The 57,671-nt window shown below is 44.7% G+C and carries 54 protein-coding genes (2 of these 54 only partly in view); 37 read left to right on the plus strand and 17 right to left on the minus strand.

The features are described 5' to 3' along the window. The 3 genes from AOU00_RS24100 to AOU00_RS24110 form a co-directional block, all read left to right on the plus strand. Window positions 1-3,673, plus strand: partial view of a non-ribosomal peptide synthetase gene (locus AOU00_RS24100; protein WP_069291849.1) — the 3' end only. Its footprint begins 7,541 nt before the window's first position; only the last 3,673 of its 11,214 coding nucleotides appear in the window; the start codon falls outside the window, past its left edge; it ends in the stop codon at window positions 3,671-3,673. A gap of 265 nt (window positions 3,674-3,938) precedes the next feature. Next, window positions 3,939-5,840, plus strand: coding sequence for a serine hydrolase domain-containing protein (locus AOU00_RS24105; protein WP_069291850.1), 1,902 nt, complete (start codon window positions 3,939-3,941; stop codon window positions 5,838-5,840). Window positions 5,841-5,940: 100 nt separating this feature from the next. Next, window positions 5,941-8,976, plus strand: a complete 3,036-nt coding sequence (locus tag AOU00_RS24110; protein WP_069291851.1) for an endonuclease — start codon at window positions 5,941-5,943, stop codon at window positions 8,974-8,976. Between the two features lie 242 nt (window positions 8,977-9,218). Here the strand turns inward: AOU00_RS24110 and AOU00_RS24115 are convergent, their stop codons facing one another. Next, complete coding sequence (locus tag AOU00_RS24115; protein ID WP_025721144.1) at window positions 9,219-9,566, minus strand: hypothetical protein; 348 nt, start codon at window positions 9,564-9,566, stop codon at window positions 9,219-9,221. Between the two features lie 366 nt (window positions 9,567-9,932). On the opposite strand from AOU00_RS24115, the gene greA reads away from it, so the two are divergent. After that, window positions 9,933-10,412 (plus strand): transcription elongation factor GreA, encoded by a 480-nt coding sequence (gene greA, locus AOU00_RS24120; protein ID WP_013310174.1) that lies wholly within the window; start codon window positions 9,933-9,935, stop codon window positions 10,410-10,412. A 132-nt stretch (window positions 10,413-10,544) separates the two neighbouring features. On the opposite strand, the gene AOU00_RS24125 is transcribed toward greA, so the two are convergent. Next, the gene (locus AOU00_RS24125; protein ID WP_039274627.1) at window positions 10,545-11,084 is read right to left on the minus strand and encodes a transcription repressor NadR; all 540 of its coding nucleotides are present in this window, start codon (window positions 11,082-11,084) and stop codon (window positions 10,545-10,547) included. After that, window positions 11,081-12,235, minus strand: a complete 1,155-nt coding sequence (locus AOU00_RS24130) for an IscS subfamily cysteine desulfurase (RefSeq protein ID WP_069291852.1) — start codon at window positions 12,233-12,235, stop codon at window positions 11,081-11,083. Before AOU00_RS24130 ends, AOU00_RS24125 begins: the two co-directional genes overlap by 4 nt. A 166-nt stretch (window positions 12,236-12,401) precedes the next feature. Here AOU00_RS24130 and nadA point away from each other — a divergent pair, with 166 nt between their 5' ends. Next, window positions 12,402-13,508, plus strand: coding sequence for a quinolinate synthase NadA (gene nadA / locus AOU00_RS24135; protein ID WP_069291853.1), 1,107 nt, complete (start codon window positions 12,402-12,404; stop codon window positions 13,506-13,508). A 43-nt stretch (window positions 13,509-13,551) separates the two neighbouring features. Here the strand turns inward: nadA and AOU00_RS24140 are convergent, their stop codons facing one another. Then, window positions 13,552-14,907, minus strand: a complete 1,356-nt coding sequence (locus AOU00_RS24140; protein WP_069291854.1) for an outer membrane protein assembly factor BamB family protein — start codon at window positions 14,905-14,907, stop codon at window positions 13,552-13,554. A gap of 222 nt (window positions 14,908-15,129) precedes the next feature. Here AOU00_RS24140 and AOU00_RS24145 point away from each other — a divergent pair, with 222 nt between their 5' ends. From AOU00_RS24145 to AOU00_RS24155, 3 genes are all read left to right on the plus strand, one after another. Continuing rightward, window positions 15,130-15,459: a hypothetical protein gene (locus AOU00_RS24145; RefSeq protein ID WP_223830783.1), complete on the plus strand. Its 330-nt coding sequence runs from the start codon at window positions 15,130-15,132 to the stop codon at window positions 15,457-15,459. Next, a complete protein-coding gene (gene yidC, locus AOU00_RS24150) occupies window positions 15,425-16,258 on the plus strand; it encodes a membrane protein insertase YidC (RefSeq protein ID WP_069291855.1) in 834 nt (277 codons plus the stop codon). The genes AOU00_RS24145 and yidC overlap by 35 nt, the downstream gene beginning before the upstream one ends. A 295-nt stretch (window positions 16,259-16,553) precedes the next feature. Continuing rightward, window positions 16,554-17,228 (plus strand): phosphatase PAP2 family protein, encoded by a 675-nt coding sequence (locus AOU00_RS24155; protein WP_069291856.1) that lies wholly within the window; start codon window positions 16,554-16,556, stop codon window positions 17,226-17,228. Between the two features lie 41 nt (window positions 17,229-17,269). Here AOU00_RS24155 and AOU00_RS24160 read toward each other — a convergent pair whose 3' ends face one another. Continuing rightward, window positions 17,270-17,920: an undecaprenyl-diphosphatase gene (locus AOU00_RS24160; protein WP_069291857.1), complete on the minus strand. Its 651-nt coding sequence runs from the start codon at window positions 17,918-17,920 to the stop codon at window positions 17,270-17,272. A 147-nt stretch (window positions 17,921-18,067) separates the two neighbouring features. On the opposite strand from AOU00_RS24160, the gene AOU00_RS24165 reads away from it, so the two are divergent. Together AOU00_RS24165 and AOU00_RS24170 are read left to right on the plus strand one after the other, a co-directional pair. Continuing rightward, on the plus strand, window positions 18,068-18,778 hold the full coding sequence (locus AOU00_RS24165; RefSeq protein ID WP_069291858.1) for a response regulator transcription factor: 711 nt from the start codon (window positions 18,068-18,070) through the stop codon (window positions 18,776-18,778). Next, window positions 18,778-20,154 (plus strand): sensor histidine kinase, encoded by a 1,377-nt coding sequence (locus tag AOU00_RS24170; RefSeq protein ID WP_069291859.1) that lies wholly within the window; start codon window positions 18,778-18,780, stop codon window positions 20,152-20,154. Before AOU00_RS24165 ends, AOU00_RS24170 begins: the two co-directional genes overlap by 1 nt. A 79-nt stretch (window positions 20,155-20,233) precedes the next feature. Here AOU00_RS24170 and AOU00_RS24175 read toward each other — a convergent pair whose 3' ends face one another. Continuing rightward, window positions 20,234-20,707, minus strand: a complete 474-nt coding sequence (locus AOU00_RS24175) for a C40 family peptidase (protein WP_069291860.1) — start codon at window positions 20,705-20,707, stop codon at window positions 20,234-20,236. Between the two features lie 352 nt (window positions 20,708-21,059). On the opposite strand from AOU00_RS24175, the gene AOU00_RS24180 reads away from it, so the two are divergent. Both AOU00_RS24180 and AOU00_RS24185 read left to right on the plus strand, forming a co-directional pair. After that, complete coding sequence (locus tag AOU00_RS24180; RefSeq protein WP_069291861.1) at window positions 21,060-22,094, plus strand: glycosyltransferase family 4 protein; 1,035 nt, start codon at window positions 21,060-21,062, stop codon at window positions 22,092-22,094. Between the two features lie 5 nt (window positions 22,095-22,099). Next, entirely contained in the window at window positions 22,100-22,843 is a 744-nt protein-coding gene (locus AOU00_RS24185) for a succinylglutamate desuccinylase/aspartoacylase family protein (RefSeq protein WP_061830142.1), read from the plus strand. 104 nt (window positions 22,844-22,947) lie between these two features. On the opposite strand, the gene AOU00_RS24190 is transcribed toward AOU00_RS24185, so the two are convergent. Both AOU00_RS24190 and AOU00_RS24195 read right to left on the minus strand, forming a co-directional pair. After that, window positions 22,948-24,291, minus strand: a complete 1,344-nt coding sequence (locus AOU00_RS24190) for a sugar phosphate nucleotidyltransferase (RefSeq protein WP_061830143.1) — start codon at window positions 24,289-24,291, stop codon at window positions 22,948-22,950. 61 nt (window positions 24,292-24,352) lie between these two features. Then, complete coding sequence (locus tag AOU00_RS24195; protein ID WP_061830144.1) at window positions 24,353-25,189, minus strand: DUF6492 family protein; 837 nt, start codon at window positions 25,187-25,189, stop codon at window positions 24,353-24,355. Between the two features lie 208 nt (window positions 25,190-25,397). On the opposite strand from AOU00_RS24195, the gene AOU00_RS24200 reads away from it, so the two are divergent. Beyond that, on the plus strand, window positions 25,398-26,267 hold the full coding sequence (locus AOU00_RS24200) for a YheC/YheD family protein (protein ID WP_061830145.1): 870 nt from the start codon (window positions 25,398-25,400) through the stop codon (window positions 26,265-26,267). An 85-nt stretch (window positions 26,268-26,352) separates the two neighbouring features. Here AOU00_RS24200 and AOU00_RS24205 read toward each other — a convergent pair whose 3' ends face one another. Then, window positions 26,353-26,835 carry a DinB family protein gene (locus AOU00_RS24205; protein ID WP_061830146.1) on the minus strand — a complete coding sequence of 161 codons (483 nt, stop codon included), beginning with the start codon at window positions 26,833-26,835 and terminating at the stop codon, window positions 26,353-26,355. A gap of 137 nt (window positions 26,836-26,972) precedes the next feature. Here AOU00_RS24205 and AOU00_RS24210 point away from each other — a divergent pair, with 137 nt between their 5' ends. Continuing rightward, entirely contained in the window at window positions 26,973-27,521 is a 549-nt protein-coding gene (locus tag AOU00_RS24210) for a CGNR zinc finger domain-containing protein (protein WP_081112455.1), read from the plus strand. Window positions 27,522-27,716: 195 nt separating this feature from the next. Further along, complete coding sequence (locus AOU00_RS24215) at window positions 27,717-28,496, plus strand: ABC transporter ATP-binding protein (RefSeq protein WP_061830148.1); 780 nt, start codon at window positions 27,717-27,719, stop codon at window positions 28,494-28,496. Window positions 28,497-28,513: 17 nt separating this feature from the next. Here AOU00_RS24215 and AOU00_RS24220 read toward each other — a convergent pair whose 3' ends face one another. Both AOU00_RS24220 and AOU00_RS24225 read right to left on the minus strand, forming a co-directional pair. After that, window positions 28,514-29,440, minus strand: coding sequence for an AEC family transporter (locus AOU00_RS24220; protein WP_053325370.1), 927 nt, complete (start codon window positions 29,438-29,440; stop codon window positions 28,514-28,516). A 209-nt stretch (window positions 29,441-29,649) separates the two neighbouring features. Next, on the minus strand, window positions 29,650-30,543 hold the full coding sequence (locus tag AOU00_RS24225) for an oxygen-dependent tRNA uridine(34) hydroxylase TrhO (RefSeq protein ID WP_061830149.1): 894 nt from the start codon (window positions 30,541-30,543) through the stop codon (window positions 29,650-29,652). A 210-nt stretch (window positions 30,544-30,753) separates the two neighbouring features. Between AOU00_RS24225 and AOU00_RS24230 the strand changes: the two genes are divergently transcribed. The 3 genes from AOU00_RS24230 to AOU00_RS24240 all read left to right on the plus strand — a co-directional run bounded on the left by AOU00_RS24230 (window position 30,754) and on the right by AOU00_RS24240 (window position 35,666). Continuing rightward, on the plus strand, window positions 30,754-32,043 hold the full coding sequence (locus AOU00_RS24230) for a glycoside hydrolase family 27 protein (RefSeq protein WP_069291862.1): 1,290 nt from the start codon (window positions 30,754-30,756) through the stop codon (window positions 32,041-32,043). Between the two features lie 257 nt (window positions 32,044-32,300). After that, window positions 32,301-33,344 (plus strand): carbohydrate kinase family protein, encoded by a 1,044-nt coding sequence (locus AOU00_RS24235; protein ID WP_061830151.1) that lies wholly within the window; start codon window positions 32,301-32,303, stop codon window positions 33,342-33,344. 582 nt (window positions 33,345-33,926) lie between these two features. After that, window positions 33,927-35,666: a proline--tRNA ligase gene (locus AOU00_RS24240; protein ID WP_061830152.1), complete on the plus strand. Its 1,740-nt coding sequence runs from the start codon at window positions 33,927-33,929 to the stop codon at window positions 35,664-35,666. Here AOU00_RS24240 and AOU00_RS24245 read toward each other — a convergent pair. Continuing rightward, the gene (locus AOU00_RS24245; protein WP_061830153.1) at window positions 35,663-36,409 is read right to left on the minus strand and encodes a spermidine synthase; all 747 of its coding nucleotides are present in this window, start codon (window positions 36,407-36,409) and stop codon (window positions 35,663-35,665) included. The genes AOU00_RS24240 and AOU00_RS24245 overlap by 4 nt on opposite strands. A gap of 236 nt (window positions 36,410-36,645) precedes the next feature. Between AOU00_RS24245 and AOU00_RS24250 the strand changes: the two genes are divergently transcribed. From AOU00_RS24250 to AOU00_RS24265, 4 genes are all read left to right on the plus strand, one after another. Beyond that, a complete protein-coding gene (locus tag AOU00_RS24250; RefSeq protein WP_013310214.1) occupies window positions 36,646-37,365 on the plus strand; it encodes a YebC/PmpR family DNA-binding transcriptional regulator in 720 nt (239 codons plus the stop codon). Window positions 37,366-37,535: 170 nt separating this feature from the next. After that, complete coding sequence (locus AOU00_RS24255; protein WP_061830154.1) at window positions 37,536-38,120, plus strand: TetR/AcrR family transcriptional regulator; 585 nt, start codon at window positions 37,536-37,538, stop codon at window positions 38,118-38,120. A 147-nt stretch (window positions 38,121-38,267) separates the two neighbouring features. After that, window positions 38,268-38,696 carry a nuclear transport factor 2 family protein gene (locus AOU00_RS24260; protein ID WP_061830155.1) on the plus strand — a complete coding sequence of 143 codons (429 nt, stop codon included), beginning with the start codon at window positions 38,268-38,270 and terminating at the stop codon, window positions 38,694-38,696. A 74-nt stretch (window positions 38,697-38,770) separates the two neighbouring features. After that, window positions 38,771-39,625 (plus strand): NmrA family NAD(P)-binding protein, encoded by an 855-nt coding sequence (locus AOU00_RS24265; RefSeq protein ID WP_061830156.1) that lies wholly within the window; start codon window positions 38,771-38,773, stop codon window positions 39,623-39,625. A gap of 20 nt (window positions 39,626-39,645) precedes the next feature. On the opposite strand, the gene AOU00_RS24270 is transcribed toward AOU00_RS24265, so the two are convergent. The 3 genes from AOU00_RS24270 to AOU00_RS24280 all read right to left on the minus strand — a co-directional run bounded on the left by AOU00_RS24270 (window position 39,646) and on the right by AOU00_RS24280 (window position 41,756). Next, window positions 39,646-40,836: an oxalate decarboxylase family bicupin gene (locus tag AOU00_RS24270; RefSeq protein ID WP_061830157.1), complete on the minus strand. Its 1,191-nt coding sequence runs from the start codon at window positions 40,834-40,836 to the stop codon at window positions 39,646-39,648. Between the two features lie 88 nt (window positions 40,837-40,924). Further along, entirely contained in the window at window positions 40,925-41,404 is a 480-nt protein-coding gene (ybaK, locus tag AOU00_RS24275) for a Cys-tRNA(Pro) deacylase (protein WP_069291863.1), read from the minus strand. Between the two features lie 16 nt (window positions 41,405-41,420). After that, window positions 41,421-41,756: a ribosomal protein L7/L12 gene (locus AOU00_RS24280; RefSeq protein WP_069291864.1), complete on the minus strand. Its 336-nt coding sequence runs from the start codon at window positions 41,754-41,756 to the stop codon at window positions 41,421-41,423. 313 nt (window positions 41,757-42,069) lie between these two features. Between AOU00_RS24280 and AOU00_RS24285 the strand changes: the two genes are divergently transcribed. The 10 genes from AOU00_RS24285 to AOU00_RS24325 all read left to right on the plus strand — a co-directional run bounded on the left by AOU00_RS24285 (window position 42,070) and on the right by AOU00_RS24325 (window position 52,406). After that, complete coding sequence (locus AOU00_RS24285; protein WP_081330751.1) at window positions 42,070-42,978, plus strand: ROK family protein; 909 nt, start codon at window positions 42,070-42,072, stop codon at window positions 42,976-42,978. A 35-nt stretch (window positions 42,979-43,013) separates the two neighbouring features. Next, window positions 43,014-43,622, plus strand: a complete 609-nt coding sequence (locus AOU00_RS24290; RefSeq protein ID WP_069291866.1) for a DUF1349 domain-containing protein — start codon at window positions 43,014-43,016, stop codon at window positions 43,620-43,622. Between the two features lie 202 nt (window positions 43,623-43,824). Beyond that, on the plus strand, window positions 43,825-45,240 hold the full coding sequence (locus AOU00_RS24295) for a glycoside hydrolase family 1 protein (RefSeq protein ID WP_025721091.1): 1,416 nt from the start codon (window positions 43,825-43,827) through the stop codon (window positions 45,238-45,240). 316 nt (window positions 45,241-45,556) lie between these two features. After that, a complete protein-coding gene (locus AOU00_RS24300) occupies window positions 45,557-45,937 on the plus strand; it encodes a VOC family protein (RefSeq protein WP_023988486.1) in 381 nt (126 codons plus the stop codon). Window positions 45,938-45,959: 22 nt separating this feature from the next. After that, the gene (locus tag AOU00_RS26025) at window positions 45,960-46,136 is read left to right on the plus strand and encodes a maltose acetyltransferase domain-containing protein (protein ID WP_237166229.1); all 177 of its coding nucleotides are present in this window, start codon (window positions 45,960-45,962) and stop codon (window positions 46,134-46,136) included. Between the two features lie 49 nt (window positions 46,137-46,185). Further along, complete coding sequence (gene yfcE / locus AOU00_RS24305; protein ID WP_069291867.1) at window positions 46,186-46,737, plus strand: phosphodiesterase; 552 nt, start codon at window positions 46,186-46,188, stop codon at window positions 46,735-46,737. A 118-nt stretch (window positions 46,738-46,855) separates the two neighbouring features. Next, complete coding sequence (locus tag AOU00_RS24310) at window positions 46,856-47,887, plus strand: agmatine deiminase family protein (protein WP_069291868.1); 1,032 nt, start codon at window positions 46,856-46,858, stop codon at window positions 47,885-47,887. 29 nt (window positions 47,888-47,916) lie between these two features. Continuing rightward, entirely contained in the window at window positions 47,917-48,792 is an 876-nt protein-coding gene (aguB, locus tag AOU00_RS24315; protein ID WP_025721082.1) for an N-carbamoylputrescine amidase, read from the plus strand. Between the two features lie 480 nt (window positions 48,793-49,272). Further along, window positions 49,273-51,294 (plus strand): NAD(P)/FAD-dependent oxidoreductase, encoded by a 2,022-nt coding sequence (locus AOU00_RS24320; protein WP_069291869.1) that lies wholly within the window; start codon window positions 49,273-49,275, stop codon window positions 51,292-51,294. A 191-nt stretch (window positions 51,295-51,485) separates the two neighbouring features. Then, the gene (locus AOU00_RS24325; RefSeq protein WP_069291870.1) at window positions 51,486-52,406 is read left to right on the plus strand and encodes an aminoglycoside phosphotransferase family protein; all 921 of its coding nucleotides are present in this window, start codon (window positions 51,486-51,488) and stop codon (window positions 52,404-52,406) included. A 44-nt stretch (window positions 52,407-52,450) separates the two neighbouring features. Here the strand turns inward: AOU00_RS24325 and AOU00_RS24330 are convergent, their stop codons facing one another. Then, window positions 52,451-52,648: a hypothetical protein gene (locus AOU00_RS24330; RefSeq protein ID WP_061830166.1), complete on the minus strand. Its 198-nt coding sequence runs from the start codon at window positions 52,646-52,648 to the stop codon at window positions 52,451-52,453. 190 nt (window positions 52,649-52,838) lie between these two features. Here AOU00_RS24330 and AOU00_RS24335 point away from each other — a divergent pair, with 190 nt between their 5' ends. The 4 genes from AOU00_RS24335 (at window position 52,839) to AOU00_RS24350 (ending at window position 56,468) form a co-directional block, all read left to right on the plus strand. Then, complete coding sequence (locus tag AOU00_RS24335) at window positions 52,839-53,288, plus strand: Imm63 family immunity protein (RefSeq protein WP_061830167.1); 450 nt, start codon at window positions 52,839-52,841, stop codon at window positions 53,286-53,288. A 133-nt stretch (window positions 53,289-53,421) separates the two neighbouring features. Continuing rightward, window positions 53,422-54,405: an ABC transporter substrate-binding protein gene (locus AOU00_RS24340; RefSeq protein ID WP_069291871.1), complete on the plus strand. Its 984-nt coding sequence runs from the start codon at window positions 53,422-53,424 to the stop codon at window positions 54,403-54,405. Between the two features lie 33 nt (window positions 54,406-54,438). Further along, entirely contained in the window at window positions 54,439-55,464 is a 1,026-nt protein-coding gene (locus tag AOU00_RS24345) for a FecCD family ABC transporter permease (protein ID WP_069291872.1), read from the plus strand. Continuing rightward, window positions 55,461-56,468, plus strand: coding sequence for a FecCD family ABC transporter permease (locus tag AOU00_RS24350; protein ID WP_061830170.1), 1,008 nt, complete (start codon window positions 55,461-55,463; stop codon window positions 56,466-56,468). The genes AOU00_RS24345 and AOU00_RS24350 overlap by 4 nt, the downstream gene beginning before the upstream one ends. A 164-nt stretch (window positions 56,469-56,632) precedes the next feature. On the opposite strand, the gene AOU00_RS24355 is transcribed toward AOU00_RS24350, so the two are convergent. Further along, window positions 56,633-57,208 (minus strand): NAD(P)H oxidoreductase, encoded by a 576-nt coding sequence (locus AOU00_RS24355; RefSeq protein WP_061830171.1) that lies wholly within the window; start codon window positions 57,206-57,208, stop codon window positions 56,633-56,635. 233 nt (window positions 57,209-57,441) lie between these two features. Between AOU00_RS24355 and AOU00_RS24360 the strand changes: the two genes are divergently transcribed. Next, window positions 57,442-57,671 carry the 5' portion of a winged helix-turn-helix transcriptional regulator gene (locus AOU00_RS24360; protein ID WP_061830172.1) on the plus strand. Its footprint extends 142 nt past the window's final position, so the window shows 230 of its 372 coding nt (coding positions 1-230); it begins with the start codon at window positions 57,442-57,444; the stop codon falls past the right edge of the window.

Genomic DNA, 57,671 nt, shown 5'->3' on the forward strand with positions numbered 1-57,671 from the left:
TGGCAGAGATACGGAACCGTTGCAGGTGGTGTATCGAAATCGGGATTGCGGCTTTCAATATGAAGATTTACACCATCTGGATGAGGATGAAATAGATACCAGGGTGAAAAATTTCAAGCTACAAGATAAAGCACGGGGCTTTGATCTGCGTCGGGATGTCCTGCTGCGTGTAGCGATTTTACGTACCGGAGAAGACAGCTATCATTTTGTATGGAGCTTCCATCATATCGTCATGGACGGCTGGTGCCTGTCCCTTATAAATAAAGAAGTGTTTGAAAGCTATGCAGCACTTCAGGAGGGCAGAGTACCAGAGCTGGCACCGGCAGTGCCGTACAGCCGCTTTATTGAATGGCTGGAAGCACAGGATGCCAAGGCGGCAACCGACTACTGGAGCAGCTATTTATCTGGATATGAGCAGCAAACAGCATTACCAGCTGTAAAATCCGGTCGCAAGAGTGGAGGCAACACGGCTAGTGATTGGGTGACGGTTTTGGAACGTGAGTTGACCCTCCGGGTGGAGGAGACGGCTAAGCGATATCAGGTGACCATGAATACGTTATTACAAACCGTCTGGGGGATTGTGCTGCAAAAATATAACAACCACAGTGATGTCGTATTTGGTAGTGTCGTCTCAGGCCGTCCATCGGATATTATCGGGGTAGAGGATATTATCGGCTTGTTCATTAATACCATTCCAGTTCGCATTCTTAGTGAGGCAGGGGAATCCTTTGCAGAAGTTATGAAGAAAACACAGGAGCAGGCGCTGGCTTCTCATGCGTATGATACGTATCCACTGTTTGAGATTCAGGCATTGACCGACCAGAAACAGGATTTAATTAACCATATTATGGTGTTTGAAAATTATCCGGTAGATGAGCAGGTCGAAGAACTGGGAAGTGACGGGCAGGATACATTCCCAATTTCCAACGTGGTGGCTGCAGAGCAGACTAACTATGATCTGAGCTTAGTCGTTATGCCGGGAGAATGCATCAAGATTCGTTTTATGTATAATGCGTTAAGTTATGATCAAACAGGCATTAAGCGTCTGCATGGGCATTTTGTGAATCTGTTGGAGCAAGTTTTGCTTAACCCGAATGTTTGCGTAGAAGAGCTGGAACTGGTTACAGCGGCGGAAAAACAACAAATTACAGGAGAGTTTAATGACACTGCCTCTGCATATCCAAGCAATCACACGATCCAAAAACTGTTTGAGGAGCAGGCAGAGCGCACGCCGGATCATATTGCTGTAGCTTTGGGTCATCAATCATTGACCTATCGGGAACTCAATGAGACAGCCAACCGTTTAGCGCATACGCTGCGTGATGCAGGGGTGAAATCCGATGAACCTGTTGGCATTTTGACGGAGCGCTCACTGGATATGATTACGGGAACACTCGCTATTTTGAAGGCTGGAGGCGCGTATGTGCCGGTAGACCCTCAATATCCGGAGGACCGTATCCGTTATATGCTGGAGGACTCGGGAGCTAAGCTGCTGCTGGCTCAGCAGGATTTACTGGATCGTTGCTATTTCGACGGACAGATTGTGAATCTGAATGAGGATACGTCCTACAGTGCAGATGCTTCCAATCTGGGTATAGATGGAGCGGGTAATCATGCTGCTTATGTCATTTATACCTCAGGTTCAACAGGTAAACCTAAGGGTGTCGTAGTTGAGCATCAAAGTGTCGTGCGCCTTGTCCGCAATACGGATTATGTGCCATTTGATGAATCGACTCGAATGCTGCAGACTTGCGCGTTTGTATTTGATGTATCTACGTTTGAAATTTGGGGTGCGCTACTGAATGGTGGTCAGCTTGTTCTTGTGCATAAGGATGATCTATTGGACGCGGCCAAGCTTAAAGAGACGATACGGGATCATCACGTCACCATGATGTGGCTGACCACACCGTTATTTAATCAGCTTTCACAGCAGGATAGTAAACTTTTCGGCGATGTGAAGTATTTGCTGGTTGGTGGTGATGTTTTGTCTGCACCCCATATTAACCGGGTCCTGCGCGATAATCCAGACATGAACATCATTAACGGCTATGGGCCAACGGAAAACACAACCTTTTCGACGACGTATCACATTACGGAAGAACAGCTGGATTCTGTGCCGATCGGACGGCCCATCTGCAATTCGACGGCGTATGTTGTAGATTCGTCATTTAACCTGCAACCGGTCGGAGCTTGGGGTGAGCTGGTCGTCGGCGGAGACGGAGTTGCACGTGGTTATCTAAATCGTCCTGAGCTGACGGCTGAGAGATTTCTTGCTAACCCGTGGAGGGACGGAGATCGCCTGTACTGTACGGGAGACCTTGTTCGCTGGCGTGAAGACGGCATACTGGAATACGCTGGACGGATTGATCAACAGGTTAAAATTCGCGGTTACCGGATTGAGCTGGGTGAGGTGGAGGCGCGGCTGGCAAGTGTACCGTCCGTGCGGGATAGCGTGGTTATTGCTTTGCGGGATGGAGCAGGTCAGCAGCAATTATGTGCTTACTTTACTGCTGATGAACAGCTGACCATCCGTGAGATTCGAGCTGCGATGTCGGCCAGTCTGCCGAGCTATATGATTCCATCCGCATTTGTACAGCTGGATCGGTTTCCGCTGACGACAAACGGCAAAATCGACCGCAAAGCTTTACCTGTGCCGGACAAAGGGCTGCACACGGGTATAGAATATGTCGCACCGCGAACCGATGTGGAGCAGTTGCTGGCATCCATTTGGCAGGAAGTGCTTGAAATTCCACAAGTGGGTATCCATGATGACTTTTTCACGTTGGGTGGACATTCCTTGAAAGTACTAGAGCTTATACGCAAAGTTCACCTTGCCACAGACATTGAGCTTCCCATCCGTAGTGTAATGGACTTCCCGACTATAGAAGAGCAGGCGCTCACATTATTGAAAGCCGATCTGGAATACAAGGCCGATAGTCCAATCATTCGGTTGAATGAACACGGTCCGATCTCCATCTTCTGCTTTCCTCCTATGCTTGGATACGGGCTGTCGTTCGCGGAGCTGGCGAAACAACTGGATCAGGACGCAGTCGTGTATGGATTGGAGTTCGTGGATGATGCTGCGGATGAGCAGGCCATGCTGGCACGTTACGTTGATTTGATCGTCAGCACGCAAGCGCAAGGTCCGTATGTGCTGCTTGGTTATTCCATAGGTGGTAATCTGGCGCATAAGGTTGCTGACACACTGGAACGTCAAGGCCATGCTGTATCCGATATTTTTATGCTCGATTCGGTCAAAAGGGCGGAAGCCCTGCCCTTCACAGCTGAAGAAACAGAGCATGAAATTCATGACATGCTGGAACAGGTTCCCGAATCCTACCGTGAGCTGTTGAATGAAACGTACCAACGTAAAATGATCGCTTACGCGGTGTATGGCAACCAGCTTGTGAATACAGAGAGCGTTCAGGCGAATATTCACGGCTTTGTCGCCGTTGGATCGGAAACGGTGAGGGGTACAGGAGATAATCGACTTTTATGGAAAGATGCTACACAAGGTAGCTATGAAGAGCATAGCTTGATTGGTAATCATTATGAACTACTGGAACCCGGATTTATCGAGGAAAATGTAAAAAGTATCCGTGCCACAATACAAAAGATAACTCGGAACACGGACAAAGACATGACACAAGATTTGGCACAACATAAATCTTGAAAATCTATGGTCGGTGATGTAACGAACTGAATCACTAATTTTTAATCTGTAATACATGAATCCTGATCGACAGGTAAGAAGCCTTCTGCTTACACGATTCGATCAGGATTCGCTTTATCATGTGCACTCCCGCGATGGGAAGTGCGATGATTCCATAGCGCCATGCTGATGGCTTCCAAACGGAGTATAAATATCTGCTCGCTATGCAATCACCGCACGGTTCAAATCATTAACTCAACTTCATACGTAAGGATGGTACTTCAATATGAAGAATAAAGGCATTTGCTACCTATCCGCATTTTTAGCAGCGTTGTTTCTCTGGAACCTGCTCATTGCTTCGGCATGGGCAACAGACAGCATAACACCTGATTCATTGGAAAAAACAGTGGACGATATCATGAATACAGAATTGGAAAAATTGCATATTCCGGGGGCTGCGGTCGTCGTGACCCAAGAAAACCAAATCCTTTTTAGTAAAGGCTATGGATATGCAGATCTGGAGCGGAAAGTGGCATTCGATCCAGCGAAGACCATTGTTCGTGTCGGCTCTCTAACCAAATCATTTAGTGCAAGCGCCACGATGCAGCTGGTTGAGCAAAACAAGCTTGATTTGAATGAAGACGTGAACAGCTATCTCCACAGCTATAAAACTACGCAATACCAAAATCAGCCTTTCAATTTGCATCAGCTTTTGACACATACCTCAGGATTGGATGAAGCGCTGTACGACATTAACAGCTCGACTCGGGCAGGCGTTTTGCCCACAGAGCAGTATCTCAGCACGTATTTTCAAAATCAGCCTCCCATCCGCAAACCTGGAATTCAGTATGATTACAGCAATGTCGCCTACGGTCTGATCGGTAATATCGTGGAGCAAGTAAGCGGTCAGGGACTGAACGATTACCTCCGTACACATCTGTTCCAGCCGATGAATATGCCCAGCGCGACGCTGGAATTGCCGTTAAATCATCCGGCACTGGCTCAATCGTATCAGTGGAAGGATGGAGGGTATTTGAAACAGCCTTTGTCATATATCAATCTGCCGGGAGCAGGAGCGTTGAACGTCACACCCAACGAGTTTTCCCATTACCTGATCACTCATTTAAACCAGGGCAAGTATGAGGGCAAAGTGGTGCTCCAGCCACATACAGTAAAAGTGATGCATGCGCAGCAATTTGCAGTCGATGCACGACTGGATGGCGTAGGCTACGGATTTTTCCGTGGTCATTTGGAGACGGGAGTACCTATGCTGTGGGCTACCGGGGAAATTGATGATTTTATTTCCGAAATGGTACTGATTCCGTCGCAAAAGATCGGTATTTTTGTGATCATTAATTCAGCTGACACGGACACCCTGCTTCATGGAAAAGTCATCCATGCGATAGCCCAAATGCTGCCCTCAGAGCCGCAGGCCGTTTCGCAGTCACTAACTCGTTCTTCCACCCAAGTGAAGCTTTCGCCAGAGATTGAGGGCGTATATCAGGTGGATTCTAATCCTGTTCATGGGTGGGGAAAATGGATTCGGATACTGGGAAACATTACATACACCGTGCGAATTCAAGATGATCATAAGTTAATTGTTAAAGGAAAATACCCAAATGAGAATGAAGCAACAGACAAAGTTTTTCAAGCAGCAGGCGATGGATTGTTTGTGGAAAAGGGGGGCCAACTTAAAATTTTGCTGTATCAGGAAAACGGTACGTGGATGATGGTTGCCCCGGATAGTAAGACCATGAAGCAGACGACACTTTGGCACTGTACCTGGACTCTGCTTGTCAGCTACGCTGCCGCCTCCTTATTTTTCATCACGACCTTGCTGATTTGGATCGTAAGATATGTGATCAGAGATATCCGTAAAACGAATAATCACATTTCGTCCAACCTTGCATTCATTGCGTCACTAAATACGATTTTTCTCGGGGTGCAGGTCATCTATGGTAACAATCAGATCGTGTATGGCTATTCCGCGTGGTATATCTGGGGAATTTGCACGCTGCCACTCATTTCAGCACTCATTGCCGTGTGGGTATTAATCGTGAATGGCGCAAAGCTGATTACAGGGGAAAGAAGAACCCGGGCTGCCGGGAAAATCCTATTTGCCGTACTCACATTGCTGCATACGGTGTATCTTTTTTATTGGAATTTCCTTCCTATTCATTATTCCTAAAGATTTACAAAACAATGCATATTCGAACATAAATGAATGCTAAAATTTGTATCTGATGCCCCCCCAGAGGGGCTTTAAACCAACAAACAGGAGGAAAAGAATGGGAATCTTTCGTCGTTTTACATCCCGTAGCTTCAAATACGCAACTGCTATGGTTTTCACTTTATCGTTGTACGCTGGTGTTGCGGGCAGCATGCAACCGGCACGGGCAGAAGGTCCGGCGGACCCAGCCCCCTTCATTGCAGCGAAAGTGGTCAATGAGAACGCTGGTAAAAAAGTGCTGTTTGATAATACACATGGACAGACAGCTGGCGCAGCAGATTGGGTGATTGATGGTGGATTTTCAGACTTCGGCCAAGCCCTCGCGAGTAATGGCTATGATGTACACGAGCTTCGCCAATCTACGCCTATTACTTACAATGATCTAAAGAATTATGATGTATTTGTTACGGCAGAGCCGAATATTCCTTTTAAACAGAGCGAACAGGCTGCAATGGAGCAGTATGTAAAAGCAGGCAATAGTATTTTTTTCATTGGAGATCATTATAACGCGGACCGCAACAAGAATCGCTGGGACGGATCGGAGAGCATTAATGGCTATCGTCGTGGTGCATGGGAAGACCCTGCGAAGGGAATGAGTGCGGAAGAAAAAAGCTCGGCAGCAATGCAGGGCGTAGTCAGCTCAGATTGGCTGGGCAGCCAGTTTGGTGTGCGCTTTCGCTACAATGCATTAGGCGATATCACGGCCAATCAGATTGTTGAGCCAGCGCAGGCGTTCAACATTACAGCTGGAGTGAGCAATGTCGCAATGCATGCAGGATCAACACTCGCAATTATCGACCCAGCGAAAGCCAAGGGAATCGTATATCTTCCTAAAACCAATCAGGCTTGGGGCAACGCGGTAGATCAGGGCGTTTATAACGGAGGCGGCATTCCGGAAGGACCTTATGCAGCTGTATCGAAATTAGGGCAAGGCAAAGCTGCTTTCATTGGGGACTCGTCTCCTGTCGAAGATGCAACGCCAAAATATTTGCGCGAAGAGACAGGAACCAAGAAGACAACGTATGACGGCTTTAAGGAGCAGGATGACGCTGTGTTACTGGTTAATATCGTAGACTGGTTGTCCAAGAAGGAGGAGTATACCAGCCTGACGGAAGTGAAAAGCTTACAGCTGGACCAGCCGACGGCATTACTGCCTTTTGAAGAGCCGCAGACTTCCACGGAACCACAAGCCGAGCCTTGGTCCGCTCCCGCAGCCGGCTACAAATGGTGGGATCAGCGAACATTCAAAGCAGGGTCCTATGACGGATCTACAGCCAGTGCGCAACCAGTGTACAGCATCGTTCGTCAAGAGCAGCTGCCCAATGCACAGCCTTTTCAAATTCGGGTTACTGCCGACCAACTGGCTCCTAACAGCACGATTAGCGGATTCAGCACAGGTATTTATGTTGCAGGCGGCAATCAAGTAGCCCAAATTCAAAATCCGGATGGAAGCTGGCCAACCTCTTACGGCTATAGCGGAACATTTAGCCTGGAGTCCAACGGCAAAGGTCATGCCTATAAGGACTTGACGGTGCGGATCAAGCCGGGAACCAGTGGTTCAGCTAATCTTAGACTGAGGCAAAACGGCAGCAATCTGCTGACCCAATCCGTCATGCTGGCTGATGTCCCGGCCCAGCCGTTGCCTGAGGAAGGCAATACGGTTCCAACTCGTATCAGTGTCGCAGAAGCACGGAGTCTCCCGGCTGGCAAAGTCGTGACCTTAGAGGGTGTTGTGACGACAGAACCAGGTGCATTCGGTGGTCAAGCCTTTTACATGCAGGATGAAAGTGGCGGTATTTATGTATATCAGAACCAAAGCGGCTTTCACCAAGGGGATCGAGTAAAGCTTACAGCAAGCTTGGCACTGTATAATAGTGAGCTAGAGTTAACCGATCCAGTGGCAATTGAAAAAACGGGAGAAGGACAACTTCCGGAAGCTGTACAAGTCACCGAACTCAGTGATGCGAACCAAGGACAGTTGGTCGAGCTTCCTACGGCAATGATTCGTAATGTGATAGACGCCACTCCCGTAGGTTCGTTTGAATTTGATGCAGTATCTGGTGAAGTAAGTCACCATGTGCGCGTCGATGCACGTACAGGCTTAACTCGGACATCTTTTCCATATCAAGAAGGACAGCAAGTGAAGCTGAAGGGAATTTCGGCGATTTTCAAAGGGAATTATCAGTTAAAACCGCGTGGACTGGATGATTTTTCATCTCAGACAGGCGCAGCTTTGCAGGAAGTAGAGCTTTCAATGGATCAAACGACCCTCAACATTGGGGACACGGCAGCGACACATCTCAAGGGTACGCTGACAGATGGCAGCGAAGCTGATTTAAGCCGCGCTTCTGTTCAGTATATCAGCAGTCATGAATCCGTTTCGCTGGATACGTATGGAGAACTTAAGGCCCTAAAAGAGGGGAGCGCGGAGATTACAGCCAGCGTCACCTTGGACGGTAAAACGGTCGTATCCAATCCTGTAACCGTTAGAGTCGAAAAGACTGCTGTAGGTGAAGTGCCGGGTAAACCTGTGCTGTCGCATGATAACGGGCAGGACACCGGGCTGAAGGATGGCAACTACAACATCACCATGAATCTGTGGTGGGGTACGAATGGTGATGAACTCAAGTTGTACGAAAACGACAAGCTGATTGGCACCCAATCGTTGCAAGCCGCTTCCCCTGGAGCACAGCATGCAGTCATTCCTGTTACAGGCAAGACCAATGGTATCTACACGTATACTGCAGAACTGATCAACGCTTCTGGTAAAACGACCAGCGATCCGTTAACTGTCGAAGTGACCGATGCTTCCCCTAGCATTCCAGTGCTGTCTCATGACAATTGGGACGGTGACGGCACCTACACCCTTACAATGAACATGTGGTGGGGCACGAATGCGACAAAATACAACTTATATGAAAATGGAAAACTGATCGATGCCCAGGATTTTCTAAGCCAAAGCCCGCAGGCTCAAAGTGCAGTCACCAACATCCAAAATCAAAAGCCGGGTACATATGAGTATCGGGCCGAGTTAGTCAATGCTTCAGGAGAAGTTTCTAGTCAAACGATAAGTGTAGAAGTAAAGGGCCATTAAGTAGAAATGATGGGCCGTTAAAAAGTAAGAGCATCTATTGACCTCGTGAGAGTCTATAGATGCTTTTTTATTTTTTTTCGAAGCGGGAATTATCATTTTAGGATTGGGTTGGCGAAGCGGAAAGTCCCTCTATATCTGAGGAGCCATAGAAGAACATGGCAACTAGAATCACAATAATGACAACCTCTGCAAAATATTCTCCATCAAACTCACTCACCGCATAAGTCTCCTTTCGCCACTTGTTAATTATTTATTTTCTGTGAAAAGGCTTGTATCACCTGGTCCAGTGTCATATTCCCGTTATCATTTAAAAATTTCACCATATTATCGACATTGGATGGAGTGGATGCTAGTGTTTTGTATTTTCCTGTGAGTCCTAAAAACAATGTTGCTTGTCTGTATAAAGTCACGGAATCGACGTTTAGTTTTCCTGTTAGTAGGAGGGCTGCCACGAGGACCTCCACATTTTTTCCTTGAAGCGCAGAAAAGATAGCCGAATTACTGTTTAATCCATTTTTCTTTTGACCGTTGAGGGGGGATTTGGATTTACGATTCCCGTTCCCATTACCATTCTTTCCTAAGGAAGCCATTGAATCTTCCTCCCGCCATATACTGCTCCTGCCTGGTTTTCACAAAATTAGAGACAAGGACAGCGGCACTCCATGTGCTCATCAATATACGTTATGATCATACGATATGCGAATAAGAGAGCATTGGTTACTATAAGAATCATCCTGGCTGAAGGCAGTTGGCTACTGTTATCCAGTAATTTATTTCGCATGTTGGTCCGATTTAGAGTAAACTACAATAAAGCAAGCCAAATGAGCATTTGCATAAATCCCAGGAGCGTTTTCAATCAGCAATGTTTAGACTGAAACGGTTTAGTTCGTTTATTGTATTTTTGAGCGTTGAATTGGAATTAAGCAAAATGCTGAAATAGGAGTTGTAGATAAAATATGTCGAATGAAGAAGTATTGTTAACTAAAGAGGGATTGGCCAAGCTGGAGGATGAGCTTAAGGAACTGAAGACCGTAAAACGCAAGGAGCTAGCCGAACGCCTTAAGTTGGCTATCAGCTACGGCGATTTGAAAGAAAATAGTGAGTATCACTCAGCCAAGGACGACCAAGCGTTTATGGAAACCCGCATTCTCATATTGGAGAAGATGCTGACCAAAGCCCGGGTCGTGGATGAGAGTAATTTAGACCTTAGAACCGTTAGTATCGGATCGACTGTCATTCTGAATGACATCGAATTTTCAGAGAAGATGGAATACAAAATTGTAAGTCCTGCTGAGGCGGATGTTCTTGATAACAAAATTTCCTATGAAAGTCCTTTAGGCAAGGCACTTTTGGGAAAAGAAGTGGGCAGTATCATTCATGTGGATGCACCCATGGCTGTAATTAAATATGAGCTGCTTGAAATTAAGCTCACATAGTTCATTCCCGATTCCCTTATATGAGGGGGCCGGGATTTTTTATTTCTCGCTGCCTACAATACCGTCCATGTGGAGCACAGTTGCACTCCACATACTGGACAGGATTTTCTTTGCTCCGCTAAGCGCACTAAGTTAGTCCGTCATTAGGAAGCCCGCTTGCTCCAATGCAGCGCAGGCATCATTAATTTTATCTTCGTCCGAGGCATTCAAGGTATGCAGGTGGATGCCTCCCGTCAGCTGGGACAAATAAGTGGCCTGGGTGGAGCTGATTTTACGGATAAAATCGTCCACTTCCTTGCGAGTTCCAACCCGTATCGGAGCAGTCAGATCCCCGTATACTGGATGCTCAACAATAACATCCTGCACACTTACACCGTAGTCCACAATCAGCTTTAGTTCCTCTTCTGTCTGTTCAGGTCGATGTTTACACACAATAATACGTGAGGCTAAGGGAGTTGCCTGACTCGCAGGCTCCATATAAATGTATCCTTGACTTGTTGCAAGGATAGGCTCTTGGCTTGCTTTTAACAGGGAAATATCCTGGACAATTACTTGTCGGGAGACGGAGGATCTGCGTGCCAGTTCGCTCCCGGTCAGTGGTGATTCGCTCTTGAGCCACAATAGTAGCTGTTCGCGGCGATCCGTACCTGACCGTTTTAAAGATTCAGTCAACGGGATAAGCTCCTTTCTTTTCGATGCGTCAGGTCTGTCAAAATATCTACCAATACATTCAATTCCTCGATGGTGGTCGTTCTTCCGAAAGAAACACGGATAAATTGTAACGCTTCACGGCCGGATGCTCCAAGCGCCTGTAAGGCAGGCGAAGGATCGTGGTGTCCGGCAGCACATGCGCTTCCAGTTGATATACAGACACCTCTGCGATTACATTCCAGCATAACATATTGTCCCTCGTAACCGTGAAAAAAACATCCTACGATATGATGAAGCACTGCTTTATTCTCGCTTTCCTGTACGGCCCAACGTAACGGAATGGATCTTTCCTGAATTTTCGTAATAAAGTGTCTTCTCAGGGTAGTATATCGCTCCTGATGCGACTCCATCTGTTCGGTCATCATTTCTGCCGCCACGACAAAGGCTGCAATCCCGGGAACATTAACCGTTCCAGGACGAAATCCGTTTTCATGTAGTGTATCAGGGTACACGGGACGCCATGGGGTTCCGGGTTTGAGATATGCAGCACCGACACCTTTGGGGCCATACACTTTATGGCTTGATACAGAGAGTGCATCTACTCCCATGGATTCTACATCTACGCGAATATTCCCAAATGTCTGTACCGCATCACTGTGCAGCAAAATACCCCATTCGCGTAGCAGGGGAGATAAGGCAGCAAGGTCCTGAACCAGTCCCGTTTCCGAATTAGCGTGTTGTACGGAGACAAGTCCGGTGTCTTCTCTCAGGTGAGGTAAAAGAGTTTCGCGAGTCATTCGTCCTTCCCGATCCGGTTGCACAATGGTCAGTTCATAGCCCTGACGTTCCAGCAAAGTAGCAAGGTTGTACATCGAGTGGTGTTCCAAAGCGCTCATGATCCAATGCTTTTTATGCTGCGGCAACCCGTTCAGGATCGATTGCACAACCAACATATTGGATTCTGTTCCCCCTGTTGTAAAATAGATGCCTTCCTTTTGCCCGCCAATCATATTTGCTATTCGTTGCCTGCTGTAATCTAGCGTATAGGCTGCTTGACCGCCCGCATCATGGAGACTGCTGGCATTTCCGAACATTTCCTTATTTAATACGTTATACATATTTAAAGCTTCGCCACACATAGGTGTGGAAGCGGCATAGTCCAGATAAATCACACCAAATCCTCCCTGCTTAAAAATAATTCCATTCAAAAACTCTTGAGATTATTGTAAGCATGTGTAAATATAAGTGTCAAGACACTTGTAAACATGTATGTACACAAAGCGGTTATCTGTTCGTGAGAGCGGGAACGATCAGCCGCATCGATATGGAGGGATTCTAATGTCTATGCTTGACGTTTTACAAGGAAATCGAGGGCTTATGCCAGAGCATTATAAGACACTGACGGTTGCTGACATGGAGCAGCGAGTGGCCGAGCTGAAACAAAAATGGGGACCCAAGCTGCTCATACCGGGCCATCACTATCAAAAGGACGAGGTTATTCAATTTGCTGATATAACAGGAGACTCTCTACAGCTTGCTCAATTGGCTGCACAAAATCAGGAAGCGGAGTTTATTGTATTTTGTGGGGTACATTTTATGGCGGAGACAGCGGATATGCTGACTACTGATCGACAGACTGTTGTCCTGCCGGATATGCGTGCAGGCTGCTCGATGGCAGATATGGCGAATGTGGAGCAGACAGAACGAGCATGGAAGCATTTACAGGAGTTGGTAGGAGATACGATCATTCCGTTAACGTATGTAAATTCCACAGCAGAGATCAAAGCCTTTGTAGGACGGCATGGCGGGGCTACCGTGACTTCTTCGAATGCTAAGCAAGTGCTGGAGTGGGCGCTGAAGCAAAAGGAACGTATTTTGTTTCTGCCGGATCAGCATTTAGGTCGCAATACAGCTTACGATCTTGGAATTCCGCTAAATGAAATGGCCGTGTGGAATCCAATGACCGATCAGCTTGAGACTGAACAGGACCCGGCAACTGTAAAAATTATTTTATGGAAAGGACATTGCTCTGTTCATGAAAAGTTTACAGTAGATCACATTCGCAATGTCCGCGAGCGTGATAAGAACATCCGGGTCATCGTTCACCCCGAATGCTCTTATGAGGTCGTACAGCTCGCAGATTGCGCGGGCTCCACAAAATTCATCATCGATACCATTCGCGCGGCAGAGCCGGGAACCCAATGGGCTGTTGGCACAGAAATGAATCTCGTGCAACGAATCAAGCAGCAGTACCCTGAACAGCAGATTGAATCGCTCAATCCCGATATGTGTCCCTGTCTGACCATGAACCGGATCGATCTTCCCCATTTGCTGTGGGCAATGGAGCAGTTTGATCGGGGTGAGCCTGTGGGTGTGATTCGTGTGGATGCTCAGATCAGACAGGATGCTGTACTAGCATTGAATCGTATGCTTGCTATCCGTTAACCTTTTGCTGTTCCAGCGAGAATGCTGCTTGAAATCTTTGGCCTTATTTTAAAGAAGCAGGGAGCTTGACGCCAAGCAGACGGTTTCCGCTTTGAATAAATATCATTCCACCGGATTTGAGCGTTGGACCGAAGGAGCGTGAGCCTGTGTTGACAGCAAACACGGGCTTTAAGCTCATCAAATCATAGCCATGAAATACGCCATCTGATTGCCCGACGTAGACTCCTTTACCGAATACGTCAGCTTGAACGGTCGGATTATCGCCGTCGTAATGAATGAATTGACCTGAGGACAGCTTCATAGCAGTCAGTCTGGATGTACTAAAATCTTGGTAGAACATGCGACCTTCATGAATAGACAATAAAGGAACAAGTTGATCATAGCCATTTTGCGCCCACTTGCGAGCAGGTTTGCTGTCTGGCTTGTAGTTCCAAAAATCATAGGAAGCTAGTGTCTCTCCCTGAAAGACATAAAGATCTTTGCCGTACAAAAAAGCAGAACCATATACACCTCCAGATCGGTAGACACCGTCTTTATTTTCAGGCTCGGTCCAGCGGTACTGACGATCTCCTTTGGATTTACCTGTCTTGAGGTCGTACTGTGCGATCGTAACTTTATGGTTTACCGGGTCATCATCAATCATAAACGTGTTGGCTACAGAGTATACGATTCCGTCTTTAACCGCCAGTGGAAAGGAAGTTCTAAAGCTGTCCCAAAGCTTTTTGCCGGTTTTAGCGTCATAGGCATTAATCTGTTCAAAGGTCAGGCTGCCTTGTACATTATAGTTGCGGATAAGCACACCGTCAGTTTCCATTATTTCGCCCAAACCACTGTATGAGTTCTTATCCTCACTGATTTTCCACTTCACCTTGCCACTGACAGCATCAATGGCAGCCGTTTGCACCGATTGCATAATATATATAGTCGGACCAATGCGCTGAATACGATATGCTTCAGTAAATCCCAGCGGAGTGGACCACACTTTCTTGCCAGCTTCTGTAACGGCATAGATAGAACCGCTTCGTGTCATTCCGTAGATGATACCTTTGTTGTACGTTAAAACAGGGGTAAGCTGATCACCATATTGCCACAATTTCCGACCCGAACTGGCCTCAAGGGCAACCAGTCTATGGTTCGAGTCAACCGCGAATACCTTACCGTTTTCCGCTATTGTTACCGCCTGATCTGGATATCGGTTTCTATCGATTGGGATAACGGGAAAAGACCAGGAAGGTTTGATCACAGGTGCTTGGATTGAGGTGCTATAAGCGCCGTTACTCATAGAGACCGCAGACGGCTCTGCACTTGCCTTTTCAGCGAATCCACCGCTGATCAAGGGCAACCCAATGCTGGCTACCGCCAATCCTGTAAACAATGTGCTATGTATCGTTTTTCTCATACGCGCTGGCTCCTTTAATGGTTAATAGGGGAGTAAGGATTTCAGAAAGTCACCTTTGATTAGACTGTAAAAAAAACCAAAAGTTTCATGTTGTATTTGCATTTTGGTTGTTTTGAGCATAAATATTTAAATTCAGTTGCTTGTGTCGAACCTGTATCTCTAATTAAAGATTAGTCGCTTGTCCGGTTTTCGTGCTATAATTGTGGCAACAAACCGAAGGAGGTGAATCCCTTGTTTGAGCTTCAGGACCTACTCCCTTATTTATTTACAATCGGCTTACTGTGCACAGTGACTTATACGTATCTCGCTCATTTGCATGGCAATGTACCCGAATGCTGGGTCGAAGGCGGGCCCGTAAGGTCTCATGCTTCTCCACAGATGCCGATGTCTGCCCGTGGACAGGACATGCCTGTCCGGCTGGCCCGACATATCCGGCGTAAGGAAGCGCCGGATGAAGATGCATCCGATTGTTCTCCCTCGTTGAACGATGGCACAGCCAATCAACGAGGAGGAACATATGAAACGATTCAAGGGATTCACCTTTTGGGGTAAAAAAGAACGGATATTTGGATTAATGGTAGTGTTGGCGGTGGTCATGCTGCTGTCTGGTTGTGGTGCGAATGCTGCGGAGATAAATGCACAGACACCGGGATTTTTTAATCATTACGTGGTGTTCCCGCTTTCTTGGCTTATTCAGCAATTGGCGCAATGGTTTGGTGGAAGCTTTGGGCTGGCGATTATGACTTTGACATTTATTGTCCGGCTGGCCTTACTTCCTCTTATGATGCGTCAAACGCGTGCCCAGCAGGGGATGAAGCGCAAGATGAGCGCCATGCAGCCCGATTTGGACCGAATTAAGAAGAAGTATGAAAACAAAAAAGATGCCGCCAGCCAGCAGAGTATGCAGCAGGAAATGATGTCGCTTTACAAAGAGCATCAATTCAATCCGCTTAATATCGGTTGTCTGCCTATTCTCATTCAGCTCCCGATCTTGAGCGGTATGTACACTGCAATCCGCTTAACCCCGGAGCTGGCGTCTCACTCCTTCCTATGGTTCCGGCTCGGACAGCCGGACTGGATTTTGGCAATCGTCGTCGCAGTTGTATACTTGGCACAGGCCAAGCTTTCTCAGCTTCAGATGACGCCTGACCAGCGCAAGCAATTTGCGATCATGGGCTATCTTTCACCGATTATGATGGCGATCTTTTCCTTTAATGCCCCTTCTGCCATGCCATTATATTGGACAGTAAGCGGCACCTTTTTGCTGCTTCAGTCGCTGTGGTTCCGCAGACGCTATCCAATAGAGGAAGCAGAGAGTAAGGTTAAAATTGGAGAAGTCACACCAACCTAATTAGAAGATCATGTTTGTTTAACTTGGGAATTGCGCTTGTAGTTGTCACGTGTAATCTTAGGATGTCATTCGAGCCGTTTATGAGGCTTGAATGGCGTCCTTTTTTGCTGCTGCTTTTTTCGCTACATTCCGCTTGCGATTTTGTAGTCAATATGAAATCCTTATATTATAAAGTGACGCACCTAATTCTTTTAATGAAATGATAAGAGAAAAGTGGGCAAAGTAAGACCTATATGTAAGCTAATGCTGAACTTTGTTTTATCACGCAATGAATATTATGGAGGAACTATAGAAAATGAAGCAAACATCAACAAAGCTGCCCATTTCCTTGGCTCTGCTCACATGTATAGTATGTGCATTCGGTTTTGGCTTGGTCGCATTATGGGTGAGTGACCATCAAGTTCGGCATTTTGACCAGGAAATTATTTCGGCTATTGGACAACTAGAGTCGCCCGCCATGACCCATCTAATGAAATTTTTTACCATGCTCGGCAGTGGGATTCCAGTTGCGATCATCATTTTAATTGCCATGTTCGTGCTCTATAGAGTATTGGGACATCGCAGAGAACTGCTTTTTTTGGCGGCTGGTGTATTGGGATCGGTAATGCTGAATACGATACTAAAATTGCTTTTTCAGCGTGCGAGACCGGAGATTAACCGTATTATTGAAGAGAATGGATACAGCTTTCCAAGCGGACATTCCATGACAGCTTTCAGCATGTATGCGGCGCTGACATTTTTAGTGTGGAAGCATGTTCCTTCTAGGCTGGGGCGTATCCTTCTTATTGTACTCAGCAGCCTGCTGATTGTAGCAATCGGGACGAGCCGCATTTATTTGGGCGTACATTATCCGAGCGACGTTGTGGGTGGCTATTTTATGAGTGGCTGCTGGATGGCGGCTTGTATTTGGTTTTATCAGCGGTACGAAGAACGACGAATGCTGCCACTTCGCTCCAAATCGACAGCATAACGGGTAGCATAAATAATAAAGCTTATAAAAAAGCAGACGCTTTAGCGTCTGCTTTTCATTTGGACAGAGGAAGTGTGCTCAGTCATCTTAGTTCTGGCCTGTTCACCAGGCTTAAGCCCCAGCTTATGCTCCCATTTTTCATAAAATATAATAGCCGCCTGCATGAAGATGCCAGGAAGCTTCCGGCTTCGAATGAATTGATGAACGCCGACGGCACAAACTGCACCAATAAGCGCACCTGCCAAAATATCCGAGGGATAATGCACTCCGGTCCACACGCGGGATACTGCGATGAGTACAGCCAAGATAACCCAGAGGACACGAAATTTTTGATGATGAAGCCATAAAATTGTAGCCAGAGCAAACGATCCAAGGGCATGGTTACTCGGGAATGAAGCATTAGGATCATGATGAATAAGCTGAATGACTGAATGTCCGACAAAAGGCCGATCTCTGTAAAACAAATGTCCAAGGCCCCAACTAATTACAAAGCCGATACAAACCGTTATGACGGCTTCTAAAACCATCATCCGATGCGGCATTTTAAAAGTGAACCAGTAAATCAGCAAAGCCACTCCGAAAAAATACGGTGCATATTGCGCCAAGAAAAGCATGGTTCCATTCAAAAAGGCGAGGGAATTAGCCAGTTCATTGATCCAGTGAAATAAAGCATAGTCTACATTAATTAACATGAATAAATTACTCCTTAACATCAAAAAATTGAATAACAAAGTTATATTATAGAGCGACTACACGGATAAAAGCTTAAAATCAAATAAAAAATGAATGTCATTTCCATTACTCATTTGTTTTTTCTATAGAAAATAGGTGGTTTTGCGATGGAAAAGTCGGTGCTGGTTATTGATGATGAAGAGAAGATATCCAGATTGCTTCAGTTGGAGTTATCCCATGAAGGATATGCAGTTGAAATCGCACAGACGGGCAGAAAAGGATTGGAAAAAGCTCTAGCTGGTAAATGGGATATCATCATTCTGGATGTAATGCTGCCGGAGATGAACGGGGTCGAGGTGCTAAAGCAGATTCGAAAAGTGGACAATCATACACCAGTAATTATGGTCACTGCACGTAACACGACTCCTGATAAGGTTTCAGGTCTGGATGAAGGTGCCAATGATTACATTACGAAGCCTTTTGAGATCGAGGAGTTATTAGCGCGGATGCGGGCCAGTATGAGGCATCAAATGGAGCCAACAGCTACCGCTTTACAGGAAGAAGATAAACCGCCGTCTAGGCTCCAAGTGGACAGCTTGGTGTTGGAACGCAAGACACGGTTAGTGCTGCGGGAGGGCAATCGAATCGAACTGACGCCAAAAGAATATGATCTGCTTCTTTATCTGATGGAGCACAAAAATCAGGTATTGCAGCGGGATCAAATGATTCAGGACGTGTGGGGATTTGATTTTGTCGGTGATACGAATGTCGTAGATGTGTATATCCGGTATGTTCGCAAAAAAATTGATCATGGATACAAAAAGAAATTGATAAAAACCGTGCGCGGCGTTGGGTACTGCATTCGGGAGGAAGACTAGTGAAGCTTCGGACCAAAATAACCCTGCTCAGTTCTATTTTAGTGATGTCGATACTCCTGTTTGTGGATGTTACAGTGCACCTATTGTTCGTCAAAATCGCTACGCGAAATGAAAGAGAAGTGCTGCAAAATAAATGGACTGAAATCATTGCCGAAACAGGACCCACGATGATTCTAAAGAATGCATGGGGCCCCAAACTGAAAGATGAGCTTTCTGGAGACACCACTCTGAGAGTGTTTGATCAGCAATCCCGACTTCTGTATGAAGTAAGTCGCCAGTCCCGCTTTAAGCTGGGCGATATACGTTTTAACACTTCACAAAGTTCTCAACTGACAGATGTACAGGGTCATAAAATTCTGGTAATCCATCTCCCTGTGCTTTCTCCAGAGGGTAATCAGAAGGGGACCCTGGAGATTGTAGAAAAATGGGATGCACTCGAAACCAATCTCGATATTTTAAATACGATCCTCATCACATCCACTGTAGGGGCTATGTTGCTAAGTTTGGTAGGGAGCACGATTTTGGCGAATGCGATATTGCTGCCGATTTCAAGTAGTATTCAAACGATGCAGGAAATTGAAAGAAGCTTGAAATTCAAAAAAATCCCCGTTGGTGGTCACAATCAAGATGAATTGTCCCAAATGACCACTACTTTTAACCGAATGATGGAGAGATTAGAAGAAAGCTTTCAGAGTCAGCAGCAGTTTGTTTCAGATGCCTCACATGAGCTGAACACCACACTTATGATTATTGAGGGCTATGCCAACATGCTGCGGCGGTGGGGCACGCGTGACGAGGACATTCGTAAGGAATCCATTGAGTCGATCTATGAAGAAACTCAGCGAATGCGTACGATGACACAGCAGTTGCTGACTCTTGCCTCCTCACAGCAGAAAGACCCTGAGCCGCATGAGCGGATCGAAATGATCGGTTGTTGTCAACAGGTAGTAGCGCATCTCAAGCCTGTACATGATCGTCAAATTTCTATTTTAACAGAAGAGAACGAAATTTGGCTGGATGCCAACCTGACGAAAATGAAGCAGTTGCTAGTGATCCTGCTGGATAATGCATTAAAATACAGCTCGGATGAGATCGAAATAGGGTTATCTACAGATGAAAAGGATGTCTATATCCAGGTTAAGGATTATGGGATCGGAATACCTGAGGGCGAGATCAAGCGGGTCTTTGAACGATTTTATCGGGTAGATAGCTCCAGACATCGTAAAACCGGAGGAACCGGGCTGGGGTTGCCAATTGCCAAGGCAATTACAGACGCCCATCAGGGTACGATACGTATGGAGAGCGTAGAAGGAGAAGGAACGGTAGTCATCGTCACGCTGCCCCAAAGACAACAGGTAAGGCTGTCCCTCCAGTAGATATCTACTCGCGGAACAGCCTTTTTATTGTTACTTGTAAGTTAAGCATTCGGTGGATGGATATCATCTAAAATTTATGCTAAAGGACACGACGTGCTGTTGTGTAATTGCGACTCCACCATCCCGAATTTAGATCTGTAACCGTTACGCCGCCTTTACCATACGTATGCAGAATTTTGCCGTTCCCCATGTAAATGGCTACATGATGAATTGGCGCATAGAAAAAGACCAAATCGCCTTTTTTCAGCTGGCTACGCGGTACGAAAGTGCCAACAGTTGATTGCTGTCTGGAAGATCGCGGAAGCTTGATGCCACTTTGTGCAAATACATATTGAGTGAATGAAGAGCAGTCAAAAGAGCTTGTACTGCCAGCTGGGGCTCCATGTTGATAACGCACGCCCATATACTGGGAGCCTTTAGAAATAATCCGATCAGCTTTACTTGCCGAAGCGGCATGAGTGGTGGCTGGTCCAACGACGAAGCTCCCTGCGCTCAATGCCAAAGTCATAGTAAAGCAAATACCCATCCACAATTTTTTAGAAGTACGTTTCATATATAAATTCCTCCGTTATTCATATTGTGTTGATGTCCTGAAATGACAATAACACAAATAAAATGTCCGGAATTTACCACTCATGGTTACAAACCTGTTACCCCAACGCTTTGTCCTCATTTATTAGAAAACGATGAGAATTTTCTCCTTAATTTTGGCTTGACAAATTGTCTAGACTCCACTTATAGATAGGCTCGTATGACAAAAAGCGAGCTGCAGACGATTGGCACAAGCAATCACGCAAAATATACATACCTATATAATACATTTATAACCTGTACGGGAGTATGCTCTGATTCCCGTTTACATCGTAAGGATCACACCGTATTTCCGGTCAGGAAGGGGAATTCGTATGGCTTCAAAGCAGAATAAAGCACTCAAAAAACCACGTCTAACCATTGTTCAGGTCATTTCCAACTATCCCGATGCACAGCCGGTACCCTCCAACAAGGGCGGAACGGAAAAGGTCGTGTATGAATTAACGGAGGAATTGGTGAGACGAGGGCATCATGTATCTCTTTTTGCCGCCCGTGGGAGCAGGAGCAGCGCGCGGTTGATTCCCTATCCCAAGGGGTTGAAACATAGTCAGATCCCCCAATATGTACTCCGGCATATGCCTTCCGACACACATATCATTCATGATCATACCTTTCGTTCTGCTGTGGGGCGTAGGAAGCTGCCTTGTCCATCGGTATGCACGGTGCATCTTCCAGTGAAGAGACACGGAAAAAACCCGGTATATGTCAGTAAACGAGCACGTCAGCTGATGGGCGGGGGTAAAGGATTTTATATCTATAACGGTATCAACACACAAGAATACGAGTTCAGTAGTGAGAAGCGCGGCTATTTGCTATTCATGGGCAGAATCATACGAGATAAAGGTGTATTGGAGGCCATTCAGGTTGCAGAACGAACAGGAAAAAGACTGCTTATTGCAGGTCCTATCAAAGCACCAGAATTTTTCCGTAAAGAGATTCAGAAACGAATTCAGCGCAATCCGAATATACGCTATGTAGGCGCAGTTGGAGGCGATCAGAAACAGAAGTTGCTGAAACATGCAGAGTGCCTGTTGTTTCCGACACTGTGGGAAGAGCCATTCGGACTCGTTATGGTTGAGGCCATGGCTTGTGGAACACCGGTGCTGGCATTAAAAAATGGCTCCGTCCCCGAGGTACTATCGGGCTTTCCTCAGTTGATTTGCAAATCGGTTAGCCAAATGGCACGAAAAGCACAGCAAAAGAACTACCCGTCACCAGCGAAGCTGCGTTTGTATGTGACTCAAAGATTTACCAACAAACAAATGACCAGTAACTACTTGAGACTATACCGTGAAATCATCCGTCGGCGAGAACAGAAGAGAGGACAACGGCAGCCTATACGGAGGTGAAGGAGATGCAGGTCAAACGATATATGCTCGGAAAGGGCTCTTGGGCAACTCCTTATTATGTAGCTACAGGGGGACAGAAAGGTCCGTGTGTGATGGTAGTGGCGGGAATACATGGTAAAGAAATAGCAAGCATACGAGCTGCTGAGAAATTGGTAAAGCTTTTGAATCAGCAAAAACTGCGATTTAGCCATGGTAAGCTTATAATTGTACCGATTGTAAATCAAGAGGCTTACCGCAAACGGATTAGAGGAATACCTGATCTTAATAGAACCTTTCCGCGCAAAAAAAAGCAGCTGGCAACACAACCACTTTCCGCTGCTCTATTCAAATTAACACAAAAGTATCAACCTGAATGGTATCTCGACTTGCATGAGGCCAACGGATTGTCACAAAAGGATGCCAAGGTGCTTGGTCAAACGCTAATCTCCAACAAGGCTAATCCGGTGGTACCTACGGTTCGTCGGATTATTAAGCGAATGAATCGCTCCATCCAGATAAGCGACCGACATTTCAACATTCGGTTGCATGAGCTTCCAGGTTCCTCCCGCACTGCTGCAGCCCGTATTTTAGGTGCACGCGCGGTTACCGTGGAAACGGGTTGGAGCCTGCCCAAGAAAGTACGCATACACTATCAGTTGGAGATCGTCCAGCATTTTTTAAAAGAAGCCGGAATAGTCAAAGGCAACGAGGTTTATTTATCTGCCATGGTTAGAACGGTTACCTCAAGAAAATATGGCACCACAAAATAAAATCGCTTCTGGAGCAAGGATTTTTGCACCTTGCTCAGGAGCGATTTTTTATGTGCGACCTTCGTTCAAAATCCGTGGCGTGCTGATATTATATCTATGTGTTGTCAGGCTTCGGATTTATAGAAGGCGTTCACTAAGCTGTTCCCCAGACGTACCTCAATTAGCTCCAGTGATGTATCCAGATCGGCACGGATCGTGTGATACGTATCGACCGGAATGCTAAATACAGAACCGCTTGCCGCAGCAAAACGTTCTCCGTTCAGCATGACCTCTCCCCGGCCGGACACGATCGTCCATACTTTAAGTCCACTGCCGTGAATACGGCCATTCAAGCGGTGATCTGGCAGTACCGTCAGCCGTATGGCCAGTATATCGTTCAGACTCCGATGATCAAATTCGTCCAGCACCCGGTAACTGCCCCAAGAGGTTTCGCCATGCTTGGGGTGAAGTTGAAGTTTACCTAGCTGGTCCTTGATCGCGTGAGCATGGCTCTTGGAGGCGATGAGAATGCCGTCGGGGCTCGCAGCTGCAATAATATCTTCCACACCAATGACATGAAGTGGATAGGGCAACTCATTGACGATGTACGTGCCATGAGTTTGGCCACTGATCTGTCCACGCCCGATCACTTGGCTATTTAGCTGCTCTGTTAGAGCCTGCCAGTTGCCGATGTCGTGCCATTCGCCATCGTAGGGCAGGACGATGGCATGTTCGGCACGCTCTGCAATCTCCTCGTCGAAACTGCGAACCGGGAGGCCATCATACATTGCGCATAATGCTTTATCGTTCAGCGGCAAATAACTTCGCTCCATACAGGAGAGCATATACCGTAATGTAAAAGCGTAAATACCACAGTTCCACAGCGCACCCTGATGAATAAGCTGCTGTGCCCCGGAATGATCCGGCTTTTCTGTGAAGCGAGCAACTTGCGCATAAGAAGGTTTCCCTTCCCGTATCATTTGCAGACCCGGAACGACATAGCCGTATTGGTCGGAGGGATGAGTGGGCCTTGTCCCAAGCATAGCCAAATCGGCTCCGCTCTCAAGCAATAAGCCGGAGAGCGCTGCTATGCTATGGAAGAAATCCTCCCCTGCAAACATGTCCGCTGGAGCAATGCAGAGAACTTCATCCAGCCCCATGCCTCTGGTGTGAAAATAAGCAGCCGCCAGTGCAGCAGCGGTGAAGGTTCCCCGTTTGGCAGGCTCGCCCAGAACGGGCAGACGACCTTCTGTATGGCGAAAGGCTAGATTTACCTGGCTTCGATGAGCCAGAAGCAGGGCAGAGGAATCCAGCCCGGCTAAGGTAAGCTGACGGTACACCCGGCCGAGCATAGATTCCTTTCGCCCGTCAGGGGCGGGCAACAACTGGAGAAACAGCTTCGACCGAATTTCGTTGGATAGTGGCCATAGCCGTTTTCCAGCACCACCGCATAACAATACGATGCGCACGGACGTTTCCTCCTTCAATGCAGATCCATTTGGATTGCATCATTTTGCAGGATTTTAAGAACTATTTTAGCGATGATTCAATCTTTGTTTTTGGAGCAAGCTGGTACACCTTGCGTTGATGAAAAGATAAGGAACGATAGCTCTTGGCCAAGACATCCAATTGTTTTTGTGACAGGGAAGAAGCCCGACTATGAAGCGCTTTATTCAATGACTTGCGCAAAATCATCTGAGAAGGCTTATTGCTGTATAAATAGTTGGCATACGTTTCATATTCGGAAAACCCAAACTGTTTTGTCCGGTTTATACTTTGGATAATCGCGTTGTACCAAGGTTTTCCATGTCGGGCCTCGATAACTTGCTTGAGCTGGGTGAGCCGCGCTTTTTCAAAAAGCATATAGTGAGTGACAAAGGATTTTGGTGAAGGTGCTTTAACGCCCATCAGCTTGTGGTAGGTGCGAAAATACTCAGGCTGGCTCCAGCTGCGGTAGTAAAAAATCGTTTTTCCGTCTTTACGGAATGTATGTGGACGAATCAAAATCGTGTCCGCGTCAATGACGAGAAAAAAAGAGGCTTTACTGATTTTGTCGCCATTCATTTTGAGTAATTGTTGATACAGCCAGCCTGAGCGGTCCCAGCGCGTTGTCCCGTAATGAATATGTTTTTTGGTGATGGGCAGCACCGTTTTTTCGTCAATAAATGTACATTTCTTGTTTGCGCACAGACGGCGAATCCCGGTGCTTTGCGGTGAGACGATATAAATAGTTCCAATTCGGTGCTGCACGTGACGGCGCAGACTGTCAATCACCAGCGGTAGTGTGGCAATATCTTTATCAATTGCTGGAATCAGAACATCGATTGTAAGGGAACCCTTCCGTGGCCCATCCGATTGCGCTGACATGTTATTCACTCCCTATATGTGCAAATATACGCTCCCAGCGTCTCTCCATATCGTATGCTTGGACAGGCGCTTTCGACCGGGCAAGGTCAAACGTCCATTTCTATGCAGGACAGGGCTGATGAAGCTTCGAATGGGGAGTTAGCGCATACGATAGATTGATCTTTTTTAACAGGAGCGTTCTACCTGAGAGTAGAGAGGAGAGGGGCAAGTGAATTCTTCACAAGCGCAGGCGTTGCGCAGCAAATGGCATAAAACCCAATTGTTGCTCCAGCATGGCAGCATCAAGCCGTATGTACCTGAAACTCGCAAATATAATAAAGCAAATTTGAAATCAATGCTGGAGAAGTACGGTATGGTCTATGTAAAACCCGAGCGAGGTACCTTTGGTAAAGGTGTAATGAGAGTAGAGCAGGAGGCCGGCCAGCGTTTCGCCTATCAATATGAGGAAACGCGCCAAGAATTCAAACATTTGGATGCACTATATATCAGCCTATCGAAACATACGGGGAAGAAAAGTTATCTCATTCAAAAGGGAATCCATTTACTACGCCATCAAATGCGTTATTTTGATATTCGGGTCATGGTGCAGCGTAATGAAAAAGGGCTATGGGAGTCTACCGGAATTATTGGACGTCTTGGTCATCCCCGTAAAATCGTGACCAACTATCATAGTGGTGGTAAGCCGATGGCCTTGGAGCAGTTACTAAAATCCCATTTATCGCAAAACAAGCAGGCGGAGCTGGTTAAGAAACTAAATGAACTGGGTCTTACTATCGCCAAACAACTGCAAAAAACATATCCGAAATTCCGGCAAATTGGTGTGGACATTGGACTGGATCATCGCTTTATCCCGTGGATTATTGAGGTGAATACGAAGCCGGACCCATATATTTTTAACCAATTAACAGATAAGTCCATGTACCGTAAAGTGTTAAGCTATTGGCGACTGGCTAATGAAAAAAGGAAGGTCACCGTCCCAAGCAAAGATACAAATAAAGATAAAAATAAAGACAAGAATAATGGTAAAAATAAAGATAAGAATGTAATTAAAGATTCAAAAAAAGAAAAAATATCTTGACTAGTGGATTGCTTCATTGCCAGCAGCTAATACAGAAAAAAGGATGAATCTTTCATAATTCATCCTTTTTATTTAGGATTACATTTTAAACTCGCCAAGTCCCCAGTTGTTTGCGTATAAGTACGATTTGTCCGCTATGATATGCATCGTGCAGCGTCCACCGCGATAATTCAGCACCGAGAGTGTCGGAGCCGAGAGGCTTATCCAGATCAGCATCATTCAGAGCAGTAATGGCGACAAGCAGTTGGTTTACAAGAGCTTCCGCTTCTTTCAGCGTCTCCTGCCATCCTTCATGGTCTTCAGCATCCCCTGGCGGGCCGAATGTCTCATCATTGCTTATTCCAGTTGAACTTATAGGGCGGTCAGTTAAACGTCTCAAAATACGCTCATTGTAATAATTAATGTGACGAACCGTTTGCCAAATCGTGTTTCCTCCACCTGGTGGTGTCCAAGTGGCCTCCTGTGTATTCACACCGTGAAGTGCTGCGGCAAGAGGAACAATCCATTCTTCCTTATCCCATGAATTTTCTCTTTGCAATACCAGCATATTTACTCGATCTCGGCTCACCTAACCCAACTCCTTTTGTAGGGATGTAACTAGCTAAATATAGGATAAATCGTTACAATTAACAATGTAGCATGACAAATTAAGATTTGCAACCAGTTAAAATGATTTTAGTGGTTACGGACGGTGGAGGAACTCTTTTGAATACACTTTGGACTGATCTTGTAAACAGCGAATGGCACGATTGGAGAGGGAGCGGACGTTCAGAAGATCGTTTGTTGAAGCCCGAATGGCAAAATGAATTTCTTATGCGGTGGCAATTTACCGCTTCGGTCCCAGCCAGTGCGGAAGATATCGAAGAAATGCAAATTCTCCGGCGGGAATTACGTAGCTTCGCTGAGCACCTGACTTCTGGCGGACAAATGACAACTGATCTGGTGGATATGATTAACCGAAAGATGATGGAAGGGGGGCCGGTCACTCGCTTATTAAAGCAACAGGATGAGCATTTCAGCATTGTGCTGGAACCCGTGGCAAATGGTTGGAAAAAAGTGCTGGCAGAGGTTGTAGCCGATTTTGCCCAGGCACTTGTCAATAGCGGCGGCTCCAGAATTCGTATTTGCGATAATACCGATTGCCGATGGGTATTTTACGATGATACCCGAAATCGGTCAAAGCGATTTTGCGACGATAAGATGTGTGGTAATTTGATGAAGGTACGCCGTTTTCGCGAGCGTAAGAAAAAGTAGATGGAGCAAGAGAATTTACATGAGCAGTACATGTTGAGCCCACTCCTATAGGAACAATGGAGTGGGTTATTTAAAATTGAACAACCTGTGACCCTGTGCTATGCTTACATAAAAGAGGAGCTAGCCGTACTAACGATGATCTTTACTATGCGTATAAACATCTGATGATACGACGAATAGAAAGGGTGTACAGCCATGAATTCTGTCATTGAACTTAATAATGTAAGCTGGAAGAGAGATAACCGTACCATACTGGACCAAATCAATTGGCAGGTAGCTGAGGGGGAGCACTGGGCTGTACTCGGCTTGAATGGATCAGGTAAAACAACGATGCTCAATATGATTAACGGTTACATATGGCCAACCACAGGTAGTGTCGGTGTATTGGGGCATACCTTTGGAGATGTGGATCTGAGGGAGTTGCGCAAATCTATTGGTTGGGTCAGTTCCTCTTTACAGGAAAGAATTAATGGGAGTCAGCGTACGCAGGATGTTGTCATTAGCGGCAAATTTGCCTCCATTGGACTTTATGACCAGACGACGGATACAGAGTATGAACAGGCCGTTCAGCTTATGACGCAACTGGGGTGTGCTCATCTCGTGGATCGGTTGTATCAGGGATGCTCACAGGGAGAAAAGCAAAAAGTGCTTATCGCCCGCGCATTAATGGCCTCGCCCAAGCTACTGATTTTGGACGAGGCGTGTAATGGTTTGGACTTTTTCTCCCGGGAAGCATTGCTGGATAGCATTCGCCAGTTATCGGAGTCGCCGACTTCGCCGAATTTACTGTATGTTACACATCATATCGAAGAAATTCTACCGATGTACACGCATACGATTCTAATCCGCCGGGGCACGGTATTTGCCAAAGGTAAAACGACTGATATTCTGAGTAGTGACACACTTAGTGCTTTTTTTGAAACGCCTGTACAAGTAGAATGGAGACAGGATCGTGCATGGCTCTCTATGGTGTAGAGAGTCTTTTTTTCTCGCTAACCTGCTACCAACATAATCAGAATAGGCAATATCAGGAATGAGGCAAGCGTGCTCCACAGGATGCAGGTGGAAACCAGTTTTGGCGATGCATTAAATTTTTCTGCTAAAATGACAGCATTCACAGCAACCGGCATCGAGGCCAAAATGAAGAGAACGGAGAACAAAAGGCCTGAAATTCCCAGTATCAGCATAGCAAGACAAGCCGCAAGCGGAGAGAGCAAAAGGCGAATTGTTAGTCCGGCGTAGCTGGCTTTTTTAATAGACGACTCCAGTTTGAATATTTTCACATAAGCCATCTGGGTACCAAGGATCGCCAGCACGACTGGAGAATAGGCGGCAGCAATCATCGAGACGCCCGACTGAATGCCAGAGGGAAGATGCCAGTCCAGCAGCCGCAGTCCCATGGCGAGTAGAGCTGCATAGATCGCAGGAAGTGAAAATACCGACTTAACAGCACTTTGAACAGAAAATTCAGAGCGGGCTGCAAAGTAAACGCCAATGGTATTGACCATAATCATCTGGATGACGACATACACGGAGGCTTTATCCAGACCGAGCTGCCCAAAGGCAAGTAAAATAAGGGGCAGGCCATAATTTGCACTATTGGTCAGCGTGGAGATTAAGGTAAGTCCAGCCGTTTCCGGAGTGCTCAGTCTAAAGATTTTCCCCGCTAATTGTGCAATTCCCCACAACAGCAGCAGGTTCAGTATTGAAAAAGCGGCAGTCTGCGCTACATCATGCCAAGAAAGCTGTGCTTTGAGTAGCGTGTCCAGAATCATGGCGGGGCTTAAAAAATATAAATACAAAGTCGAGAGCGGTTTCGTTTCCAGCTTCATGAATTTTCCGAGTAAAAATCCGGCGATCACTGGAATGGACAGCGGAACGATAACGGATAATAGAGTTGAAAGTACGATTTGTATCATGAATTCCACCCATCCTTTCTGTAATGACATTTTCCATTATAAGGCGCTACTTTCGAGCCCGTCCAAGATGAAAACACAATCAAGGTCATAGGTATATACTATGAAGCCTTCGACACTTATTGTGAAAACAATAAAAGGGATGCCCTATTAGCCGTTTATCATGGCTGTGGGCATCCCTTTTATTATAATGAACCAATGATACTGCCGATTTATGCAGTAGCGACGGTTTCCACTTTGGTTCGGCAATCATCAGAGCAATAGTGCTGATGCTGTTCTTCGCAATCTGGACATACGATATGCTGGAGATTGCACACCGGGCAGTTGATATAATGATCGCTTGGCGTTTCACAATGGAAGCACTTGCCGACAATGACGTCTTCATCCGTATGATTGATCGGAATGGAGATTCGTTCGTCAAATACGTAGCATTTACCGTCAAACAAACGTCCTTGTACTTCCGGGTCCTTGCTGTAAGTCACAATGCCGCCATCCAACTGGCCTACATCGTTAAACCCTTCTTTGATCAGAAGACCGGACAACTTTTCGCAACGGATACCTCCGGTGCAGTACGTCAGGATTTTTTTGTCTTTGAACTGAGTCATATTGTCGCGAATCCATTGTGGAAATTCACGGAACGATTCGACTTCAGGGCGAATAGCCCCGCGGAAATGACCGATGTCATATTCATAATCATTACGTCCGTCCAGAACAACTACATCTTCATCTTGAAGCTGTTCATAAAACTCCTTTGGTGACAGCCGCTTACCGCTAATTACATTAGGGTCCAGTTCATCCTCATGACGCAGCGTAACTAGCTCCTGACGATGGCGTACAAATATTTTCTTGAACGCATGACCGTCAGACTCATCTATTTTAATAACAATATCGTGGAATTTCGGATTGGCGCGCAAATCACGCATATATTGCTCCGTTTGCTCTACTGTACCAGACAGTGTTCCGTTGATTCCTTCTGCAGCAATCAAGATTCTTCCCTTGACGCCCAGCTCCTTGCAGTAAGCCAGATGCTCTGCCGTAAAGGTGGCAGGATCTTCTATGTTGACATATTTGTAAAACAACAAAATTCGATAAGCATGTTCACACACGTAAAATCACCCTCTGATTCAAGTCAAAGTTTTTTAACAAGCAATTTTAAATGTACCACATTCTTTAAGTTAGTCAACTTAAATGTATAAAAAGTGGAAATGGAAAAGATGACGAGCGACAAAAGTAAGGGTTTACATTATAATAGTAACGTAGTAATGAGGGGATTTCTGGTAGCAGGATGAGTTTTACTAGGTGAAAGGATGAATGAAATGAAACATCATTTGACAGCGCATACACCACCTATGGGGTGGAATAGCTGGGATTGCTACGGTGCAGCAGTACGGGAAGAGGAAGTACGGGGAAATGCTCAATATATGGCGGAGCACCTGAAGGAATATGGTTGGGAATATGTCGTGGTGGATATTCAGTGGTATGAGTCAGGAGCAGTTTCTTCACAGTATCGCCCGTTTGTCCCATTGGAAATGGATTCATTTTCACGTCTTATTCCAGCGGTGAATCGTTTTCCTTCGGCAGCAGATGGACGAGGCTTCCAAGCTCTTGCGGAATATGTACACGGTCTGGGATTGAAATTTGGTATACATATTATGAGAGGCATCTCCCGTCAGGCTGTGCACCAGGATACCCCGATTTTGGGAACCACATCCACGGCGAGACAAATTGCGCATCCCAACTCTATTTGTCCCTGGAACACAGATATGTATGGGGTAGATGCATCCAAGGAAGGCGCACAGGAGTACTATAATTCGTTGTTTGACCTGTATGCCGAATGGGGTGTGGATTTTGTCAAAGTAGATGACATTGCTGCATCACGTCTCTATGGTATTCATTTGGCGGAAATTGAATTGATTAGGCGGGCTATCGCCCAATGCGGACGTCCGATGGTGTTGAGTCTATCACCTGGTCCTGCGCCGCTGGAGCATGCATCTGATTTAATTGCAAACGCGAATATGTGGCGTATGACTGATGACTTCTGGGATGTATGGCCTTTACTGTATGGTATGTTTGAGCGCTGCGAGAAGTGGGCGGAACATGTAGGTCCGGGTCACTGGCCGGATTGCGACATGCTGCCACTAGGTCATCTGGGTATTCGTTCGGTAGATTCGGTGGATTCCGGCAGCCATGACCGATGGACACGCTTTACGAAGGATGAGCAGCTAACGATGATGACCTTGTGGAGCATTTTCCGGTCTCCACTGATGTTCGGGGGAGAGCTGCGGGATAATGATGCATGGACCCTTTCCTTGGTAACGAATGAAGAAGTGTTAAATGCCCATCGCAACGGTTTGAATGCGCGGCAGGTGTACAGAAAGGATGAACATATCGTTTGGACTTCACATAACGGGGAAGGTCATGTATACGCAGCTTTGTTTAATGCTGGAGATGAGGCTTCAAAGGTGCGTGTATCCTTAAAAGACCTTGGTATTGAAGGACAGGCAAATGCCAGAGATTTGTGGAACCATGTAGATTTAGGTGTTTTAACACAAGAACTGTCCGCAGATTTACCTCCTCACGGAGCAGCTCTATTTATTTTGAAATAGAGGATTTTGCAAAATCATGAATAACATAATGTAAGGAAGAACTATGCTGCAATTCCAACCCAATCACCCTATCGTAAAAGTGGAAGGTAAACTTTACGATAGGGTGATTTTTTTGCATGGGTAACTTTTGGATATTTTAACGGACTCGACATTATTCTTGGGAATTTGACATTTGGAACGTGTTAATTTTATAGGGTGCCTATTTCTGTACAAATTTAAATCATTCTAGCGAATAGACTCGAGAAAGGAGTCAAATCATGAAATTAAAAAAAATCCACAAAAATGAACAGGACGAGCCTTGGCCCTCTAGCAAACCAATACTATGTATCGGGGGGGCCAATCTGGATCGTAAAATCATGATTAAAGGTACATTTCAGCTTCATACCTCCAATCCAAGCAGTACAAGGCTGCAATCTTGCGGTGGGGTAGCACGAAATGTAGCCGAAAATTTAGGGAGGTTGAGCCAACGGGTCAGCCTGCTAACTGCGGTTGGGGACGATGCGGAAGGTGAATTTATTATTGAACAGTCCAGCCGTTACATGCACGTGGTTCCTCTGCAAGTCAAAGGTGAACCGTCAACTGGGGTTTATACTGCCTTGCTGAATGAGCGTGGTGAACTGATTGTAGCGACAGCAGAAATGGAGATTTATGATCAGATTCGTCCTTCAGTAATTTATGAAAATACTCCTTTAATCGCCTCGTCCCGACTCGTTCTGCTGGACACTAATTTCTCTATGAACGTAATTGCAGCCACCATACATGTCTGCCATGAACATCGGGTTCCGATTGTCGTTTCTTCGGTATCGGCCTCCAAGATGAGAAAGCTTCCCCGAAATTTGCATGGAGTGGAATGGCTGGTATGTAAACCGGTGGAGGCTGAAGCTTATTTGGGGCTAGAACTTACAGATGATCAGCATATGTTGGATGCCACCCGGATTTTTCACAAACTTGGGGTTCAAAATGTCATTTTTATCTGTGGTGCTGATCGAGTTTTGTACGCCTCTCAGGATGGAACTCATGGACAAATTCCTATGCATCCCGTTCAAGAGGTCATTGATGTCACAGGCGCAGATGATGCTTTTATTGCCGGGATGATTTATGGAATCACCCAAGGTTATCCTATGGAGCAAGTGTGCCAATTTGGAATTAGCTGTGTCGACTTGACCCTGCAAACGGATCGGACGGTTTCAGAGACCCTTTCTATGAATAAACTCCATTCTAGGTTTCAGGAGCTGTATGGCACACATTCGCAAAATTTTGTGTTTTTCAAGGGCGTGTATTTTAAAAAGGAAGATACATAAGTATTAATTGGTAAAAGGAGCATGTTGTCTGATGGACAGCGTGAAATACGTAATTGTTTTTCTGCCACAGTGCCTCCTTTATTTGCTTTTAAAGGGAGGTTCTTTGGTAGTGTCCGCTTTGTTCTGGGTTTTCGCAGGTGTATCCGTTCTAAAGTCTGGCCACTCATTATGCAATAGGGTAACCAACGGAATTTAATTATCTTGAAAATTAAATATCGTTCATGTCCCTGGCTGATCTCAGATAGACGATTATCTCCTTGACTAGAAATTACATTTCGTGTAAAGTGGTGAAAATTGTAATATATAGGAATAGTGTAGACCAAGGATCAAAGGTTCAATACCCGCTGTACAGAGAAGAAACTCATGGGCTGAAAGGTTTCTCGCCGCGAATGAACGTTTCCCTGCCTTGCGAGCTGTAGCGGTTTGTAAGATAAACCGTTACCGGCTAGACGCCGTTATCTGATGAAGGACCGTTCCGTGTATGGCTACGGTCAAATTAAGGGTGGTACCACGACACATTCGTCCCTGACGGATGTGTCTTTTTGCGTACATTTTATCGTCCATACAAGGAGGTAGCTACACATGCGCCAAAGCCAATTATTACTGACAACCTTGCGTGAAGCACCCGCAGAGGCCGAAGTGATCAGTCATCAGCTTATGCTGCGGGGAGGATTTATCCGCCAACTGGCGGCTGGAATGTACACCTACATGCCATTGGGCAGACGGGTGCTCAGAAAAGTAGAGCAAATCATACGAGATGAAATGGATCGCGCCGGAGCTGGGGAGTTGCTGATGCCTGTATTGCAGCCAATGGAGCTATGGCAAGAATCAGGGAGATACGATGTTTACGGTCCTGAGCTGATGCGTCTGCAAGATCGACATGATCGAGAGTTTGCATTGGGGCCTACACATGAAGAGGTTATTACGTCTTTAATACGAAATGAAGTGAATTCTTATCGCAAATTGCCTGTAACCCTGTATCAAATTCAAACCAAATTTCGGGATGAACGACGTCCTCGATTTGGCCTGCTTCGCAGCAGAGAATTCTTGATGAAGGATGCCTATTCGTTTGATGCACATTGGGAAGGACTAGATCATACCTATTGGACTATGTTCCAGACATATCATCGCATTTTTACCCGCTGTGGTCTGAATTTTCGTGCAGTAGAAGCAGATGCGGGTGCCATTGGTGGCGAAGGTGAAACCCATGAATTTATGGCTCTAGCTGATATTGGAGAGGACACCATTGTAGCATGCACCTGCTGTGAATATGCAGCTAATCTTGAAAAAGCCGTGGCGCGGTCGACGGAGAAAATAGAAATAGCTCCAGTCTCAGATGAAAATGAACATGTCAGCCAGCCTTCTTTTGATACAGCTAAAATGGAAAAATTCCATACTTCAGGCCTACGTACAATAGATCAACTGGTTGAATCGCTTCACATAGAACCTGAAGAAATCATCAAAACACTGATTTATATGGCTGACGATCAACCTGTTGCTGTAGTTGTCAGGGGTGATCATGAGGTTAACGAAGTGAAAGTTAAACATATTTTAGGTAGTGAAAAATTCGAAATAGCAAGTGCAGACACCGTGTCAAAGGCGACTGGAACCCCCTCGGGGTTCGTAGGCCCAAGCGGATTGACGATCCCTGTGTGGGTAGATTACGCCGTTGTCCAAATGTCCAGCGGTATCGCGGGCGCGAACGAGCTGGATTATCATTATCGACATGTGAATCCAAGGCGCGATATAGATCTTCGGCATGTGGCTGACTTGCGGAATGTCATAGAAGGGGATAGATGTCCTCGATGTGACGAAGGGGAATTGAAACTTTATCGTGGGATTGAGATCGGACACGTGTTTAAACTGGGCACCAAATATAGTGAGAAGCTGGGTGCGACTTTTCTAGATGCGTCCGGAACGGAGCAAACGATGATTATGGGCTGCTACGGTATTGGGGTTTCCCGAATCCTTTCTGCCATTGTAGAGCAAAATCATGATCAGAACGGAATGATATGGCCTCATGCGCTGGCCCCGTTTCAAGTTCATATCATTCCGATTTCTGTGAAAGACAGGCTTCAGATGCAATTAGCCGAGAAATTATACAACCAACTGCAGGATCACGGTGTGGAGGTGCTGCTGGACGATCGGGAGGAACGGCCCGGGGTTAAATTCAAAGACTCTGATTTAGTAGGTATTCCCGTGCGCATCGTCGTTGGTAAAGATGTCGAACACGGGAAAGTAGAGTTAGTGGAACGAAAAAGCTGCAACAAAGAGACGATTCATATCCAAGATGTAGAGAGACGGATATTGGAACTACGCTAAACATCTGTATCCCGTAGAATATGGCCTTCTCCAAGTGTAATCTCATGAAAGTCCGCCATCTGACGTGCCTGAAACCGGATTGGCTTGTCCCGACCTACCATAATGATATTTTGAATGTCGGCAGCGCCATCCGAGGGGAGCGAGAAAGTTGTGACATAGGCGAATTCTTCACGCAACGTTGTGTGAATGGCATTAATCAGATGGTCGTGTTCACTTTTGCCCATTAAATTCATGATCAGGGAGCCTTCGGAATCCAGCTTTTCTTTGGCCATCTTGAAAAATTCCCAGGATACTAAATGCAAGGGTGTACCCTGCTCTGTGAAGGCGTCCAGAATAATATAGTCATAAGCATCAGACGCTTCCTTCTCCAGAATGCGTCGTCCATCGCCAACAGTTACATTATCCTGATCGTATCCAAAGAATGTTCGGCTGAACTCTACGACTTGTGCATCCAGCTCGGCAATCTTAAAGCGTTTATCTGTAAAATGACCCGCTATTGTACCTATACCGTGCCCAATAACAAATACATCTTCAAATGTCGGATCGTTCAGTTCCATGAGATGGATGATTGCTCTCGGATATTCGAACAGAATGCGTTGCGGATGATTCAAGTCCACCGCGCCTTGGATGGCTGTATTTGAAAACTGCATCACTCGAAATAAGCCTTTTTCACCATACAGCTCTGTAGTTTCGTATACTGTGATTTCATGATTATGGCTCAACTTTTTGTACAAGACATCCAATTAAATGATCTCCTTCAAGTCAGACTTCCTCCTCATCTTAGACATGGATAGGGGGATTGTCCATAGATGAGGAGAATTGAAAGTTCATATTTTCAAGCATCCCTAATTAGGTAGAATTGTTTATTTTTCCATAACGGAGTTGTTTGAACTTGTTCGTATGTCCTTTAGGAGATATAATATACAAGGATATAATGAAGTTCGTTGTGTATATTCATACAGGAAGAGAGCGGGATATTATGGGACGTAAGTGGAATAACATTAAAGAAAAGAAGGCATCCAAGGATGCTAATACGAGTCGTATATATGCTAAGTTTGGCGTGGAAATTTATGTGGCAGCCAAACAGGGCGAACCTGATCCTGAATCCAATCGGGTATTAAGAGTCGTTTTAGAACGTGCAAAAACGTACAATGTACCCAAAGCAATCATTGACCGTGCTATTGAAAAAGCAAAAGGTGCTGGCGATGAAAACTACGTAGAGCTTCGTTATGAAGGTTTCGGACCGAACGGTTCCATGGTCATTGTAGATGCACTGACCAATAACGTTAATCGTACAGCATCGGATGTGCGTTCTGCTTTTACTAAAAATGGCGGTAGCCTGGGCGTGAGCGGATCTGTAGCCTACATGTTTGATTCAACAGCAGTTATTGGTCTGGTGGGTAAAACCGCAGATGAAGTGCTGGAGCTGTTGATGGAGGCAGATGTAGAGGTGCGTGACATCATTGAAGAAGATGAAGCCGTCATCGTATATGCAGAGCCTGATCAATTCCATGCTGTGCAGGAAGCTTTCAAACAAGCAGGAGTGACTGAGTTTACCGTTGCGGAGCTCACCATGCTTGCTCAAAATGATATTTCTCTTCCAGAAGATGCACAAGTTCAATTCGATAAATTGATTGATGCATTAGAAGATTTGGAGGATGTTCAGCAGGTTTACCATAATGTAGACTCTGAGGAATAGTCGGATTGCATCATTTACATCTGAACGTTTGTATAAAATAAACATTCCTAAACCATCGTATTTCGGTACGATGGTTTTTTTGTAAATAAACTTATAAAAAATCAATTTTATTTTCTTGACTGATCAGTCTGCAAAAATTATAATCATAGGCAAGGAGGTGAACATAAGGTTTGGGAAGAGCTAAAGAATTTGATACTGAAAGTGTTCTACGAAAAGCTATGGCTGTATTTGGAGAGCATGGTTATGAGGGAACTTCTCTGACAATTTTACTGGATCAGCTGGGTATAGCGCGGCAGAGTCTTTATGATACCTACGGAACGAAATATGATTTGTTTTTTTCGGCTATTCAGCTTTATATACGTGACAAGACCGAAGCCGTAGTTCATCTGCTCAGTCAACCTGGGAGCATTAAGGATGCAATAGCGATGATTTTTAATGAATCTGTTAGAGTGTTGACGGATAAGAGGCTGTCCAAGGAATGCTTTATTATGAACAGTGCTATTGAACAGGCTCCGCATCATCATGAGATCAAAGCTTTTATTTCTGAAAACACTGAAAAGCTTGAACTTGCTTTTTACGACGCCCTAGTCCGCGCCCAAAAAGAGGGGGAGATTCATGCTACGGAATCTGAGCTATTGTCAATCGCCAGATTTCTAAATCATGCCCGACTATCGTTGACATTTACCGCCAAGACAGGCGCGAGCACTGAGGTGCTTAGAGATATTGTGCGTACAACGCTGTCGATTTTAGATTGATCTTTATGAACGCTTAATAGCGTTTATTTTTTGAACATTCCAGACTGATTGGTCAAATTTTTTTTGAGTATTATAGACTGTTCAATCTAGAATGCTTATATTCGTTTTTTAAGCAGGAACTAAAAATATATTTGCGAGGTATCTACCATGACAATTAATCCGAATACTGACGAAGTAAAACAGCAAGCGCAAGCAGTCATGCATAAATTTACGAGCAACCTGTTAGAAGAAAATATGGAGCAATGGATTTCATTATTTGATGATAACGCTGTTTTCGAGTTCCCTTATGCACCTAAGCATTTTGCACAAATGCTTCAGGGCAAAGCAGCAATTTACGAGTACATTAAGGAGTTTCCTAATATACTTCGGATTCAGCATTTCTCTTCACCAATTATCCATACGACAACGGACCCGGATTTATTCGTGGCCGAGTTCGCCTGTGAGGCGCAGGCTGTGAGCACAGGTAAACCGTATAATCAAACCTACATTTCTATTATTAAGCTGAAGAGCGGAAAAATTATTCACTACAAAGATTACTGGAACCCTTTAGTAGCTCTTGAAGCCCTGAAATCATGAATGAAAGAGTTCAAGCCTCATAGGGATATGGATATCTAGGCGAAAACAAAAAATTTAAATAGGAGTTGAATTTCATGAAAGACAGAAATATAGCATTGATTACAGGAGCAAACGGCAAAACAGGTAGCCGTGTAGCCGCCAGACTTACGCAACTTCAGCATCCGGTACGTTTGGCAGGACGTGCTCATCCTGCCGAATGGGAAGGGAAAGATTATGTATATTTTGATTGGTATGATGAATCAACACATGCACAGGCGCTGATGAATGTAGATAAAATTTATTTGGTAGTACCTGTGCTGGATGTCAATCCCGCCAAAGTGATGATTCCTTTTATTGAGAGGGCCTTGAGAGAAGGAGTGCAAAGGTTTGTGCTGTTAGGGAGCGCATCTGTGCCTGAGGACGGACCAGTATTTGGACCTGTGCATCAAGCACTACGTAGATTAGCTCCAGAGTGGGCTGTATTGCAGCCATCCTACTTTATGGAGAATTTTACAGAAGGTCAGCATGTAAGTACCATCAAAAACACCAGCACGATTTATAGTGCGACAGGAGATGGGAGAGTAGGTTTTGTCAGCGCAGATGACATTGCAGAAGTGGGAGTACGAGCTCTGATTGACGATAAACCACATAACATAGCTCATGTCATCACTGGACCTCAGTCACTAACCTATGGCGAAGTCGGTAAGATTATTGGGAAGTTAACAGGCCAAGCAATCCAGCATATCTCGTTGCCTGATGAAGAGCTAAAAGCGGGCATGGTTCGAGCTGGAATGCCTGAAGAATATGCAGATATGCTGGCGGGATTGGATAGAAGGATACGTGAAAATGGAAGTGAAGATCAAGTTACTCATACCGTAGAGCGTGTCACTGGGCGCCGTCCGATATCATTCGAGCAGTTTGTTCTGAGCCATGGGGATAGCTGGAAATAATCATGACAAAGTTGTTCCCGTTATTTCTTTTTAGGGTCATAAGAATAACCAGGATATTTGACGACGGGCCATTTTACCTTTCGTAAATTAGAGATTACATCAACACCTACATGTAAATTACTCTGAATCAGTTCTGTGGGGGTAAGAGCCATCCATTGATTTAGTGAAACATCCGCAAAACGGTCACTCTTAAACATTTCAAGAAACCATAATGAGCTAGAGCCAGTATTTTGAATGTAATGACCATAAGCAAAAGGAACATATCCGACATCTCCGGCTCTAAAATCAAATGTGCGGGCAGAGCCATTACCACCAAAGACAGTCATCCGTCCTTGCCCTGTAAGATAGTATTGCCATTCGTCATTATTGGGGTGCCAGTGCATTTCTCGCATGGCTCCGGGCTCAATCTCAACAAGGGCGGCTGCGATGGTTTTGGAAATCGGAAAATTAGAGGAGTCAACGATTCGTACGCTTCCGCCCGGTGTTTTGATTGGGGGCTGGGCTAGTAATTCATGCTTGAAGGATTGGGGCAACGTCCCGTAAGGAGAGGGAACCGCTTGGCTTTGAATTGAACCGGGAATTGAATCCTGATAGATGTATACTTGTTCTTGAGGAATTGCTGCAAAATCAGCTTCTGATACACCAAAATTTGCAGAAAGTACGTCTTTGGGAGTATGTGCGAACCAATCCGAGATGGATAGGGTGTTCAGATCGGAAAAGCTGCCATCATCAAAAACCAGCAAAAATTCACAGCCATCCTCAAGCCCCTGTATAGAGTGGGGAATGCCAGGAGGAAAGTACCAGAGATCCCCGGGACCCACATCAGCAATAAAATTACGTCCATTTTGGTCAACTGCCGTAATACGAGCACTTCCCAACAGCATATAAGACCATTCCGCCTGCTGATGCCAGTGAAGCTCACGTACACCTCCCGGCGTCAAACTCATATTCACCCCGGCAAGGGTTGTGGCAATAGGTAATTCTCTTACCGTTACTTCTCTTGACCACCCACCATGATTAAGCTGCATATGGGCGTCAGAAAAAGAAAATCTCATATTCGGAATGAGACCATTGTCCGTTACGGGGGGAACCAGCATATCGGGATTTTGTAGATCCCTCATCACATCACGTGGGCCCTTGTCGATGCCCCCAGCACCATCGCTTCTGATGGGTTGGGGGATTCTTACATTTTTCGGGCAATCATTATGCATCATTAGATCTTCCTTTCCAGGTTGAAGCTTGATGAAGCAAGGAATTAGAGAAAATATGCATAAAGATTTTATGATCATGTGGTGAGTTTTATGCTGTATGCGTCAGATCTGCAAACTGTGCTTGAATGATTTGAGCTAAATCGTGTGGACTCAACTCCAGTTGGGTCCCAATTTTCCCACCGCTCACAACGATGGCTTCCAGTTCCAATGCAGGCTGGTCGATAAAAGTGGGGTAGAGCTTTTTCATTCCTATGGGGGAACAGCCACCGCGAATATATCCCGTATACTTTTGCAAATCCTTAACTGGAAGCATTTCAATTTTTTTCTCTCCCGCGCATTTGGCTGCTTTTTTGAGATCAAGCTCTTTATGTACAGGGATTACAAAAACAAACAGATTTTGTTTGCTGTGTGCAATCAAAGTTTTGAAAACCATTTCCGGCGCTCTCTCGATTTTCTCAGCTACATTCATCCCGTCTATTTTTCCATCTTGATGATCATAACTCAAAATATTGTATTGTATGTGCTGCCCGTCCAATATGCGCATGGCGTTTGTTTTGTTGGAACTCATCTTATTTCTTCCTTTCTTAGAGTTTTTCCAATTGATCGACATAATCCTTTGCATCCTTAAGGGAAAGATCCTTAGCAGTTCTCAACTCTTTTATGGCTTGAATCTTTTTTCCTTCCCTAATTAGCAGGAGCAACTTTTCATTGATATCTTCTGAAGCTCCTGCATCTAGAACATGTGAAGGAGTGGCAGCGATGGTACCTGACAGTGATGTTCCTTGTATTCCTGAACGATTTTCAAGACGCTCCACGTCGGATTTCAGGTCATTAAGACGCGATTGAAGGCTATAGACCTTAATTAAAAGTATGACGGAGAGGAGCAACGCGATTATTGCTATATACTCAATAGTTGACAACAGAATCCCTCCTATTTCACTTAGTTTCATCGCAAAGATACCGCACTAAAAATTTGTTTCTTATTTATAGTATAGCATGATGATGGAGGAGAAGAGGAAGACGCGTTCAAATTGACTTTTTGCAGGCAGAGCGGTATATTACAACTTATTATAAACCTTTTAATAAATACTGGAAAAGGAGTGTATTCAAATACAACCAGTCTCCAATAATACCATTCGGGTTAAACAAATTAATGTAGAGTTAGTTAAAAACACACTGAAATCCAAGGAATATGCAACCAAGTCATCCATAGCCAGTATCACAGGTCTTAGTGTGGCAACCTGCGGAAATATTCTGAATGAGCTTCTTCAAACCGGGGAAGTATTAGAGACGGAATTGGAAGAATCGAACGGCGGACGTCCGGCTAGACGGTACAAATATAACGCTGATTATTCATATATTATCTGTTTAAATGTGAAAACGGAAGGCGGTATCCATTCTCTTACTTATGCTGTTGCCAATTTGCTTGGTGATATCATCATCGAGAATACTTCCATAGTGCCCCATATTGATTATGAGGTCATAGAAACCCAAATTGGAGAGCTGATTAATAACTATGGAAACGTCAAAGCCATTGGGATTGGCATCCCTGGGGTTGTTCATCAAGGGATTATCGATGTTTGCGATCTCGACCTGCTCATAGGAGTCCCTGTAGGTCCACGGCTTCAAGATAAATACGGATTAGAAGTTACCATTGAAAATGATATGCATTTGACAGTCTACGGATTTTATAACATGCAGAATTATGATGAGGATAAAACCTTTGCTATTGTTTCGTTTCCCAAAGACAATTTCCCCGGAGCGGGTTTTATTGTCGACGGACATTTGTTAAAAGGAAATACCAAGTTTGCGGGGGAGGTGTCCTTCTTACCCTTTGATTTAACAAGAGAGGAACAGCTTAAACAGTTAAATAGCACAGAGGGATTTGTTCCTCTGGCGATCCAAACGATTACTTCCATTATTGCAATTATAGACCCTGTATCTATCGCTTTGACTGGAGAGTTATCCAAGCCGACTCTGTTGGATGATATTTATAACGGCTGTCTAAAAGATGTACCCAAAGAACATATGCCCGAGATTTTTGTGAAAAACGATACGCATGATGAATACATGTATGGGTTGATTTCGGTGACCCTTGAAAGTCTGACGTACAATTTGCAATTGGTGGAGAAAAGGAAATAGGACATCGTTCAATAAAGCATGAGAGGATGAGATCAATGACTCAAAAATCAATTGCATGGACTACAGGAACATGGACTAATCACCCTGTATCATCCATAGAAGAAGACCAGTTTCTTAAAGTTGAAACCAGAGAAGGAAGCGACTACTGGGAAAAAACTTTGTATGGATTTGAACGCAGTAGCGGACATTCCCTGCTTACAGACTGGGAAGAAGGCTCAGCCATCGAAGTCACGTTTCAATTAGGCTCATTTACGGAGCTCTATGATCAGGCCGGTATTATGCTGTATCAAGGACAGCAAAAGTGGATTAAAGCTGGGATTGAATTAAATGACGGAATTCCTCAATTAGCTGTCGTAGTCACAGATGGCTATTCCGATTGGTCATTAGCTCCTGTACCTGAATGGGTAGGGAAAAATGTCACGATTCGTGCTTCACAGCTACAGGATGCAGTTATCATTAGAGCTCGAACCGAAAATCAAAACTGGCGCACCGTACGTGTAGCACGCTTTCCTTATGAAACGGGACAACAGGCGGGTCCTTTTGCCTGCGCGCCGACTCGAGCCGGCTTTCAGGTTATCTTTACACGTTGGGTAAGCACTGAACCAGATAGAGATATTCATGTAGATCCGCCAATTAAAGAATAGTCATTTTACTCAATAATAGAAGAGTTATAAATATGGGAGTACTTATTGGAAATAATACAGTTATAGAAGTTTTTAAAATAATACTTGACATGAAACGCGTTACAAACCTTAAGATTCATTTAGAAGTACTTATAACACATTAGCATAGAGGTAACGTATTTCTATCTAGTTAATGAAAAACATCAGCAAAGGCGGAGAAAATATGAGTACACAGTTTCCAAAAGATTTCCTGTGGGGCGGAGCAGTTGCTGCTAATCAGCTCGAAGGCGCTTATCAAGAAGATGGAAAAGGCTGGTCCATTCAGGATGTAACTCCTCGTGGTGGCTGGGGGCCCGTTACGGATGTACCAACAGAAGATAACATGAAGTTGATCGGTATTGATTTTTATCATCATTATAAAGAAGATATCAAACTTTTTGCGGAAATGGGCTTCAAAGTATTCCGTACTTCTATTGCATGGTCACGTATCTTCCCTAAAGGTGACGAACTGGAGCCTAACGAAAAGGGCTTGCAATTTTATGATGATTTGTTTGATGAACTTCACAAATATGGAATTGAGCCACTCGTTACATTATCTCACTATGAAACACCTTTACATTTATCCAGAGAATACGATGGTTGGGTAAACCGTAAGCTTGTTGATTTTTATGAGCGCTATGCTACAACTGTATTTAATCGCTACAAAGATAAAGTTAAATACTGGTTGACTTTCAATGAAATCAACTCCATTCTTGAAGCACCATTCATGAGTGGAGGAATTAGCACACCAAAAGATCAACTTAGTGAGCAAGATCTTTATCAAGCTATTCACCATGAGCTTGTAGCGAGTGCAAGAGCGGTAAAAATCGGTCACCAGATCAACCCTGATTTCAAAATTGGCTGTATGGTGCTGAGTATGCCTACTTATCCGCTAACACCTAATCCAGACGATGTGATTGCTGCGATGGAATTTGATCACAGAAACATGGCATTTGCCGATATTCACGCAAGAGGTCAATACCCTGGTTACATGAAACGATTCTTTAAAGAAAACGGAATTTCTATTCACTTTGAACCAGGTGATGCCGAAGATTTGAAGCATACCGTTGATTTTATCTCGTTCAGCTATTATATGAGTACTTGTGAGACAGCTGACGAAGCTAAAAAAGTCAAAGGTGAAGGTAACATCCTTGGTGGTGTCAGCAATCCGCATCTCGAGGCAAGTGAGTGGGGCTGGCAAATTGATCCGCAAGGTCTGCGTTATGTACTGAATACGTTCTATGATCGCTTCCAAAAACCACTGTTCATCGTTGAAAATGGCCTGGGCGCCGTTGATGAACTAATCACGAATGAAAAAGGCGAAAAAACGGTTGAGGATGACTACCGAATCAACTACCTGAATGATCATTTGGTTCAAGTTGGAGAAGCTATTGAGGACGGAGTAGAGGTTTTGGGCTATACGTCTTGGGGATGTATTGACCTTGTCAGCGCTTCGACCGCTCAGCTTAAAAAACGTTATGGCTACATTTACGTAGACCGTCATGATGATGGCAGCGGTACACTTGAGAGATATCCGAAGAAATCGTTCCATTGGTACAAAGAAGTTATTGCTACGAACGGTGAAAGCTTGAAACGTTAATTTATAAATAAACCTGTGATTAAGTATTAAATATACAATCAAGGCTTATAGATAGCGACCGCTTCTTCTCTTTTACGAAGCGGTCGCTAATTTTTTAGGGGTATTAGCAACCGAATTACAAACTGAGTACGAAAGGGCTTTCATGAATGATTCGTAAGCGTTATTTATTGATATTTGATGATAAATAGATTGGACAAAAATGAATTACTGAGATATATTGAGACTTATTAAAACGTTAATAATAACTGTGCTAAAAATTGAGTCCAGTATAAATTAATGATTTTTTAATGATGAGGGCTGCAGAAGGAGGAAAATAATGAAGATTGAGCATGTAGCGATCTGGGTGAGAGACTTAGAAAAGATGAAAAGCTTTTACGAGCAATATTTTGATGGAAAATCTAACGATAAATATTATAACGCTACAAAAGGATTTGAGTCCTATTTTATCACCTTTGAGGATGGAGCAAGGTTAGAGGTTATGCGTAAAACGGGAGTAGATCATTCACCACAGATAAATATTACGGGCTGGGCTCATGTGGCATTTTCCGTTGGAAGTAAAGCTCGGGTGAATGAAAAGACAGAGCAGCTCATGCATGCAGGATATGAAGTTGTGGGTCAGCCAAGATTGACAGGTGACGGCTATTATGAAAGCGTAATTAAAGATCCAGAAGGTAATTTGGTGGAAATTTCAATGTGAGTAGCTTTCCAGTTCTGAAGAGTTGATTGAAGAACGTTTATACGCCAAAAGTCTCTGCCACGAATATAATCAACTTCATCCTAGAAATATCGAAGAACGAGAAACACTCATCAAAACTTTACTTGGGAAGACAACTGATAGAATGTTACCAAATAAAAGAACATTTTTGCACAGATTTGTTCAGGGAATAATGCAATAATGTGCTTAAGTGGAATATTTTTAGTCTATTCAGAAAGGAAAGAACAATCATGAAATTGATGTTTATATCAGATATTCACGGCTCATTACACTGGTTGCAATTGGCACTGGAAAAGTACAGGGAGGAGAAAGCCGATCGTCTTATTCTGCTCGGAGATTATATGTACCACGGACCACGTAATCCGTTACCAGAAGGGTATAATCCGGCAGAAGTGGCAGCTCTGCTGAATAAGTACAAGTCCCATATTGCGGTTTCTGTGCGCGGGAATTGCGATGCAGAGGTGGATCAGATGCTACTGGAGTTTCCTATGATGGGTGATTATGCTTTGTTGCACCATGAAGGACGGCGAATCTATGTTACGCACGGACATGGCTTTAGTATCGGAAATTTACCACCGCTGGAAGCGGGAGATGTGTTCATCCAGGGACATACTCATATTCCGGTAGCGGATGTGGAAAATGGGGTCTTTATACTGAACCCCGGTTCGATCTCGCTGCCAAAAGAAAACTACCCATCCTCTTACGGTGTGCTGGAGGGAGCACAATTCACTGTGAAGGATATTGATGGGAATACGGTGAAAGCAATCACCTTTTCAAACTAATTTATTCCAATGTGAATGTAAATTATTAAAACTTTTTCGCTTCGATTGAGACAAAGATCATATTATTGTATGATAGGAGCGGAGTCTACATTATGAAAAAGAAAGAGAGCTTCAATACATGCAAATTAAGGATTCACATTATAAGATGCCGCCTGAATGGGCGCCACATGAACGCACGTATATTTCTTGGCCTGTAAAATCTTCAATGGTTTACCCAGATATGCATGCTGATGTATGCAAGGGGTATGCCGGAATTGTACGCGCCATGGCGGAATTTGAACCAGTTACTGTGGTCGTAAATCCGGATGATCTGGAGAGCGTTAAGGCGCTTGAACTTGGGGAACGGGTAGAACTGCTGCCGATTGAGCACAGCGATGCGTGGCTGCGTGACAACGGCCCTACTTTTCTCACAGACGAGCATGGTCAATTGGCAGGTGTAAACTGGAAGTTTAACGCCTGGGGCGGCAAATACGCTCCATGGGATCTAGATGACCAGGTTGCGCCGCAAATTTTGGACCAACTTGGAGTTCCACGGTTTGATGCACCGCTGGTGATGGAAGGCGGCTCACTGCACGTAGACGGCGAAGGCACACTGATTACAACCGAAGAGTGTTTGCTCAATCCCAACCGAAATCCGGAATTAAGCAGAGAAGAAATTGAACGGTATGTATGTGAGTATACAGGTGTAGAGAAAATAATATGGCTAAAACGTGGTCTTAGTGGCGACGAAACAGATGGCCATGTGGACAATATTGCTTGCTTTGCAGCTCCTGGCAAGGTCATTATGCAAGTATGTGATGATCCTGAGGATGAAAATTACGAAATCACGCAGGAAAATCTGCGTATTTTGGAGCAAGCAACGGATGCCCAAGGCCGTAAGCTGGAAGTGATTCGGATCGGTCAGCCGCCGCGCGTGGATTATGAAGATAGCCGATTGACACTGAGCTATATTAACTTCTACTTTGTGAATGGCGGCATTATTTTGCCGGTGTTTGGCGGTACTGCCGCTAAGAGCGATCTTGCAGCTGAGCAAGTGCTGGCAAATGTATTTCCAGATCGCACCATTCGTACTGTAGACGGTATGGCGGTCATCCGTGAAGGCGGTAACGTGCACTGTACGACCCAGCAGATGCCTGCTGTAAAGCGTTGAATGATACAACATCTAAAAGGAGGACTAACGTGAGAAAAGTAAAAGTGGCTGCAACTCAAATGAGCTGCTCTACCAATATCGAAGAAAATATTAGTAAAGCAGAGAAGTTAGTACGTGAAGCGGCAGCGCAGGGCGCACAAATTATTTTGCTGCAAGAGTTGTTCGAGACTCCATATTTCTGTCAGAAGGAAAAGTCTGATTATTATTCATATGCAACTGAGCTGGAGCACAACAAGGCGGTTAACCATTTTAAGAAGATCGCCAAGGAATTACAGGTTGTGCTGCCCATCAGTTTTTATGAAAAGAAAAACTACGCGCGCTACAACAGTCTTGCTGTCATTGACGCGGACGGTGAAGTGTTGGGTAAATATCGTAAAAGCCATATTCCGGACGGTCCTGGGTATGAGGAAAAATTTTATTTTAATCCGGGCGATACCGGTTTTAAAGTATGGAATACACGTTATGCCAAAATTGGGGTAGGCGTGTGCTGGGATCAATGGTACCCTGAGGCGGCCCGCTGTATGGCGCTCATGGGCGCAGAACTTTTGTTCTATCCGACAGCTATTGGCTCGGAACCGCAGGACTCTGCCATTGATTCCAAGGATCACTGGCAGACCTGTATGCTGGGTCATGCGGCTTCCAATCTGATTCCAGTCATTGCTTCCAATCGGATTGGAACTGAAACAGACGAGGACTCCAGTATTACATTCTACGGTTCTTCCTTTATTGCCGGACATCAAGGTAACAAGATCGCAGAAGCGGGTCGTACCGATGAGGAAGTGCTTACTGCTGAATTTGATCTGGATGAGCTGGAAGTAGGACGGATTGAATGGGGCATTTTCCGTGACCGTCGTCCTGAACTGTACAATATGATTGCCACCTATGATGGTGATTTAAAAGTATAATCTGTATACGGATAGACAAGTCTCCCTTGACGTCAAGCTGGGGTGTTTCCTTTCATTGGACTCACCCCGCTTTTCGGGCAGGGGATTTTTGTATTCAGAAAAAATGGATATGCCACAATGTGTGGAGTGTTGGACAGATATGTGAGGGAAGGGATTTTGGAGCGTGTACCCAAGTGTTTCAAAAGAACAGATCGGTAGGCGGTTCGGAATATTAGCATGATTTTTTTCACACAAAAGGGACATTCCTCACAGGTTTGTTCCTTTTTTATGTCTTAATCCAGTTAATCTATAGACTGAAACTATGATTCACTACATAAAATAGCATTAGAATTTATGAATTAGATGATATAAAATCAAACCATAAGGAATGATCGTACTCAATAACATCTCGATATTCCCGAAAGTGAAAAAAATCACATATGAAAATGCTTTAATGGAAGCTTTAACATGAAATTTGTAAACTCGCAAGGAGGAAGAACAATGAACCACTATCCTGCTATCTTTGAACCTCTAACCATACGACGCATGACCTTGAAAAATCGGATTGTTATGCCCCCGATGGGAACTAACTTTGCTGCCATGGACGGAAGCTTTGTTCAGGATCATATTGACTATTACGTGCAACGGGCCAAAGGTGGTACCGGCTTGATAACAGTAGAAAATGTTTGTCTGGATTTCCCAATGGGTACGAACGGAACAACCCAGCTGCGTATGGATAACGATCAGTTTATTCCCGGACTATTTAGATTAACAGAAGCCCTGCACTCTTATGGAGCTTGTGTTTCTGTACAAATTAACCATGCGGGTGCTTCGGCTTATGCGGGACGACTGAACGGAGTTCAGCCTGTATCTTCTTCGAATATTCCTTCTAAAAAGGGCGGAGCCATTCCAAGACCTCTGCAAAAAGAAGAAATTTACGCCATTGTGCGCAAATACGGAGAAGCAGCGGGAAGAGCGCAACGAGCAGGATTTGACTGTGTTGAAATTCATGCGGGACACTCCTACTTGCTGAGTCAGTTTCTTTCGCCGATGTATAATAAACGCACGGATGAATTTGGCGGAAGCGCAGAAAACCGTACCCGTTTTGCCAGATTAGTCATTGATGAAATTCGTTCAGTGGTGGGCCCATTTTTCCCTATTTGCTTACGGTTTAGCGCGGAAGAGTTCACAGAAGGTGGGAACACACTGGAAGATACACTCGAGTTATTGGAGTATCTTAATGATGAGGTAGATATTCTGAACGTTTCTGCTGCTCTGAACGATTCCATCCAGTTCCAGATTGACGGGATGAACTTGCCGGATGGTTGGCGCTCATATATGGCCAAAGCGGTAAAAGAAAAATTCGGGAAGATCACGATGACCTCAGGTAATATTCGGAGCCCACAGGCTGCGCAGCATATTTTGGAGAGAGGTGACGCTGATCTTCTGGCAATGGGTAGAGGCTTGATTGCAGAACCGAACTGGGTGCTTAAAGTGCAAAACGGCTACGAACATTTGCTTAGAAAATGCATCTCTTGCAACATTGGTTGTGCGGATCATCGTATCTCCAAAAGTAAACCGATTTGCTGTACGGTAAATCCGGATCTGTTCAAAGAAGCTGAATACCGGAAACAACGAGTTAAGAACAATGTTCAGGTTGTTGTTATTGGTGGTGGGACCGCTGGTATGGAAGCTGCATGTACGGCAGCCGAAGTAGGCTGTAAAGTAACCCTCTTTGAGGAAAAACCAGAGTTGGGCGGCTTGGCTCGTGATATTGCCCGCCTGCCAGACAAAACACGCATCAATGATTTCCCTGATTATCTGATTCAGCGTACCAAACAGTTAACCAATCTGAACATTGTAACAGGGGCCCGAGCCGATTTGGCGATGATTAGTGCTCTGAATCCTGATATTATTGTCAATGCGACGGGGGCCACACCACTTCTTCCGCCCATTGCAGGTTTACATGAGCAACTGGGTAAACCAGGTACAAAAGTGTTCTCCATCTTTGATCTTTTGCACAACATGGAGAAATTCCAGGAATTTGAAGGTAAACGCATTGCTGTAGTTGGCGGTGGAGCCGTGGGACTGGATGTCGTCGAATATTATGCAGAGCGTGGAGCACAAGAGGTTTCTATTATTGAGATGATGCCGTTACTGGGTAAAGACCTGGATATGATTACTCGGATTTCCATGATGAAAATGGTAGAGGAGCGGGAAGTGAACGTCCATACGGAAACAGCTTTGACAGAAGTGTGTAGCGACCGCTTCAAAGTAAAGCATGGAGAACAGGAGTTTGAGATTCCTTTTGATCTTGGATTCGTATGCTTGGGTATGCGTTCACACAGTCCGCTGATGGACAGCTTGCTCGAATATGGTAAAGAACATCAAGTAGAAGTTATTAATATCGGGGATAGTAAACAAGCTCGTCGTATTATTGATGGCACACGTGAAGGTCGAAATATTCTGAAAACCATTCAACGGGTAGACGAATTTAAACATGAGTTTTCTTATTCTTACTGATTTGAAAATACAAGTGATGGGTGTTCACGATGGCAACTCAGTGAATATTGAGGTTGAAGAGACGGCTTGTCTTTTCAGCCTTTTTTATTTGAGTTTTTCCGGGAAGAGGATTGATTCCTCTGTCATTACGAAGGTAAACTATGGAAAGCATATATAGTAAGTAAGGCTATCTTAACGTGGGGGGGATGAGCGTGAATCAACTCTTTAGTGAAATACCGGGTGCCAGCAGGTGGAGCCACGTGGAAGAAATTCATAGAGGCTGGTCCAGTGACAAAAAATATTATATTCAAACCACTGACGGTAGGGACTTGCTGCTAAGAATGGCGGATATGGTTCATTATGATAAAAAAAAGCGCGAGTTTGAAGCTGTAACAAAGCTGAACCACGTGGAGAATCTGTTCATGTCCCGGCCGCTTGAATTTGGGATTTGTCATGATGGTCAATCTGTATATTCCCTGTTCACCTGGATCGAAGGGAAAGATGCTGAAGAGATTATCCATACGTTGACCGCAGCACAACAGTATCAACTCGGGGTTCAAGCAGGAGATGCATTGAAAAAAATGCATGAGATTCATGCGGAGCAAGATCGAGTCCCATGGGCTGAACATTATAATGGAAAAATAAACAGATATATTACAAACTATAAGTCATGCGGTATTCCCCTAAAGGGAGCAGATCAAGCCATAAGCTTTATTGAGCAAAATCGTCAGCTATTAGAAAATCGTCCCCAGACTTTTCAGCATGGGGATTATCATGTGGGCAATATGGTGGTTACCCCATCCGGTGAGCTGGGTATCATCGATTTTAATAGAATGGATTATGGTGATCCTTGGGAGGAATTCAATAGAATTACCTGGTGTGCAGTATTAAGTCCTTTATTCGCTTCGGGCCGTATCCACGGTTATTTTAATAACCATGTACCTGATTTATTTTTTAGATTAATGGCTCTGTATATTGCAAGCAATCAGCTTTCATCGGTTCACTGGGCCATTCCATTTGGCAAAAAAGAGGTGGACGATATGGTGCAACGAGCTGAAGAGGTTTTGGAAGCGTATGATTACTTTCAAACCTATATACCGAAATGGTATGTGCCCAGTTACCGAGACTTGTAAAAGCGAAGACCGCCCCTCCTGGGAGTGACGGTCTATTTTTTCTATTATTGTTTCTTAATCTTATACGTAAATTCCCAAACGGCTTGATGACCTGAGTAACGTCCACGGTTTTCAGTAACCGTCACTCTTAGCTTAACGGTAGAACCTTTGGCAGAAACAGAGGAGACCTTTACATTCTTGGTGGCTTCGCCTTCAACAACAGGGATATTACTACCAATAGAATAGCCGATGCTTTCGTCCATACTCTATTCATTCGCCTGTCTCCTTCAGTTGGATATATTGAGGGAAATCCCTCTATTCTAATTATCGTTTGCATCAAAAAAAATTGTTAATGGTTGGTAAAAAAAGAGTTTGACTTCTTATTGCATTACTTGTGATCTAATTTAACTATGACTTGAATTTATTTAGTAGAGAAAGGCAAGGGAAAATTTGATGAAAAAAATATACAGTGAACAAGAAATCATAGATATGACTATTAAGCTGCTTGAACAAACTTCAATATATGAAGAACAGTATGAGCAATATGTAAGACGACCTTTCCGTACGGATTTTTATGATGATCTTAGTCCGTATGTGCAAGTAGGCAAGCGGGGTTATACGCTCCAGATGTATGAAAGAGGCATACAGATGCTAAACAAGCTTACGAAAGATGTAGAGGATGTGATTTATTGGATTATCGAAGATACGATTCACATCATTGCTCATCTAAATCTGCTTCGCAAATATAAAGTGGATAACATAAATACTCATTTAAAATATACCAAGGAGATCATGAAGGAGCTGACAACTGTAATGAACAAAGCCTTTTATGAAATTGGAGGAATCTATCAGGAATGGCATGAAGCAAATAGAAGAGGGGAGCTGGAGAACCCATTAAAGTAAAACATAAAACTTAAAGAAACAGTTGACAATCAGTGAGGTAAAATTTACAATTTGATATTAGTGATAATGATTATCAATATCACTAATTTTAAGTATGTTTTGCACTTACTATATTTCAAAGGAGATTTACAACATGCATCGTATGATGAATAAGAAGTTTCACATGATTTTATGTGCACTATTCGTAGTGATTTTCGTTATTTCAGGTTGCGGGAATGCTGGCAGTTCCTCTGATTCATCTGCTAAACCCGCGTCGTCCGCGAAGGAAGAGGCAAGCAGTGATTCTGATACGCGTACAGTCTCTACGGTAAAAGGAGACGTGAAGGTGCCCGCTAATCCTCAACGGGTAGTCGTGAACTGGTATGTTGGCGATGTATTTACACTAGGGATTAAGCCGGCCGCAGTCATGGGGTGGAAACAAGAAACGATGCCTTTTTACGATAAATTTAACGACATCCCCAATATTGAAAAGTGGGAAACTGAGGAAATTATGAAGTATGATCCTGATCTCATCATTACATATGATACAAAGGATTATGATAAGTTGTCTAAAATTGCGCCTGTTCTTGTGATACCTGAGGATAAAATGACCTCTATAGAACGTTTGAAATTCCTTGGTCAGGCCACAGGACATGAAGCAGAAGCAGACAAAGTGATTTCACTGTTTGAAAGCAAGCTGAGTCAGGCCAAAGAAAAACTAAATTCCGACATATTCAAGGACAAAACGTTTAGCATTTTCGAGGATTGGGGCAGTGGCTCTTACGGAATATATTATGAAACAGGCTCACGTGGAGGAACGTTGCTTTACAATTATCTGGGACTTCACAAACCGGAAAAGCTCAACACATTGGTTAAAAATTCCGGAGAGCGTCGGGGTTCTTTATCCTACGAGGTAGCTGCTGAATACTTTGGAGATTATGTCCTTTGGTTTAAGCAGGAAGGCAAGGAATCTGAATATGCGAAGACAAAAATCTGGAGCAGTATTCCAGCCGTTAAAAACGGACATATCATCGAAATTCCAGCGAAATATGCAGGACTGTTCTATTATTCGGACGTTGCTAGTATGACGGGACAGCTAGATTATATGATTAGCAAATTGCTGGAACAGACTAAGTAACGATGCATAATTGATCAACTAAGGGTGTAATCGATGTCTACTCACAAAGAACCAAATAAAAAAGGAATATTTCATTTTGTAAGCTACATGATCGTGGGCGTGTTCCTGCTCCTGCTGGTTACCGCAGCATCTATTACCTTTGGTGCTGCGGAAATGAGCCTGAAGCTGGCATGGGGTGCTATATTTCAGTTTGATCCCAACATTACAGAACATCAGATTATTCACACCTTGCGTTTTCCACGAACCGTGGCAGATATCATTGTAGGGTGCAGCTTGGCTGTGTGTGGGGCAATTATGCAGGGAACCACTCGTAATCCACTAGCGGATTCGGGACTCATTGGCATAAGTTCTGGCTCGACATTTGCTATTGCGTTATGTATGGCCTTTTTGCCTGGTCACACCTACGGAGAAACCATGCTGTATTCTTGTCTAGGTGCAGCAATCACTACAGGCATTACGTATTACATCGCATCTATAGGCAAGCGAGGAATGACGCCTCAGCGACTGGTGCTGGCAGGACTGTCCATCTCCATGCTTTTTGGTGCGTTTAGTACGTTTATCGCTATTAAGTATGAGATTGGCCAAGCCCTTGATTACTGGTCTGCTGGTGGTACAGCCAGTGCCAAGTGGGGTGAATTAGCTTTCATTGCGCCACTGTTTGTAGTGGGTTTGATCTGTGCCATCGTGCTTTCTCCCTCGATTACGATTTTGAGCTTCGGGGAGGATGTGGCATCAGGCTTGGGTATTCGTGCAAACAGGATTAAGTTGTTTTCAACCTTAATTGTATTAATTCTAACGGGGTTATCGGTTATTGTGGTCGGCCCTGTTGGCTTCGTTGGTTTGATCGTGCCACACATTATGCGCCATCTGGTCGGAACGGATTATCGGTATATTATCCCGGCCTCAGCTTTGTATGGAGCAGTCTTTCTGTTGGCGGCGGATTTACTCGGACGTCTGATCAATCGTCCTCACGAAACACCCCTTGGCATTATTTTTGCCTTGGTGGGCGTACCCTATTTTCTCTACCTTGTGCGCAAGCAGAGGAGGGAGTTTAGTTGAAACTGTCCCGTAATACCAGGGGGATTAGCATTATTTTACTGTTAGTAGTGCTGACGCTGCTAGTGGCTGTACTTAGTATGAATGTTGGGAAAATGAACCTAACTCCACTCGAAGTTTTCAAGGTCATCATTGGCGAAGGAACGAGCAAACAGAACCTGATCGTGTTTGACTTTCGACTGCCACGTATTGTGCTTTCTATATTGGTAGGTATTGGCATGGGGATATCAGGCTGTATTATGCAAAGCTTGCTCAAAAACGACATGGCCAGTCCGGGAACACTCGGCATCAGCTCAGGCTCAGGGTTATTTGTACTTATGTATATTACGTTGTTCGCTAGTGAAGGATTGCTATCGCCTATTCTTCTTCCTGGGCTGGCTTTTGCAGGCGGCCTTACGGCAGCATTTTTGATTTTTATGTTTGCTTTCAGGCGGGGAAGAGACATCTCGCCTACAGGCTTAATTTTAACTGGTGTCGCTATGGGCAGTGGCTACAGCGCATTATCTCTGATGTTGACACTCCGGCTAGACAAGCAACAGTATGACTTTGCTTTGAGATGGCAGGCTGGAGACCTGTGGGGGGACGACTGGAGCTATATTATGGTGCTGCTCCCGTGGGTGCTTATCATCTGTATTTACGTTTTTTACAGGTCTAACACACTCAATACGTTGAATTTGGGGAATCAGACAGCATCGGGCCTCGGCGTAGCAATTAAAAGGGAGTTTATCGGCTTGACGATTGCTGCCGTTGCGCTTGCTTCTGGTAGCGTGGCACTTGGCGGAAATTTCTTTTTTGTAGGCATGGTCAGCCCCCATCTAGCACGCAAGCTAGTAGGGCCCAATCATAAGCTATTGCTACCTACGACGGCATTCGTTGGTGCACTCGTCATTTTGATTGCTGACACACTTACTCGAACGATTAGTTTTGGGGCAGATATTCCAACCGGAATTATTATCACCATACTGGTCACCCCTTATTTCCTTTACTTACTGTCGAAAGCCAGTTAAATGCAGATAAATGAAAAGACGCTAACCCATGTCCATAGAAAAAATGGCTAGGTTAGTATCTTTTTTTGTTACTACTTAGGTCTCCTTGTGGAAAAACAATTCTTTCTCACATTCTGTTAGGATTTCCGGCCTTCGTGTTGAAGGGTGGGGATTGTAAATAAAGCCTAATCCTTGGCATAATTCAAACCCAAGTGATAAGCTTGGTCCAGCAGCATTTCAAAATGACCGGAATTTGAACTCAGGGTTTCATATAAGAATTCAACCTTGGAATTGGAAACCCCGCAATAATCTGCAATTCCCACATTCAGCAAATGAGTAATCATTTCATCATACTTACGCTTTTTCATCTGTTCCTTCGAAACTCCGGCCAAGCCAATCCACAAGACATGCTGATGATGCAGGTAATTCGAACCGTACGCAAACCCATTGTTCCATACACGGTCAATATAACCCTTCAGCATAGCTGGCAAACTCCACCACCAAAGAGGAAAAATAAATGCCAATGCATCATGCTCCTTCATCCGCCTCATTTCCATTTCTACTTCAGGGGAAAAGGACTGTTCCGCAACTGTCAAATCCGGTTCATCTACTCCTTTTAAAATAGGATCAAAACCAATCTCATGCAAATCCAATATCTCATAATCGTGGCCTGCATCGGCAAGACCCTGTACGAAACGATCAGCAACCTTAAAGGTCAAGGAATCTTTTCTCGGGTGTGAAACAACGGTTAATACTTTCATGCTTCTTCACTACCTTTCTCAATAGTTTACTTCTAGGAATGCTCAATGCTTGATGCTATTATATACAGTAGGAAAATAATCTGGAAGTACGCACTTTCAAGTTCTATAGGATGATACAGGTGCCATAGGAACATGGAAGTGCCCTAGGTAGATTCCCTAGAAACTGATCTGAGTAATGAATTGAAGTGATGGTTGTTCTGAGCAAACGAAGCCTTCTAAAGGAGGATTAAGAAATGACTGAACAGATAAAAAATAGGGTTCAAAAGAAGTATCAAGTTGGAGTGGAAGCGGCTTTAGAGGTGATGGGAGGGAAATGGAAGCCTTTGATTATCTACCATCTGATGACAGGACGGAAACGAACATCTGAGTTTCGTCGGTTAATACCCGGCATTACACAAAAAATGCTGACTACTCAGCTCAGAGGCCTAGAAAAGGATGAGATCGTTACACGAAAGGTTTATAA

The organism is Paenibacillus polymyxa, from assembly GCF_001719045.1.
Taxonomy (GTDB): domain Bacteria; phylum Bacillota; class Bacilli; order Paenibacillales; family Paenibacillaceae; genus Paenibacillus; species Paenibacillus polymyxa_B.

What these genes read in the sequence shown, in the direction of transcription:
- AOU00_RS24105 (WP_069291850.1), top strand. Translation starts at nt 3,939, where the DNA reads ATGAAGAATAAAGGCATTTGCTACCTATCCGCATTTTTAGCAGCGTTG.
- AOU00_RS24110 (WP_069291851.1), top strand. Translation starts at nt 5,941, where the DNA reads ATGGGAATCTTTCGTCGTTTTACATCCCGTAGCTTCAAATACGCAACT.
- AOU00_RS24115 (WP_025721144.1), bottom strand. Translation starts at nt 9,566, where the DNA reads ATGGCTTCCTTAGGAAAGAATGGTAATGGGAACGGGAATCGTAAATCC.
- greA (WP_013310174.1), top strand. Translation starts at nt 9,933, where the DNA reads ATGTCGAATGAAGAAGTATTGTTAACTAAAGAGGGATTGGCCAAGCTG.
- nadA (WP_069291853.1), top strand. Translation starts at nt 12,402, where the DNA reads ATGTCTATGCTTGACGTTTTACAAGGAAATCGAGGGCTTATGCCAGAG.
- AOU00_RS24140 (WP_069291854.1), bottom strand. Translation starts at nt 14,907, where the DNA reads ATGAGAAAAACGATACATAGCACATTGTTTACAGGATTGGCGGTAGCC.
- yidC (WP_069291855.1), top strand. Translation starts at nt 15,425, where the DNA reads ATGAAACGATTCAAGGGATTCACCTTTTGGGGTAAAAAAGAACGGATA.
- AOU00_RS24155 (WP_069291856.1), top strand. Translation starts at nt 16,554, where the DNA reads ATGAAGCAAACATCAACAAAGCTGCCCATTTCCTTGGCTCTGCTCACA.
- AOU00_RS24160 (WP_069291857.1), bottom strand. Translation starts at nt 17,920, where the DNA reads ATGTTAATTAATGTAGACTATGCTTTATTTCACTGGATCAATGAACTG.
- AOU00_RS24165 (WP_069291858.1), top strand. Translation starts at nt 18,068, where the DNA reads ATGGAAAAGTCGGTGCTGGTTATTGATGATGAAGAGAAGATATCCAGA.
- AOU00_RS24175 (WP_069291860.1), bottom strand. Translation starts at nt 20,707, where the DNA reads ATGAAACGTACTTCTAAAAAATTGTGGATGGGTATTTGCTTTACTATG.
- AOU00_RS24180 (WP_069291861.1), top strand. Translation starts at nt 21,060, where the DNA reads ATGGCTTCAAAGCAGAATAAAGCACTCAAAAAACCACGTCTAACCATT.
- AOU00_RS24185 (WP_061830142.1), top strand. Translation starts at nt 22,100, where the DNA reads ATGCAGGTCAAACGATATATGCTCGGAAAGGGCTCTTGGGCAACTCCT.
- AOU00_RS24195 (WP_061830144.1), bottom strand. Translation starts at nt 25,189, where the DNA reads ATGTCAGCGCAATCGGATGGGCCACGGAAGGGTTCCCTTACAATCGAT.
- AOU00_RS24215 (WP_061830148.1), top strand. Translation starts at nt 27,717, where the DNA reads ATGAATTCTGTCATTGAACTTAATAATGTAAGCTGGAAGAGAGATAAC.
- AOU00_RS24220 (WP_053325370.1), bottom strand. Translation starts at nt 29,440, where the DNA reads ATGATACAAATCGTACTTTCAACTCTATTATCCGTTATCGTTCCGCTG.
- AOU00_RS24230 (WP_069291862.1), top strand. Translation starts at nt 30,754, where the DNA reads ATGAAACATCATTTGACAGCGCATACACCACCTATGGGGTGGAATAGC.
- AOU00_RS24235 (WP_061830151.1), top strand. Translation starts at nt 32,301, where the DNA reads ATGAAATTAAAAAAAATCCACAAAAATGAACAGGACGAGCCTTGGCCC.
- AOU00_RS24240 (WP_061830152.1), top strand. Translation starts at nt 33,927, where the DNA reads ATGCGCCAAAGCCAATTATTACTGACAACCTTGCGTGAAGCACCCGCA.
- AOU00_RS24250 (WP_013310214.1), top strand. Translation starts at nt 36,646, where the DNA reads ATGGGACGTAAGTGGAATAACATTAAAGAAAAGAAGGCATCCAAGGAT.
- AOU00_RS24260 (WP_061830155.1), top strand. Translation starts at nt 38,268, where the DNA reads ATGACAATTAATCCGAATACTGACGAAGTAAAACAGCAAGCGCAAGCA.
- AOU00_RS24265 (WP_061830156.1), top strand. Translation starts at nt 38,771, where the DNA reads ATGAAAGACAGAAATATAGCATTGATTACAGGAGCAAACGGCAAAACA.
- AOU00_RS24270 (WP_061830157.1), bottom strand. Translation starts at nt 40,836, where the DNA reads ATGCATAATGATTGCCCGAAAAATGTAAGAATCCCCCAACCCATCAGA.
- ybaK (WP_069291863.1), bottom strand. Translation starts at nt 41,404, where the DNA reads ATGAGTTCCAACAAAACAAACGCCATGCGCATATTGGACGGGCAGCAC.
- AOU00_RS24290 (WP_069291866.1), top strand. Translation starts at nt 43,014, where the DNA reads ATGACTCAAAAATCAATTGCATGGACTACAGGAACATGGACTAATCAC.
- AOU00_RS24295 (WP_025721091.1), top strand. Translation starts at nt 43,825, where the DNA reads ATGAGTACACAGTTTCCAAAAGATTTCCTGTGGGGCGGAGCAGTTGCT.
- AOU00_RS24300 (WP_023988486.1), top strand. Translation starts at nt 45,557, where the DNA reads ATGAAGATTGAGCATGTAGCGATCTGGGTGAGAGACTTAGAAAAGATG.
- yfcE (WP_069291867.1), top strand. Translation starts at nt 46,186, where the DNA reads ATGAAATTGATGTTTATATCAGATATTCACGGCTCATTACACTGGTTG.
- AOU00_RS24310 (WP_069291868.1), top strand. Translation starts at nt 46,856, where the DNA reads ATGCAAATTAAGGATTCACATTATAAGATGCCGCCTGAATGGGCGCCA.
- AOU00_RS24320 (WP_069291869.1), top strand. Translation starts at nt 49,273, where the DNA reads ATGAACCACTATCCTGCTATCTTTGAACCTCTAACCATACGACGCATG.
- AOU00_RS24330 (WP_061830166.1), bottom strand. Translation starts at nt 52,648, where the DNA reads ATGGACGAAAGCATCGGCTATTCTATTGGTAGTAATATCCCTGTTGTT.
- AOU00_RS24335 (WP_061830167.1), top strand. Translation starts at nt 52,839, where the DNA reads ATGAAAAAAATATACAGTGAACAAGAAATCATAGATATGACTATTAAG.
- AOU00_RS24340 (WP_069291871.1), top strand. Translation starts at nt 53,422, where the DNA reads ATGCATCGTATGATGAATAAGAAGTTTCACATGATTTTATGTGCACTA.
- AOU00_RS24345 (WP_069291872.1), top strand. Translation starts at nt 54,439, where the DNA reads ATGTCTACTCACAAAGAACCAAATAAAAAAGGAATATTTCATTTTGTA.
- AOU00_RS24355 (WP_061830171.1), bottom strand. Translation starts at nt 57,208, where the DNA reads ATGAAAGTATTAACCGTTGTTTCACACCCGAGAAAAGATTCCTTGACC.